Source organism: Streptomyces sp. NPDC017225, from assembly GCF_044331465.1.
Classification (GTDB): domain Bacteria; phylum Actinomycetota; class Actinomycetes; order Streptomycetales; family Streptomycetaceae; genus Streptomyces.
Map to the genome: position 1 here is coordinate 56,919 of NZ_JBIRNE010000018.1, position 57,424 is coordinate 114,342.

The following is a 57,424-nucleotide window of genomic DNA, read 5'->3' on the forward strand; positions in this document are numbered from 1 at the left end:
GGGGCGCACGGCGAGGCCCTGCAGTGGAAGGAGAGGCGAAGGGCGAGAGCGCGGCGAGATGGAAGTCTCCGTGGTGTCGAGGGAACTGGTCAGGCCCAGGCGAGGGCGTCGCGAGCCCCCACCGGGAGGTAGTCCTCTTGGCCGTCGTCGACGATGAACGCCTTGCCGTCACGGACGACGACCTTGGCCGCCACGTAGTGGGCGAAGGGGAAGTCGGGGTTGATGGCGAGGCGAACCGGCAGGTCGGGGTCGAGCTCTTGCAGCTGGTGGAGCAGATGGCCGACGGTCAGGTACTGGGGCAACGGAACCTCCGAGAGCGGTGTGTGGGGGGCCGGGGGCGGTCGGTCCGGAGACGTTGGAGTCAGGGGCCAGGCGACAAGAACGTGCGAGTCAGCGCGAGGAGTGGGCGACGAGGGCGGCGAGGAATCCGGCGACAGCTTCCGCGGGGGTGTAGAGACCGAACTCCTGGACCCACGCGTCACCGTCGGTGGGCTGCACCCGTACGTGCCAGACGACGTCCCGCTTCCAGGCGGTGGCGTCCTCCGGGAGCCAGCCGACGTAGACGCGACCGTCCGGGCTGGTCGCGTGGACGTTGGCCTCCGGGGTGTCGACGATCGCCCAGCCGAGGGCACTCAGAAGGTCGAGTACCGGACCCGCGCAGTGGTCGGAGGAGAGCCAATGGAGGTCGTCCGCTGCAGGGCGGACGACGGCGGGCAAGAGGGTGGCAGAGATGCTCAAGGTTGGACAATCCCTTCGTTGACCTGCGGCTTTCCCGACACCCGTACGTTGGCATGCGTCATGCCGAAGTGCGTAGTCGTTTCCCCGGCGGTGACGTCTGCCGTTGGCGAACTGGGGGCGCCAGCAGATGGCCGACGGCCGGGGAATCAAACGGCGCACGCGGGTTGTCGTACCTGGGTTGCGGCGACGGACCGCACGGGATCGAAGGGGGAGCAGGTATGGCCGAGGCGAGCAGACACTGGGACGGTGCCGGGCTGGAGCGCAAGATCCGCGCTGCCGGGCGGCCTTGGACCGTGGGCGACATCGCGATGGTCGCCGACGGCCAGTGGGGCGTCGGCGCGCAGCCCGCCCGGTGGCCGAACGAGGAGATGGTGGAGCGCCGGGTCGTGGAAGGCCGGCGCATCGAGATGACGATGGAGGAGCTGGCCCGCGCGGTGGGCCCCCGGGCCAAGGACGCCCACCGCGACGAGGGCCTCGCCTGACCGTTCAGCGACGTGGCCCCGTGGCGGGCACCGGCGGCCTGACGACGGCCGAAGGCGTGGGCAGTTCGGGCGCTTGGCCCGGGGCGTGCGGTGCGTGCCCGGAGCGGGCGACAGCGGCCTGGGTCAGGCGAACCGCCGGGGCTCGGGCCGCGGGCGCGGCGGCTTCACGAGCCTCGACCACGCGCCTGATCGCCTGGAGGTACGTACGGCTCTCAGAGTGGGCGACGCGGAGGTTGACTGCCGATTCGGTGATCCGGTCCAGTTCGTAGAAGTCCGGCACGTACCCGGGCCGGGTCAGGGCGTGTAGACGGTCCTGGTGGACGGCCACCGCGTTGTCGGTGATGGCCAGAGCTGTCCGGGTGTGCACGGCCGCGCGCAGTAGCGGGTCCTCACAAGGGCGGCGGACTGCGAGGACTTCCAGAGCTTCGATGGGCTGGCCCCAGGCTTTCTCGATCAGGGCGGTGGCCTGGTCGAGCATGGTGGTGGGCATGACGGAACTCCCGTTGTGCAAGGACGGTTTCGAGTAGGTGCGGTATCCCGGAAAGGGCCGGGGCGGGAGTCAGCGGCCGTGCCGTGGAGCCGGCGAGCGGCTCGGTAGCCCAGCGGATGCGGGCGCGAAGCTGCCCGACCGGTTCTGCACCGCAGCCGCGGAGCGGCTCTGGGCGGCGATCACCCGCAAGTCGGCTGCGGTGCCTGGGGCGCGCGCGGCGCGGTGGACTGCCTGGGTGACCGCCGTCCGACGCACGTCGAGCGGAGTCGGAGCGTGGGAGACCTGAGCATCGGCGACCGGGGTGACCGGAGCCACCGGAGTCAGCGTGACCAGGTGATCCATCCGCCGGTCGACCTGGTGCCGTTCACGGATCAAAGGGGCCGACTCCGCCATGACGCCCGCTGTCGCAGCGATCAGGTGGGACGGGGTGAGGGCCGTGAATTTTGCTTCTGCCCGAGTGCCCCAGCCCGGCGGGCCGGCCCAGAGTGTGACGGTCTCGTCGTCCCACCCATGGAGACGGTTGTCGATCAGGACGCCAGCCAGCCCGTCGGGGGCGACGATCTCGACGGTGCCGCGCTCGGCGCCGCCGTCGCGTGTCCAGCCGGCGTCGGCGAGCGGCCGGACAGCGTCGGCCCAGCGGTAGGACGGATTGGCCAGAAAACGTGCGTTGTCGTCGTAGGCGTCGGACTCTGCGTAGTCGCGGGCCAGCGCGGTAGTCAGGCCGGCGACGATCTCGGCCCGGGGTGACGTGGTTGAAGGTGACCGTCCAGCGGGGCGCGCAGACGGCTTCGGTAGCGGCGGTGATTTTCCACAACTCGAAGTCATCACCGAACCAGCCGATCCGAATCCGTTGGTCGGGCGAGGTGACCACGAGCTGACAGGGGCCCTCGTCGATGAAGTGGTGCGGCCAGTGAGCGACCGGGGCGAAGCCGGCGTCACCAGTTCCGCTGGAACCGGCCAGGTACATGGGGCTGACCAGCACCTCTTGGTACCGGCTTGGGTCATCAGGGGCGTGCATGGTCGAGGCTCCGAGGGTGAAGGAGGGGAACGCACCCGCGTGCGCAGCAGGACGAGCGGCTGAAGCACCCGCGGACGCTGTGGCAGTGATGAGATGGACCTGGCTCTCAGCGCCCGGGTCACCAACCCGGCCCGGTGCCGACTGGGAGGTCACGGCCGTCGGCACCCGCGGCTGCGGCGCGTGGTTGAACAGGGCGTTCGGCGCGGCAGCGCTCCGCCGCCAGGCTGCCGCGGTCCGGGCACCGTCCGCGCCCAGCGGGACACCGACGTGGGTACGCGTGGTCGCCGTTGCAGGACGCGGAGCCGACGAGGCCCTCCGCAGGGCGACCTTCGGCGAAGCCGAGCGTCTCGGCAACGAGGTGGGTACCGGGGTGCGTGTTCGCGTCGTACGGGTTCATTCTGCCGCCTCCATCCGAGTGAGCAGAGAACGGATCAGCGTGGGCAGGCCGTTGGGCCCGTCGCCGAGCCAGACGTGGTCGGTCGCCCCGTTCAGCACGTACGCGGCGTCTTCGAGCAGGCCGTTGGAGATCTCGTAGCAGGCGTCGGTGATCCGAAAGGCGGCGAGCAGCGACTGGGACAGCACCTCGACATAGTCGTCCGGCGCGAGGCCGGTGGCCTCGGCCGCGGTGCGGATCGCTGCCAGCTCCAGCGAGCTGAACGCGAAGTCGAACTCGACGCCCCGCTCGGCACCACCGGGCGCGGCGACGACCGGGTTGCTGGGCTCGGTGGGGACGCCCACGCGGGTGCAGATCTCGTCGACCGAGGCGGTCAGCTCGGCGAAGGACTCAGTGAGCCACCCCAGTGCGGAGGCATAGGAGGCCAGGGCGAACAGGCCCGTCGGCGTGGCCGGGCGCGGCTCGGCGGCCACGAACCCTTCGAGCCGGTCGCTAAGCTCGCCGACCACTCGGGGTCCGGCGGACAGCGCACCCAGCACGGGGTGCAGGTAGGAGAGGCCGACGGCGGTCGGGTAATCGGCGGTGAGGATGCCGGAGACGCTCTGCGCGGCATCGGTGAGGAGGTCCGCCAGTACGGTACGGGTCAGCGGGGTGCGGTCAGCGGTCATCGCTGGGGAACCTTTCGGGGAGCAGCAGCCGGGGGCGATGCCGCTGCTGGAGGAGTTGTCGGGCTTGCCGTCGGCCACTCGACGGTGAGCGGCGACCGGGACCGGGCGGCCTGCACACGGGCCTCGGTGGCGGAATCGGTCTCGACGTCCTGCAGGGGACCGATGCGCAGGTGCGCCGAGCGGTAGACCGCGTAGTCCTTCCGGCTTCCGGCGGCGACGAGGTAGATCTCGTGCTTGTGGGCCGATGTCGACGGGGCCTGGCGGAACTGGATGACCATCCGATAGGCGACCGAAGGGTCGACGTAGACCTTGTGGAAGCCGGCAAGACGGCCCTTCAACGGCATGCAGTCGTCACTTCCATGGACCAGGTTCTGCAGCTCCAGCAGCGCCAAATTGCGGATCTTCTCGGGAAGTTCCCGCAGGTCGGCGATGGCGTCGGGGTGCGCGGCGAAGGCGAAACGGGCGCGGCTCACAGCAGCCTCCCCTGCACCGGACGCTGGACCGGTGCCGTCGTGCGGGAGGCGTCGAGGACGGCCCTCGACGTCGCGGAGGCACCGGCCGACCGGGCGAGCGCGATGCGGGCGATGCGAGCCCGGACGACAGCGCCGTCGTGATCGCTGTACTCCGGTGGCTCGGGCAGCGGACCGCTGCGCTCGTCCAGCCAGGTCTGGGCGACACCGACGTCGGCGAAGGCGCCCTCGCGCATGGTGTACGTGTCGGCCTCGTGGTCCCACTCCTCATGGAACACACGGACCGGTGCCTGAGCGGCACGGGAGTCGCGGACAAGCGTCCACGTCTCGCTGGGGCCGTAGTCGGAGGTGTAGGTGTCGAGGACCTCGTAGCGAGTGCCCGACCCCCGGATCTGTTGTTCCACCTGGACAGTGAGGTCGTCGGCGGGTTTGACGTAGTCACCACCGCTCAGAGCAATCCGCTCGGGCGGGCAGCCGCGTTCTACGAGCCAGCTCTGGGCAAAGGACGCCGTGGCGTGGTAGCTCGTCTCGAACGTGAACGTGGACCGGCTGAGATCCCGTGCGACCGCGATCGCGAAGAGCTGCGGCTCGCCGGGTGCCCCCCATGTGACCGACCGGTCGTGGGCCAGGACGAAACTGTGGGAGCCGCTGGGAGAGGTGTGATGCTGGGACAGCACAGTCAGGTCGCCGGCCCGGAACGTCTCCATCGCCTCCTCGGAGGCGTCATCGGCAGGCAAGAGATCGGCGAGGTCGGCGAAGTCGAGGTCGAAGGCGTTCACGCCGCCACCTCCGCCTGCTCGGGCGCTGGGGTGGCGAGCACACGATGGTTGGGGCGGTTCGCGTTCGTCGTGCACGCCGCGAAGGGCCCGTCGGGGGCGCGCAGCTGCACCAATGTCTGGTCCAGGTGGTCGCGGTGCCAGGTCGACGGACCGGACAGGCCGGCCTCTGTGTCGGTGAACTGCTGCCAGGCGAGCCAGAGTGCGTGAAGCCGGGCGACGGCCTCCGGGTGTTCGTGCCACTGCCCACACCACGGACGACTTGTGCTGATCTCCCGGCCGTAGACCGGGAGGAAGAGGTAGTTCACCCAGTCGCTGAGGGCGGCGAGTTCGACGGCGTACGCCTCCCCGCCCAGGGCGAGGATGAACACCGAGGCGGGGCCGTCGGCCTGTTTGCCGTCGGCCGCCTCGGCTTCCGGAGCGTTGTCCGCCCGCTTGCCGACAGCTGGGACGGGCTCGGGCTCGGAGCCGAGGCGGTCGAGTATGACGCCGTGCTGCCTGACCTCGGCCATGGTCTTGGCGAGTGTGCTGGCAAGGTCGTCGAGGTCTCCGTCGGAGACGCGGAACGGCTCGGGACCGGGGGTGGTGGTCGGGCTGGTGTCGGACATGGGGGCGTGCTCCATCTGTGAGACGGCGACATGCCCGAGAGGATCCGGAGAAACATCGGTTTGGTTCGGCCGGAAAAACCCGGTAGTGGAGCGCTATCGGCCTGCGCAGTGAGGGCAACGCGGGAAGGGTGGTGCCAGCAACTGCATTGCACGAGCAGCTTGCTGGGGAACGACGCCGTTGCCGAGCGCGGTGAGCTGCGCCGGACGCCCCAGCCCCGGGGTGGCGGTGACCCAGCCTGCGTCGAGACCCTGCATCCACTCCACGAAGTCTGCGCGGAGCCGACCGGCCGCGTCCGTAGGGGCCGGGGCGGGACGAGTAAGCCTCTCCCATCGGGTGATGGCGGCTCCGTACGCTCCCCACCGCTGGTCCGCTCCTCGGCCTCCGGCGACTCCTCCGCCCAGAGCGGCAGGACGTCCGCCGACAAGGGGGGACGCCACCCCTTCCCGGGGCGGCGGCCCAGTGTGCCCGTGTCGCTGGCCCTCGGCGTGGGCAGCAGCGACGCCGCCGCACTGGGCAGAGTCATGTCGCCATTGCCGTGCCGCTGGTTCGGCGAACCCTTGATCCCGTCCGACGCTTTCGGGGTCGGCAGCAGAAGCCACTCGACCTCGTCGGCCAGGTTCGGCCCGTGGCCCCCGCTCTTCCTCTTCGACGGGTGCTGCGAACCGCCGTTCTTGGCGATGTTGCTGGTCGGCGTCTTGAGCAGGGTGTTCGGCGGGCCAAGCTGTGAGGAAGGTCCGCTCGCGGCGGTGCGGGGCCCCGACGTCGGAGGCACGAAGCACGAGCCACTTTGCGTCATACTCGATGTCGGCCAGGGATCCGAGTACGGCACCGAGTGCCCGCAGAGCAGGCTGACCTGTGGTGTCTCCCAGACACCACGGGCAGGATTCCACGTCGCCAGGGGAACCGGCGGGGGAGGTGAGGAGGCCGCGCACATTCTCGATCACAACCAGGCAGGGTCGGAGGGCTTCGACCGCACGGACGACGTGCAGCCAGAGCCCGGAGCGGGTTTGGGCGTTGAGTCCGGCCCGGCGGCCGGCGACCGAGACGTCTTTGACAGGGGAAGCCAGCCGTCAGGACGCACACCCGGGGGACGGTGAACCAGTTGGCGGTGGTGATGTCGCCCAGGTTGGGGACGCCGGGCCAGTGGCGGGCCAGGATGCGCGAGGCGTTCGGGTCGACCTCGGCGTGCCAGGACAGCGTGCCGCCGAAGGCGGACTGCACGCCCAGGTCCAGACCGCCGTACCCCGAGCAGAGCGACCCGATCAGCGGAGGACGCGCGGGGGCGTCGAAGCCCGACGTCGTGGCGCGATGTTCCAGGGAATCGGAGGAGAGGGCGTCAAGCAAGGCGAATTCCAGGGAGAAAGCGGACACATGGGCTGGGCGGTGAGGGCATCAGCGATGGCCGCGCGAGGGCGGCCGTGTGGCGGCCGGCGCGGGGACGGGACCGGTCGGGGCCGGGGGCGATGCGGCTGGGTGTGCTGTGCTGCGGGCGCGGGCGGCCTGCACACGGGCGGAAGGCGGTCCGCCCGCTGACGGAGCGGAAGCCGTCGGCTTCGGAGCCGGGCTGCCGTTCGCGGTCGCCCAGCGGGCACGCACCTCGTCGAGTGGGCCGAGTGCGTGCAGGGCGTGATTGATCAGCCGGCCGGGGACCAGGACCTCGTTCTCAGCCAAGGTCCGGATGGTGCGCGCGGAGGCGGCTGCGGTGCGGGTGAGGGAGGAGCGCATCACCCGGTGCCCGAACCAGTTGGCGCTGCCGGGGACCATGCCGTCGCAGACGGCGGTCAGTTGCTCGCTCGACAGAGCGCCGTCGGCCAGGAGGCCGCGCCGCTGGGCCTCCCAGAGCAGGGTGATCCGGTCGATGGGTTCGCCCCGGTGGTGCAGTGCTCCCAAGCACCGATAGAGCTGTCCATGGGCCGGGTCTGCGAAGTCCCCCGGCCGCAGCCAGGCCACCACCTCGTCCATGGCCCCCGGCTGCTCGGCGAGGACGGCCACAAGGAACCGCTCGTCCTCGGCGACCTGGTCGGACTGGATCGGCGGCGGGACGGCCGTGGCGGCGGCCGGCGCCGCGGTGGGCGCGACCGGACGTGGATCGGTTCCCCATCGTCGCGCGAGATCGGTGAGTACTCCGGTCAGGACGTCCGCTGTACGTAGCGCTCCCTCGACCTCGCCCTGGACGGCGTTGGCCCGAGCCTCCTGGTGAAGGCGGATCGCGTGCTGGGCGACGGTGCGGTGGATCGCCCCCTCCAGCACCATGCGGCCGTATACCGGAGCATGCTCGGTACGTGGACACGCCTGGATCAAGGTGTGGGTGTACGCCGCGGTCAGCCCTCGCACGTGCAGGCCGGCCTCGTCGACCGCGTCGGTCACCCACGACAGCGGCAACGGACCATCGGCCGAGAGTGCGGGGTGGCCGTCGCTGCGGAGTTTGCGGAGTGCGCCGAACAGCGCTTGATGGACGGGCCGGTGGAAGTGATCCGGGGCAAGCCAGTTCAGGTGCGAGAGCTGGTCGGGGTCGAAAAGCACGGCACCGAGAACCGCCTGCTCGGCGCTCAGCAGCGGGGTCATCGACTGTCACCCGAATCAGGTGCAGAGGGCTCGCTCTGTCGGAGGCGGAGGCCGGCGACTGCCTGGTCGGCAGCGGCCATCGCCTGGGCGAAGTCGTCTAGGACGGCGGTGAAGGCGGGGTCGGAGGCGGGAATCGAGCCGGCCCCGCCGACCAGCCACCACCGGCCGTCGCGCAGAACGACCGGAGAGTGGGGCAGCCGCCGGTGACGCGATGCGGGCGCGCTCATGCCGACAGCCCGAGGTTGTCGTCGCCGATGCTCTTCGCGAGGGCCCGCTCGGTGATCACCTTCGTGGCGCGGGCGGAGGCCGGGCCGACCACCTTGGCGCAGGGCTCCTTGTACCAGGGTTTGAGGTTGAGCATGGCGACCCGGATGCCGGTGGCCAGCAGCAGTACCTTGCCCTTGGGCAGGGCGCGGATCGCGTCCGGCGGCAGGATCCGCTCGGTGCGCATGCTCACCGAGGTGGACTTGCCGCTCTCGCTGGTGGACACCGAGGTGGTCTGGACGTCGTGGTCGCCGACCTGCCTGCTGAGGCGGTCGGCGAAGTCGGCGTCGTCGATGCCGCTTCCGATGATTTTTACGGTGGCGGCGGAGTACAGGGCGTCCATGCCGGCTTCGCCCCAGCACCGCTGGCCCTGCCGGTAGGACTGCAGGATCGTCATCGGGATGACGCCCCGACTGCCCAGGTGGGAGTACAAGTCCGGCAGGTCACTGATGCGGCACACGTTCGCGGCTTCGTCGAGCACGCACAAGGCTGGCGGGTCGAGTCGGCCGCCGGAGCGCTCGGCGACGATCACGGCCGCGCGCATCACGGCGTCGGCCGCCGCTGCGATGATCGCGCTCGCACTGCCGCCGCCGTCCTTGCTGAGCAGGTACAGGGTGTCGCGGGATGTGGCGAAGGCGAATGGCTGGAACTCGGGGAGGTCCTCGTTCGGGGTGACCCAGGCGGCGACGTCGGGGTCGAGCAGGCAGCTCGCGTACTGCCGCGCCGTTTCGTAGATGCCGTCGCGGGTTTCGGTTGCGCCGGAGACGGTGCCCTGGAGCTGGGCAGCGACTGAGTCGTGGCCGGCGTCGGTGAGCAGGTCCACCGGGGTGCGGTCGGCCGGCATGGCGAGCCAGGCCAGGACGTCGGTGATCGGCCGCCGGTGGCTGGCGGCGGCCAGGAACAGGGCGCCGAGGGTGTTGCTCGCGGCGGTGGACCAGAAGTCGGATCCGCTGGACTCGTCCACGCTCGCGGTGACGAAGTGCCCGGCCAAGCGCTTCGCCCCCGCCAGGTCGCGGGCGTCGGCCAGGATGTCCCACCACATCTCGCGGGGGTGGTGGGCGATCTGCTGGGGGTCGAGGGTCCAGATCGTGCCAACCTCGGCTCGGGCGTCCACCGTGGCGGTGAAGGCGTCGTTCGCGGCCTTGTTACTCGTGAGCAGGACCGGGCCGGGCGCCGAGAGGATCGCTGGGATCGCCAGCCCGGAGGTCTTGCCGGAACGCGGGGCCATGATCGCGACGATCACGTCCTCCCAGGACGCGCGGACCTCGGCACGACCGGGGCCAAGAGTGCCGAGCAGAATGCCGCGGTCAGCGGGAGCGACCTCATTACCCTCCCGGTCGCCCAGTGACGGCCGCAGGCTCTTCGCCTTGGCGGTGATCTCCTTGTCCAGCAGGGGCGCCAGGTCGGCCTTGCGGGCGAGACCGGACTTGGAGCCGGCCCGCCGGCGCATCCACAGCACCACTCCGGTGGTGACCAGGGCCAGGGTGATCAAGCCGGGGACGACGCGGGCACCGATCAGCAGCGCGGTGCTGCTCAGGGCTGGCCACAGCACGTCGGGGTGCAGCAGGGCGTCCGTGGCGCGGAACGGGGCCCACAGCCCGTTGCCGATGAGGGTGTTGGTGAGGTTGCCGGTCAGCCAGGCGAGAGAGCCGAAGGCCATAGCGGCGCCGAGGACGGCGAACAGGAGGTAGAGGAGCGCGTCCGACCCGGTGGTGGTCGAGGGCGCGCTGGTGCGCGGGGAGGGCACGGCGGTTCCTTGGGTGTGCGAGGGGGAGGGTGCGGGGCGCGCTCGGCTCTCGTGCAGCTCACGGGTTTACTCCTTGGGGCTCGAACGGCAACGTTTCAGCAGGGACGGGTAGCGGGGCGTGCCGAAAGCGGAGACGGCGCGGCGAGTAACGGGGTGGTGTCGGTGCCGGCCTTGGTCGCGAAGGGCGAGACCTGGCGAGCGGCGGCCAGACGCCGGGGCTCGGGATTGACGACCTCGCTGACCGCCAAGGCTGGATCGTCGGCGTCCGGATCCCGGACGGAGGGTGTTGCGGCGTCCGGGCCCGCGCCGAGGACGTCGTCGAGCAGTTCCCGGGTCCGCAGGATGTTGACCCTCAGGTGGTGCCAGAGGTCGGTCCGCTCGGCCGGGCACGCGGCGACCCCGTCCACGGCAGCCTCCACCTGCTCGCGAACGTCCTGGAGCATCACGTGGGCGGTGGCCAGCCGGGTCCAGGTCTCGAAGGTGGGGTTGTGGTGCGGGTCGTCGAACGCCAGACGGACACGGGTCCGGTCGGCGGCAGCGGCGACGAGTTCGGTCAACTGCGGCAGCGCGCCGACGAGCGCGCCGTTGACTTCCTCAAGAATTCCCGCGACCTCGTCGGGCGTCGCGTCCTCCGTGACACGGGTGATCATCCCGCGGACGGAGTACGGGTCAGCGGAAGCACTGGGCAGGTGCCGGACCTGCAATGGCTTGTCGGAGTTGGGTGCCCCGTTGCGGTGGGCGAGCCGGATGTTGTGCTGCATGGTGGCGCCCTCGGCCTCGCCGATGCTGGAGTAGTACTCGGGCGTGCTTCCTCCTCGGCCGCTGTTCTGGACGGCCGAGCCAGGTCGGAGCCCGTGGCAGGCAGGCCGGCGGTTGGCGCTGACGAAGATGACCTGGGTCACCGTCGAGGGCCCGAGGCGCGCGGCGGGTGTCCGATCGCGTTGGACTGCGCTGTTTCGGAGCCGGGGACCGAGGAGACCTTGGCTTTGGCCGCTGCGGGCGACGTGGCCATAGCGGCGCCCCGGTGGTCGGGCAGCGTCGAGGACCTCGTCCGTGCCGTGGTGTGGGCTTCTGACGCGGTGCCGACATGGCGCAGCTCGGCGTCGCAGTCGACGAGTTCGGACTGCGCCGAGCTGATGAACTCCGAGGCGAAGCCGAACCGGTCGGCGAGTGCGTACGCCTCGTCGTCGAGGTTGTTGATCTGCTCGCTTGCTGCCTCCAGTGCTTCCCGGACACGTTCCAGGGCGCCGTGCTCGGGGTGAAGGAGGTGGTCGATCGCCTGCTGGAGGTCGGCTCCGTTCTGGGCCGCCCGGATCCGGTCCGTGAGCCGGAGGAGTTCCGCTCCGGCGGTGTAGGGCCCGAGCGGGGGTACCGGAGGGCTCATCCGGGCCGTGTGGAGAGAGGGAGGGAGATTGCCGTCGTAGCGGGCGGCGCGGAGCATCTCGGCCGCGTGGGTGGCGATGGCGACCTTGTCGGCGAGTGGGGTGGTGGTGGGAAGGCGATGGCGCCGGCCGTGCCAGTCGTCGATCTGCTGGAAACCGGCGTGCTTGAGGAGCTGGGCGGAGAGGTCGTCGGTAGCGCCCTTGGCGACGACGCTGCCGCTGAACTCGGACGTGATGGTGATCGAACGGTCAGGCAAGTGGATCTCCTGGGATCGGGGGTCGGGTCGGGGACGGCGGGCAGGTGTCCCAGGTCGGCGGCGAGGCATCGGCACTCGGTCTGCGCGCGGAAGACGTCGCGACAGGTGTCGTGGAGACCGCCTCCCTCGCGGGCGAGGGTGTCCACGACGTGCACCTCCCGGGGCTGGTTGCGCACGGCGATCCACCATCAGGAGTCCGGATCACCTTCCGGGGTGATCCCGGTGGCGTCCACCAAGCGCCAGGCGATAGTGACCGACTGCAAGTCGGTGAGATCCGGCTGGCGAGGCTCGGAGCAGACCGAGCAGACTGAGCAGACCCGCGTCGGCCGCTCGGGTGCACGTGTCCTGAGCCGTTCGACGGCGCATCGAGGGTGTGGGCCAAGTAAGGCAGTGAGCCAGACTCGGCAAACAGTTCGATCGGGGTCCCAAGGCCTTCACCTACGATCAGTTGAGGGCTGATGTGGTCGCCGTGTCCGCCAGGACCGTATATGTACGAGAGCAGCCCTGCGGTGTCGCTGGCGCGCTGTAGGTGAGCGATCACGGTGTCTACCTCAGAGAAGTTGCGGACATGAGTCCGGTGTTCGGGCCGTCAAGGGAAGAGGATCCACAGGATCTGCGATTTGGCGCCGCCGGAGAACAGTGGTAATGCCCCGTTTTGCTAGACGGGAAGGAGTCCGCACAGGCATGCTGCCCGCTACGTGGCCGAGATCCGCGCCTGATGCATAAGGCGTTGCCCTTGACCGGGCCACCGCTTGTCGGATTCGTCCTGCATGACGTGTCGGACCGCTTCCATGCTTGAACTACTCAGCCGGGCAAGAAACATTGAACGATGACTGCAGCCATGTGTGGGCTGGTCACGCGCCGTCGGCTCCCGCTTCAGTCCAGCTCACGGCTCGGCCATGGTTCGAGCTACGCGGTCTCAACCAGATCAGGTGAAACCACTACGCGCCCGGTCCCGCTCTTCTAGGGTCATCCCTGGCAGTAGCTTTGCGTCGTCACTACGCCACCCCCTGGTGCGCACACCGTAGTTAGGCACTACTGCAAGGGGGCGTCATGGGACGCAGAGGTGTTCGCCGCAGGAAAGAGGACCCGGGCTGGAACCGAGCCACCTTCTTCGCAACGCTTGGTCGGCTTCTTCTCGAAGCGATCGACAAGGCGCGCGAATGGTGGCGCGACTGACAGCCCAGGTCCCTTTCTGACTGTTGTGACAGTCGTGCGCCTATAGGCGCACTACGTCACGGTGTTACTCGCACCGTGACGTGACGGGCCGCGGTGTTGACGCACCGCGGCCCGCGTTTTTGGGTTCAGCGTCGTTGGCGGGCCGACGCACAAGTGACAATCAAGGACGTAAAGGGTGGACCCCCAGGTCAACCTCTAGCACATACGAGGCAGTGGCGGCTGCCTCTTCTTCTCTCTGATGTCCATCCCCGCACGCGCGGGGAGCACTTTCACCTGATGGCAGTCTCAGCCATCAGACCGGCGAGCGCCCTGATCTGATCGTTGAGATCCCCATCAGGTAAGAGCGCTCCCCGCGCGTGCGGGGATGGACCCACAGGTGAGAGTAACGGGGCCACCCCCGCACGCGCGGGGAAACTGGAGTAATGGGATGACTGCCGTCTGTCGCCAAGCCAGGTGTCGGTAGTTCAGAAGTGGGGGTTCTCGGTCGGCCGGTCGGCCCCGGTGGCGGCTTGGAGCAGCTCGGTAAGGTCGTCTGGCTGGGAGGAGCGCTGGTCGATCCACCACCCGGCGCGGGTGACGGTACGAGTGCTTTCCTCAATACCCTCCCATTCCGCCTCGTTCGTTTCGCCCTCGGTGACCAGGGCGGTGTAGGCGGCGGTCAGGATCTGGTGACGACAGCGCACACCCCAGGCGACAGCCCGCTCGGTCCCGTCCAGAGGAGGCATGCGGTACTGCTCGGACCAGGCCTCGGACTCGGCCTGCTCCTCAGCGCGCTTGGCCTTGAGCCAGGCGGCCTTGTCCTGCTCGTCGCCTTGTTTGGAGGCGCGCCAGCACTCGGTGCACTCCTGCTTGGCGAGCCATTCGGCGAAGCCCGCCCGGCGGTCGGCCGGTCGGTCGGACAGGTCGCGGTCGGCCTGGTGACCGCAGGTGTGGTTGATCGGCCAGATGGTCTTCACGGCCATGGGAGGCTCTCCTTACGGGAGTTGGATCAGCGGTCGCGGGAGAACGCGATGCGGGGATCGACCGGCCGGACCGCCGCTGCCGGGATGACGGGGGCGGCGACCGGTGCCTTGCCCGGGAGGCCGGCACGGGCCGGGCTGGCGGCGAGCGCGGCGGCGCTGATCGGAGACGTACGAGGGGTGCCCTGGCCGCGTTCACGGGACGCGGCCGACACGGGAGCAGGGTGAGGACGTGCTGCTACGTCCTGAGCGAGGCGCGGCTGCACTGCGACCTGGACGCCGGAGCGGTGCAGGGCCAGCGTGGCTCCGGCGACCTTCCCCAGGGCTTCGTCCCGGCCGGTGGTGGCGGGCAACGTGTAGATGTCCAGGCTCGAGTCGTGTCGCCAGCCGTGCTCCACCAGCGCGAGCCCGGTGAGGCCGGAGGCACGGTCGTCGATGGCCGCGACGATGCCGAGCTGAGGATGCTCGGCGAAGGCGACATCAGGTTCACCGAGCGGGCCCCGGTCGCGGGCGGGCGCTGCATCGGGTGCCAGCGAGGGATCGAACGCGGCGTCCACGTCGACCCGGTAGCCGGCCTTGCGCAGCAGCTCGACTGCTCGGGTCGTTCGGCCCTGCCCGTCACGCTCCTGGTTGGCCATCACGTACAACGTCGGCACGTCTGGGACGGGGTGGAAACCGAACCCCTTCAGCATCCAGGTGCTAGCGGCGAGGTTCTTCGGGTTCGCGGCGACGATGCCGTAGACGGGGTGGTGGCCGAAGGACAAGTCGGGCAACACGTCGTAGTGGCTGGGCATGGCAGATCCATCCAGGGTGGGCTCGGTCGCAGATTTGAACGAGGGACGAATTGCTTCTGCTGGTGCGGTACACGAAGGACTCCAAGACGGTGGACGGTCAGCGACCGGGGGCGGACGAGGGACGTGCGGGTGGCGGCGCGGCGCGCGCGGACGACTCCGCCGGCGGACCGGCCGGGAGCGCGTGCTGTTGGGCTGACGGCGAAGGGGTGAGAGCGGCACTCACCCGTGACGGGGCAGACGTCGGCGAGAGGGGCTTGCCCGCCTGTGCCTGGGCCTTGTTGGGGTGGACGGTGTGGCTGCCGGCCAGGTCGTTGCGTATCGCCTGGAGCCTGAACGCGTAGGTCTCCAGGTCCTCGGCGATGAGGCGCAGGTGGTTCGCGGAGTGGTGGTCGGCCGTGTCTCCGAGCCCCTCCCACCAGTGGGCCGTCGCGTCGAGGATCTCGACGACCCGTTGAAGAACGCCGTCACCGGGCGCGGTCAGCTCGCTCAGCGGGGCGACCGCCTCACTCGTGTGCGTGGCGGCCCGGACGGACTGGGCAAGGTGCCCGAGACGGTCACTGAGACTCGTCTCGTGGCTCCGGGCAACAGCAATGCTGGGATTCAGGAGAGCAGGGTCGCCGGCGAGGTGGAAGCCTTCGGCCTGCAGCATGTTGAAGGCCCGGGTCACCGTCAGTCGCTGTTCGGCCGGGTCGGTCATGGCCGAGGGCAGCCGGTAGTAGTGCGTACCGCCGAACGTCACGGCCGGGATGAAGCCCGCGCGGTAGAGCACTGTGCCGGCGGCGCGTACCTCGACGGACCGTTCGTGCTCCTGGCGCGGCTGTACGCCAAGTCGGTCCAGGCGGGCGTCGACGGCGGTGAGCAGATCGGGGACGCTGCCGCCGTGCCGTGCGTCGGGGCCGTCGGGCTCCGAGTCGTAGACCACTTCGTACACCGCGGGCTCGGCGGACCGGTGACAGGTCACCATCCAGCTCTCGGGGGACTCGGGGTGCACCGAGGGAGGCTCCTGCGGGGGCGAGATGATCAGCGAACTGCCGTCGGGAAGCTCGGCGTGGACGATGTAGTCGCTGAGGCCGTACTCGACGGTGCACTCCAGGCCGCGCTGCCGCAGGGCAGCGGTGAGGACGGCGTACCGGTGGTCCTGTCCGGAAGCCGCAGGTGGGGAGGACGACGGGCTGATCCACGCGAGGACGCGCGAGCCCTCCTGCTGCTCGAAGGTGATGAGGGTGTTGCCGGGGTGCATGGGGTATCTCCGTTGCCGGACGCCCCCGGCGGACGGCATGAGCCGCCAGGTGCATGGGGCTGGAAGGGGTGCGGTGGTCCATGAGGATCCGGTGATCGGTCGGCTTGGTGCTGCCGCGATTTGGTGCTGAGTGGCGTCAGCGGGAACGACTCGAGGTCGGCGGATTTGATGCCGGGGGGAGAGGAGGCGAAGCGGGCGGGGCGCCGCGGGCGCCGGGAGCGGACCGGGTGAGGGCCACGCGCGCTCGTTCGGTGTGCGACGCCCGTTCAGCGTCCGCTCGGTTGGCCAGGTACTCGCCGGCCCGGACGAGCGCTGGGCCCTGGTAGGACAGCTCGTGTGCGTAGTGCCAGCCCTCGGTATTGCGGTGCTCCTCCGCGTGCTCCTGGTAGAGCTGGAGCGAGCCCGGTTGTGAGCCCTCCATGAGCGCCATGATCTGGTTCCACTCATGTCGGAGCGCGTCCGCTCGGACCAGGGTGGTGTCGATCCCGCGCAGTCGACGCAGGTCGTCGCTGATCGGTCCTTCGACGTAGTCGGGACCGTCGGCGGCGGCGCGGACCCCGGCCAGCACCTCCGGCCCGTGGTCGAGGAACACCTCGGCGTGCTTCCACGCCTCGGCGTCGCGCTTGACCTTGCTGTCCGCGTAGACGTCCTCGTCGAGGGGGCAGCCGTCCGCGTCGCAGAGTGAGTCCGAGACCGCATCCCAGGCGTCGGACGCCTCATTGATGCCGACGGCGGCCGAGGCCAGTGCCGGGAGGTGCCGTCGCCACGCCAGGGGGTCGTCGCCCGTCGGCAGCTGGTTCTCGCCGTAGGCGGGAGAAGTGGAGGAAGCAGACATGATCGATCCTCGTTCCTGTGCCGGTCGTTGGGCTATGCCATGCGGGCGTCGGTGTCGAACAGCTCGCGCTCGGCCGGGTGCAGGATGTGCTGCGTGATGAAGGAGCGGCCGGCGACCTTCCACAGGCCCCGGCCCTTGGTCAGGGCGGACACCGCCTGTGTCTCGACGCCTGTCAGGCCTAGCAGGGACGCGGCGGCGGCGAGCTGGTCGGACTCCTGGCGGTAGATGATGCGGGTGGAGCAGTCGGCCAGGAGTCCCTCGGCCAGGACTCGGCCGCGCGAGCCGGCGTCGCCCGCCGAGAGCAGGTCCGACAGCCGGTGGATGACCATCAGGTTCGCGATGCCCAGGCCCCGGGAGAGCTTCCACTGGCTCTGCATCCGCTCCAGCAGGCCGACGTGCCGCATCAACCGCCACGCTTCGTCGTAGATCACCCAGCGCCGGCCGCCGTCGGGATCGGAGAGGGCGGACTCCATCCATGCGCTGGCGCAGGTCATCGCGAGGACCAGCGCTGTGTCGTCGCCGGAGCCGCCGAGGCGGGAGAGGTCGATGGACAGCATCGGTGTGGTCGGGTCGAAGGACACAGTCGAGGGGGCGTCGAACATGCCGCTGAGGTCGCCGTGCACCAGGCGGCGCAGGGCGTGCGCGATGTCCTGGGCGGCCGATCCGAGGTGTCCGGCCCGGTGGCCGAGAGCGCGGTCGAGGCGTTCGGGGGAGCCGAGGACGTGTGCGATCTCGCCGAGCAGCGGCACCGTGCCACGGGCGGCGGCATCGGCGACGACCAGGTCCAGGGCGAGATCCAGGGCGGTGTGCTCCATCGGCAGCAGATCGCGCTTGAGCACGGTGCGTGCCAGGCCGGCCAGGAGGAGCAGACGGCGCTTGCGGACCTCCGCGAACCAGTCCTTCTCGCTGACGGAGGCGGGTCGGGCCGGGGCGTCCAGCGGGTTCAACCTGCCCGGGAGCCCGGGGCCCAGCGCGATGCTGTAGCCGCCGAGGGCCTGTGCGACGCCGGTCCACTCACCTTTCGGATCGCACGGGATGTAGATCCGGTAGCCGTGGGCGATCGACCGGGTGGCGATGGACTTCGCCAGCGCCGACTTGCCCATGCCGATGATGCCGGCGAGGACGGCGTTCGGGTTCGTGAAGCCCTCGATCCGGGCGCTGTTGTACAGCGAGAAGGGGTCGAAGCAGAAGGCGGCCTCCGCGTGGACATCGCGGCCGATGAACACCCCCTCCGCCCCCAGGCCGCCCTCGGCCACGAAGGGGTAGGCCCCCGAGGCCGTGGCGGTGGTCATCCGGTGGGCGGGCAGGTCGAGCTTGCCGCCTCGGGCGGAGGTCGGGCCGGGGCGACCGGTCGGCGGGTAGGTGGGCCGCAGTTCCGGGGCGAGGGTCTGCTCGGCGTGGTGCTTGGGCGGGGTTCCGGCGAGGCGGGCCTGGCGGCGGGCTTCGGCGAGGCCGGCTCGGGCGGCCCGCTGCTCGGTGCGCGACGTCTTGCGGGGCACGAACAGAGGTGAGGCGCTGGCGCGCGTGCGGGACATGAACGTTTCTCCAGGCAGGGTGGCGGGTCAGCGGCGGACGAGGCCGGTAAAGGGCGCGTGCAGGTCAGCCGGGGTAGTGCTGCGACGGACCAGGTGAGCGGTGCGCTGATGGCGCTGGCAGATGGTCAGCTCCGGCGCCCCTTCGGGCAGGCCGGCCAGGCACGCCTCGGGTTCGGGTATCTCGCCGGAGTCCGGCCGGGGCGCCGCGTGGTAGGCGGCGTGGAGGCGCTCGGCGGCCTGCCAGATGCGGGTGCGGGCGGTGCGGAGCTGGTCGCCCTCGGTCGGAACGAGCTGCCCGGTACGGGCGGTGTGGGCATCGAGCAGCCCGTACATCGCGACGAGGTGAGCGTGCAGGGCGTCCAGCTCGGCGCGGGTGGTGACCAGTGGGCCGCCCGGGACGTTGAGTGCACGGTGGAAATCGAGCGCCGCGGTGGCGAAGGGCACGAAGTCCTGCGCGGTAGGGCTGGCGGTGCGTGACATGAGGGTGCTCTTTCGAAAGGAAGGGAGTCAGGCGGCGAGCGCGAGCGGCATGGCGGCGGCGGTGAACGCCTCGGCCTGCTGCCAGGTCAGCGGTCGGAGGTCGAGCTGGGCGCCGACGGCCGCGGTCTCCACCACAGCGCAGGCGGTGCGCAGTTCGTCCTCGGAGTCGGCGGAGACGGTCAGTAGCCCGGTCAGGGCGACGTCGGCGTGCCCCGCGATGAGTTGACGCTCGCGCGTCTTGATGTCCTGGTACTCGATCGAGTCCGCCTCGGAGTCGACCTGGCCGCGCCGGGCCCGCTCGGCGGCGTCAGCGAGCACGCTGGACTTCCTGCGCTGGACATCGCGTAGGGCGGCGTCCAGTCCCTTCGGCTCGTAGCAGAGCGACAGCGTGCGCCGGACCCCGCCGGTGAACAGGAGCTGGTGCAGGAAGCCGGCCGACGTCTCGGTTCGGGGCCAGTTCTCCACCCAGTACGTGGCGTGGACGGCCGAGTCGGTCTCGATGTGGTCCGCCTTCTCGACGACCACGACGGGTCCTGCGGCGGCGGGGTCGGCCTCGGGTCGGCCGGCGGTGGACCACCGGTCCAGCGTCGCCAGTGCCTTGGGGTCGTAGGCGGTGCGTACCACGGCGGCGATCTCGCGGGCGGTGAGCCAGCCGGTCGGGGTGAGTCCGGCGGTCCGCGCGGCCTGGTCGAAAGTGGAGGCGAGTTGTGCCAGGACGCTGAAGGAACCGGTCAGGCCGCCGCCGGCCTGGTTGATCAGGCGTCGCGCCGCCTTGGTGTCCAGGGACACCGCGACGTACGACTCGTGCGGAGCGGCTGCCGGGCCCGCACTCTGGATCAGCTCGTTGTAGATCGCGCCGGCCATAGGGGCGTCGGGTTGGCCGTGCTCTTCCCAGTAGCGGCGAAGCGCGTCGCCGGAGTCCGGGACGGTGCGCTCGATTACCTGGATGCGGGCGATCTGCCCGGTGCGGGCCAGCGCGGCCAGCGCGCGTCCCCAGCCGCCGACGTTGGCCTGCTGGGTGCTCGGGTCGAGCAGAGCGTAGGCGCGGGAAGAGACCTTGACTACCGCGGTCAGCGTGCCGGTGTGGGGGTTGTGGACCGCGCCGTAGCGGCCGTCGGGAGCGGTGACCACGCGCAGGCTGGCGGCGGTGCCGGGCAGGTGGAGCAGTCCTTCGCGGGTGGGCCGACAGGAAGGCCGGGTGAGCCAGACGAGCTGGCCGCGCAACCGGCGCAGGGCGTAGCGAGCGACGATCGGAGCCCAGTCCGCCAGGGCACGGCCCCGGTGGCGGACGAAGACGAGAAGGGCGATGATGGCCCACAGCGGGATGAGATGGAGAGCGCCGACCACGCCGCGGGTGAGGACCACGGCGAGAAGGAGAAGGCCGGTGAGCCCGGCGACGATCAACTGCGGGACGGTCAGGCCGAGCAGAACGCCGCGCCTGCTGCGGTGGGGGAACTTCACGGTGGGCGTGGGGGACTGGTGCTTGCCGGACATGTGTTTCCAGACGGTGGGAGCGGGCGGAGGACGGGCGCGCGGCGCTCTTCTGGACGTCATGGCGAAACTTTCCTGCTGGTCGGGTGAGGTGGGGGCGGGCCATGGAGTACAGCCCGCCCCTCGAGGGGGGGGGAGTGTCAGGAACCCGACGGCGGCTGGGCGGGGAAGACCCAGTTGGTCGGCGTGGCAGAACCGGCGGCCGACGGCGCCGCGGCCGGGGTGTTGGAGGTCGAAGGCGCCGGACCGGCAGGTGGCATGGAGGTCATGTCGCCGCCCGGAGCGGATGCGCCAGCGAGATGACCGGATCCGCCCGCCGCGCCTTGGACGGTCACCTGGGACCCTTCCGGTTCGTCCTCGCCGGGACGCGTGATCAGAGGCGGGACCCCCGGGCGCTGGATCAGGGCCCGGCCCTTGTCGCCGGTGGAGTTCGCGTCTTCGCCGTACCGGAAGCGGGTCTGCGGCTTGGGTGGGCCGGCGTCGATGCCCTCCTTGCTGAGGTTGCCGCCGGAGGGGTTGATGCCGGAGGCGACACCGTCGGTCCCTGCACCGGGGACCTGGTTCGGCCCCTGCGGGGCCGGAGTGCCGGTGCTGGCGCGCAGCGCGAGGCCGCCCGCGGTCTTCGCTGCGCCTGCGGCGACTGCCATGCCGGCGACGCCGGTACGGTGCATGTCGTCGTGGCCGCCGCCGTCGCTGGCCCAGTGGACGAACTTGTATGTCGCGTACGGGCAGAGCAGCACCAGGACCATCACGACGATGCCCGCCATCGCGTCGGACAGGGCCGCCATTCCGTCGCTGGCGTCGCTCTTGCCCATGGCGGAGACGCCAATGAGGAAGACGACGGTCATCAGTAGCTTTGAGACGATCAGGGTGCCGGTGGCCTCGATCCAGGCGCGCCGCCACCGCTTGGCGACCTCCCAGCCCCCGCCGGCCCCGGCGAACACGGCGAGCGCGACCATGATCAGGACGCCGACCTTTCGGGCGACCATCACGCCCCAGTAGAGGAAGGCGCCGATCGCGCAACCGAGGGCGACCAGTGCGGAGACGCCCCAGCCGAGGCTGAACATCGAGCCGAACTGGTCGACCTTGACCACACGGCGGATCGCGTCGTTGATCGAGGTGTTGGCCGCTTGGAACAGCCCGTCGGACAACGCGTCGACCACGGTGATGGCGACGGTGGTGAAGGCGATGGCGGAGAAGCTGAACAGGACACCGGTCATGGTGCCGAAAGCGGCCTTGGCGAGGGCGCGCTCGTCACGACGCCAGGCCGCGGTCATGAGCTGGATGCAGAAGATCCCAACGGTCAGGGCGAGCCCGATGGGCAGCAGCAGTTCGTAGTTGTCCCGGAACCATCCGGCGTTGAGGTCGATGGCCGTCGTCTTGTTGACGGCCTCGGCGGCCAGGTCAGCCGCGCTGGCCGCCAGTTCACCCGCGGACTTCGCGATCCAGGCCCCAAGGCCGTCGGTGACGGTTCCACCGGGGTTCGTGGCGAAGTCGACGGCGGTGCACACCTTGCCCATCAAGGGCAGTTCGCAGACGTCCATGGCGGTACCTCCTTCCGTGAACGGGGGGTCAGGGCGCCACGGACGGCATGACGCCGACCAGGGCGCAGGGACGGTCGGGGCGGCACTGGACCGCGAGGGTGGTGGAACGGCTCTCCGCCCCGCCGGCGGGCGAGCCCTTCCAGGCGATCGACTGCTTGCCGGAGACCGTGACGGCGTAGACGTACGCGTGGGTGATCGCCCCGGGATCGTCCTGCAGGGCCTGGGTGAACGCCTGCGGGAAGTGCCCCTCGTTCACCGTGGCGGTGGCGAACTGGCCGTTCGCGGCCATCTCCTTCCACAGCACGGGGGAGGGGACGGCCTTGTCGACCGAGTCCGGGTCGGCGTACTTCGACTCCTTGATCAGCCAGCCACGCAGCGCCTCCCGCAGCTCGGGCTGCGAGTAGGCGCGAGTGTCGTACGACCACAGCGCTGTGGCGGCTGCCTTCCCGTACTTGATCGGGTCGTGGGTCTTGGGTGGGACGGGAAGGGCGCGGGGTCGAGGGTGCGGACCGGACGGTGCTGCGGGCAAGGAGGATTCCGTGGGCGAACTCGTTGGTGGAGGGGGAGTTTCGGAGGGGCTCCGGCCGTCGCGGGTGAGGTATGCGGCAAGGCCGGCGAGGGCGACGAGCACCGCCAGGACGACGGTGCCGAGCAGCGCCCGGCGGCGCACGCGGGATGCGCCGCCGGGGTGGGTGGAGCGCTGAGCCATCAGTGGACCTGTGTCCCGAGCGTCGAGAAGAAGGCCACCACACCGTTGGCCGCACCGAGCAGAAGGGCCGCGCCGGCGCTCACCAACACGCCCTTTTTCCCGTTCGCCTCGGCCTGGTGACCGCCGGAGTGGTGGCCCCAGGCCCACACGCCCGCGCTGACGGCGAGGGCGCCGACCACGGCGATGAGTCCGAAGAGGTTGATCGAGCCCATCACCTGCTTGAGGACGGACAGGCCCGGCAGACCGCCCTCGTTCGGCTTGATCCCGGGATCGTAGGCGAGCTGTATGACCTGGTCAGCGAGATACATGGGGAACTCCAGTACGATTTGGTGCACGTCAAAGCCCGGACGGGCGAAGCGGCGTGTGAGAAGAGGGTGGGGCAGGGGAAGCGCCGGTCAGACGACTCGGCGGGCCGCGAGAATTCGCGATTTCCAGGACGCGAGGGTCGTGATCCGCACCACGTCACCGGTGCGCGGGGCGTGGACGATCAAGCCCTGCCCGATCGCCATCCCGACGTGCTCGGGCACGGCGGCCGTACCTTCGGCGAAGAGGAGATCTCCCGGCTGGAGGGCGTCGACCGACACGGCCTTGCCGTCCTTGACCTGCGTGTACGTGGTCCGCGTCAGCGTCACCCCGGCAGCCTTGTACGCCTGTTGCATCAGGGACGAGCAGTCGCACCGGCCCATCGCGTCCTTGCCGTGGGAGTCCGTGCAGTTCCCGCCCCACTGGTACGGCGTACCGAGCTGTCCCAGCGCCCACCGGATCGCCGTCTGAACCTTCGGTGGAGCATTGGCGGGGATCTTGTACTCGGTCGGCAGGGCGCCAGCCGGGATGGTGCCGAAGTCGGTTCCGTCCCCGTCCGCTGAACAGCCGCCCGCGGTACTGGGTGGAGCATTGTCGCTGTCGGCCGAGCCGGAGGACGAAGGACTCGGCGATGGGTTGCCGGCCTGCTGCAGCAGGGGCTCGATGGCCTCCTGCAGGGCAGTGGCCAGCGGCTCCCACTTGGCGTACGCCTCGGGGAAGCCTGACTTCTGCACCGCCTGGGCGGCCTGGGCGAGGGACAGGGACTGCCAGCCGGAGACCCTCTTGAGCCCCTCGTAGAACTTGGTGCTGGCGTGCACCGGGTCGAGGGTCTCGCTCGCTGTTCCCCAACCCATCGACGGCCGCTGCTGGAACAAGCCCAGGCTGTCGCGGTCGCCATAGGTCAGGTTCCGCAGGCCGCTCTCCTGCAGGGCGGTCGCCAGGGCGACGACCTGCCCTCGGGCGGGGATATTCATCGCGACGCCCGTGGCCTGGATCGTCTTGGCGTTGGGCACCTGATCGGCAGGGGCGTCCAGGCCCGGCACGGAGATCGAGCCCTTGTCGCCACCGTCCAGGATGGCCTTCACCTGCTTGGCGACTGCGGGGGTATCCACACCCTGAGCACCGTCGGTCGAGCACGAGGCCGAGGCGGTCCCGGCGCCGATGGCAAGGATCGCAAGGGCCAGCAGCAGCGAGCCGGTCGCGCAGAGACCGACAAGGGCTCCGGTCGTCTTCTTCATCGCCGCCGCCGTTCACCGCGACGGCGGTGCCGGCCAGGTGACGGAGGTGGGTCGGGGCGCGGATGTGTCAAGGCATGCTGCATCGCAGCGGCTCCTCGGTGTTCGTAGGAGGCGCGGTGCCGACTTCTCGTGCAAAGCCGCCGGCACCGCGCCGATGTGCATCCGCCCTCTGGCGGGCCCGGTCAGAGGGGTTGGTAGCTCCCGGACGCCGGTTTCAGGTCACGCGCGGCAGCCAGCCGCGCTCGTAATCTCAGGCGGTACACCGGGACCTCCGGACGACGCGCGGAAATGCATGGACAACGTGGCCCCCGACGCTGCTCGATTGGACCGGGCAGCACGGATAAGCACAGGTCAACGGGGGTGGAGCGAGGCTCCTGCCCGGTGACACGGCGAGACAGTAGACCGGGATTCCGGCCGCACCAAACGACTCCCGCTCCGGGGCCCGCAACAGGGGTCACCTCGTTAGGTGCGGCCGGAGATCGTCGTTAACCTCCGGTGCAACCTCGCCCGGGACAAACGCCGTTGAGCGCTGTCCGGAGCAGGTCCCGATCCGCCGTGCCCGAAGAGAGGCCCTCCCATGAGCTACACGCTGCACCGAGGCGACGCCCTGACTGTCCTGAAGTCCCTTCCGGACGAGAGCGTCCACGCGGTGATCACCGACCCCCCGTACAACTCCGGCGGACGTACCAGCTCGGACCGCACCGGCCGCACCGCGCGAGCCAAGTACGTCACCAGCAACAGCGCCCACGACCTCGCCAACTTCCCGGGTGAGAACCGCGATCAGCGCTCCTACCGCTCCTGGCTGACCGAGCTGCTGACGGAGTCGTACCGGGCCTCGGCTGAGCACGCCGTGGTCATGGTCTTCTCTGACTGGCGTCAGGAGCCGACGACGACCGACGCCCTGCAGATGGCAGGGTGGACCTGGAGCGGCACGATCCCGTGGATCAAGCCCGCCAGCCGGCCACGCAAGGGCGGGCCGAAGCAGGACTCCGAGTTCATCGTGTGGGGCGTCAAGGGATCCCTCGACAACACCCGCGACCTCTACATGCCCGGCCACTACATCGCTTCCCAGCCCCGCAAGGGCCGGGTCCACATCACCCAGAAGCCCGTCGAGATCATGCAGCAGCTCGTCCAGGTCTGCCCTGAGGACGGCGTCGTCCTCGACCCGTTTACCGGCAGCGGCTCCACAGGGGTCGCGGCCCTGCGCGAGGGACGCCGCTTTGTGGGCGTCGAGCTGTCCTCGCACTACGCCGACGTCGCCGATCAGCGGCTCCGCGCCGAGCTGACGAAGGACGACTTCGAGCTGGCCGGGCCGGAGGCATGAGTGTGAGAGCGGAGAGCCCGGGGACGGCGGCCCGCAGACGCCGAAGGGCGGCTGGCGCATCGAGTAGTCGATGCACCAGCCGCCCTTCCCGTTGCGTCAGGCCGCTTCGAACGCCCGCCGGATGAGCGGGACTGCCTTCTCCAGGCCGGCCGCCGAGACGAGCCGCACTTCCAGGTCCCCGGTCCCCAGGTGCCCTATGCCGCGCATGTCCCGGGTGAAGCCCTCTTCCAGCTCGACCGAGTCCGGGTCGAGTCTGAGGTACACCAGGATCACCTCGTGCTTCGGACGGAAGATCACCGACGCTACGTTCACCAGGCGCCGGTAGGCGATGTAGTGCCGCAGGGCCGCGACCTCGACCTCGCCCCACGCGGTGAGCGCCTCGTCCAGCTCCCCGTACAGGTCCCGTAGGCACTCGGGAACGAGGCCGGCACCCGTTGGCGAAGGAGCCGCCGGTACGGCCGGCGCGCTGTCGACCGCCGAGTCCCGCCCCCGATTCCGCCGGGACGAAGCGGCGCTCGGCGAGCCGGGCGAGGAGTCGACGAGGGTCAGGCTCAGCAGGCCGCCCTCGAACACCCGGTATCGCACCAGATCGATCCGCTCGGGCAGCCACTGCACGGCCACGCGGTCGTGGTGGGAGAAGCCGGCCGCGATGCAGACCATCCGCGGTCGCCGCCAGTCGATCGACTCGGCGGCCTCCGTGCCCAGCACCTTCCGGACCAGCGCCTCGAACTCGTGCTGCGCCGAGCGCAGCCAGCCCAGATACGAGACGGCCTGCGACATCACCCCGCTGTCGGTGCCCTTCTTGAACTCGATCACCACCGGGCTGCCGTTCTCGTCCAACCCGAGGGTGTCGATGCGCCCTCGGTGCCACGGCCCGGTCGGGTACTCGGACGCGAGGAAGCGGATGCCAAGCATGTCCTCCATGCCGGCCTCGATCCGGCGTTGCAACTCGACCTCCAACGCCACCGTCGAACCGCGCAGCTCGACGTCCCGGCCGGCAGCGTCAAGCCGGAACAGCTTCAGGTCGCTCACCATCGTCCCCCTCCGTGATCACTACAGGAGAGGCAATCGAAACCGGCCTGCGGGTATTCCAGTGGAAACGTGCGCGTCATGCCCCACCCGTCCTCTCGCTGTTCTCGGCCAACGTGGACGCCGCGGGGTCGTTCGGGAAAGATGATCAGCTGCGTTGGGCTTGTCCGATTCGGACAGGTGTTGGACGCGTGCCGCGCCCGCGAAGTGGGATTGGGGATCGCCCCCAGGGCGGCGTGGGTTCAGCGTCGGATTGCGACGACCTCGACCTCTGCGTTCATCGCGCGCAAGCGACGTGCCGACTGAAGGAGGGATACCTGGGCGAAGGCGAAGAGGGAGTCGACGGTGATCTCCTTCCCATCCTTGAGGAGGATGGCGAGCACGACCTTCAGCGTGCCGAAGTCGCTCAGGAGGCGGTGGTCGGGAGTGCGCTCCGCAACCTGACTCAGGAAGGCGCTGCGGATGGCTTCGTCGCTGCGCAGGGTTTCGACGGCGGTGACCGCCTGGGCGAAGAGGTGGTTCAGCGGCGCGGTGCCGTCGCTGCTGGTGGCCTTCTTGACGCAGATCAGCTGGTTGTCCGGGCCGAGGACATCGCAGACCTCCAGTCCGCCACCGTTGAACTTGTCCGTGACGATGTTCTTCTTGTCGAAGAGGAGGTAGCCGTCCTGGCCTGCTGCCTGCTTGTTGTACCAGTCCTCATCGTGAGAGTCCCGCCCCTTGGCGTTCGGTACTCCCTTCGGCCAGGCCGGCAGTTGGACACTGGACGACTTGCCCAGTAGCTCCCGGAGCTCTTCCTCCAACGTTTCGAGGAATCCGGCTCCCACCTCGTACCACTTTCCGTGGCCGTAGAAGTACCGCGCCGTTCCCACGGGGACGTCCGCGATGAGCCACTCCTTACCGGTGCTCGCGGCGCTGGCCGGCGTCTTCAGGTCGTCGTCGCTGAACATGACGACCCGTACCTGGGCGAGCGCCTTGAGGCGCTCGCCCTCGGCCTTGTCCGAGACGAATTCGAGGAGGACAGGAAGGTCCAGGTCGGTGACGTCGATGCTGCGGCTACCCGAGCTGATCCGGAACGCCTGGGCAGAGCCGAAGCCCTCCTGGCAGCTCTCCGGAACTCCCAGCGTGATCCGCGGGTGACTCGGGTCGGCGAGCATGCGCTCAAGGACTGCCTGGGCGTCTACCGCCTTGCGGCTGCGGTTGTCCAGCGTGCGGAGCCGATCGACGAAGCCCAGTTCGGGCAGCGGATCCGGGCGCGAGCAGACCTCCTCTATCGCGCGCAGGTCGTTGAGGAATTCCTCCGGGGTGGTGGCCAGCGGCAGCTTGATGGTCGATTCGGAACACTCGACCCGAACGTGCTTGGTGGTACCGGAGGGCAGTGAAGTCAACGGGATGCCGCTGACCGTTCCACAGATGCGGCGGACGACTGCGCCGAACCGGTCGAGCCCGAAGCCGTCGATACGCTCCCCCCGGGCGACGGAGTACTCGTCGACACGCCCTCGTCCGTCCATGATCTGGTTGCGCACCTTGATGATGCCGTCCTCGTCGAGGCAGCGGGTGGCGAACTCCAGGCCGAACTCATCATCACGGTAGTACGGGTCCAGCATGTGCTGGCCAACCCCGTAACTCAGGGCGTACAGGCCGCGCTCGGTGCGCATGAGCACCAGGCCAGCAGCGGAGTGATTCCGCTCGTTGACCTCCAAGCCGGTGATCCGCTCGACGGCCGGGCACCAGTCGGCGCGGTCCCGGGGGATCCCCCCGTTCACCAGCAGCCCGGTGACGCCCTCCCAGGCGAACTCGCGGACCTGGTAACCGGGTCTGTCGAGATAGTGAGGGCGAACAAGGGTGCGGAGTTCTACCTCGCCACCGTTGGGAACAGTGAGTCGGTGCAGCGTGGACTTGCGGGTGCCGGTGCTGCTCTTCTCCTTGGCAGTCACATCATGCTCCTTCGAGTCGAGGGGCCGGAGGTCGGTGCCCGCGGAGGTGTTCTCCTCGATCCGCGCGACTTCGTGCTCATGCCCGGCTCTCCTCCCGCGCGCAGGGCGCTGTGCTGTGCGTCGGAGTTCCTGGCGCGTGATGACCAGTAAACAGGGGTGCGTTAGCACCGTCAACTGAATGTAACTTGTTGCTCGGAATGTTCCCGGTGTACGGTCGCGTCATGGCCGGAGGAAACGAGGTATCCGAAGCCGCGGTGACCGCTGCGGAGATCGCGCGGTTGGCGGGGGTGACGCGCGCCGCGGTATCCAACTGGCGCAGGCGCCGCTCGGACTTTCCCGCACCCGTCGGCGGCACCTCGGCTAGTCCCCTGTTCTCACTCGCCGAGGTACGGCAGTGGTTGGAAGGGCAGCGCGAGGGGCGAGAGGTCAGTGGGGAGGTCCGGCTCTGGCAGGCGCTGCGTGGCACCTACGGCGAAGAAATGGTCCGGGCGCTGGCTGCTGTCGGAGAACATCTCCAGGGCGATGCGCAAGAGCTGACCGACCAGACCGCCCGCGAGGCGCTGGGCGGGCTGGTCGCCGACCGGATGCCCACTGAGGTGATGGACGCGCTGGTCGCTCGGCTGCTGGAGTCCACCGCGCGCGCCGCGCTGGACGGTGCCTCGACATTGCGGTTGGCTCGCGCTGTCCGAGAGTTTGCTGGCAAGACCTCCGGTACCGTCTTCGACCCTGCGTGCGGCATCGGCTCGCTCCTCGTCGCGGTGGGCGGCGATGCGGTCGGGAGCAGGCTGGGGCAGGACACGGACGTGGACGCGACGCGCGTGGCCCGGGTGCGCGCGGCCCTGGCCACCACCGGGCCGGCAGCGCCGGTTCAGGTCGCGGCGGGCGACTCATTGCGGGCTGATGCGTTCCCCGACCTCCGCGCGGACCTGGTCGTGTGCGAGCCGCCGACCGCTGTGGCCGACTGGGGCCGTGAGCAGTTGCTCGTCGATCCGCGCTGGGAGGCGGGTGTGCCCTCGCGAGGGGAGAGCGAGCTCGCCTGGCTCCAGCACTGCTACCACCACACGGCACCCGGCGGGCGAGCCGTGGTGGTGCTGCCGGCGTCGGTCGCCCATCGCCGCTCCGGTCGCAGGATCCGCGCGGAGTTGGTGCGTCGCGGCTGTGTCACCGGTGTGGTGGCTCTCCCGCCGGGCCTGGCTGCCAGTCACGCACTTCCGCTACACCTGTGGCTGCTGAGCCGGCCCGCCGACCCTGGGCGGTCGGCGGGGACCGTACGCATGGTGGATCTCAGCGCCAACAGCCCGGACGGACCGTGGGAGCCTCTGCCGCACCAGGAGACGGAGGTGCAGCTGATTGATCTGCTGGACAATGAGGTGGACCTTACGCCCGGCCGCTACGTACGTGAGCCGGAACCCGACTACGCGGTGGAGTACGCCAAGCTGCGCGAGGATCTCGACACGCGCCTGAGCCGCCTGCGGGCGCTACTTCCCGAGCTTCCCCCTCGTGGCCAGTCCGACGGCCTGGACGATGGCGTACCGGTCGCGGTAAGCGACCTGCTGGCCGCCGGCCTGGTCAGCCTGGAAGGCGGCGATCTCATCTCCGCCAGCGACCAGTTGGACCCCGACTACGTACGCGGATTCGCAAGTAGCGCGGCGAACGCCCGTCGTAGCACGTCCTCATCGGGTACGTTCCGAGCGGACCTGCAGGTGGCGCGCCTACCCCGCATGGACGTTGAGCGACAGCACCGCTACGGCGACGCCTTTCGCTCGTTGGGCGCGTTCGAGCGTGAACTTGCCGAACTCGCCAGGATCGGCGACCGAGCTGCGAGGCTCGCTCGCGATGGCCTCACCGGCGGCGCGCTCGATCCGCCGCCGACCCGTGACGGCGGCAGCGCTGAACACCAGAGCACGACGACCGACGGAGACGCCGCAGTGGGGCGAGAGGACAGGACACTTTGAGTAAGAACCAGGAACTGGCCGACTTCATCTGGTCGGTGGCCGATCTGCTGCGCGGTGACTACAAGCGCTCAGAGTACGGAAAGGTCATTCTGCCGCTGACGGTGCTCCGCAGGTTGGACTGCGTCATGGCCCCGACCCGCCAGGCGGTGTGGGACCGGGCGGCCTCCTACACCGGAGAGAACAAGGACGGACTCCTGCTGGCGGCGTCCAAGCTGAAGTTCTACAACCTCTCCGAGCAGACCTTCGACACCATCAGCAGCGACGCGGCCAACGTGGCGAAGAACCTCAAGGACTACATCCGGGGGTTCTCGTCGGAGGCCACGGAGATCATCAACCGCTACGAGTTCCACCTCCAGATCGACCGCCTGGACAATGCCGACCTGCTCTACCAGGTGGTGCGGAAGTTCGCCGGCCTGGATCTGAGCTTCGAAGCCGTGGACAACCACGACATGGGCTACATCTTCGAGGAGTTGATCCGCAAGTTCGCTGATGCCTCCAACGAGACCGCCGGTGAGCACTTCACCCCGCGCGAGGTCATCGAGCTGATGGTCGAGCTGCTGCTTGCCCCGGACACCGACCGGCTCAACGGAGAAGGACAGGTCGTCAAGATCCTCGACCCGGCCTGCGGCACTGGCGGCATGCTCTCGGCGGCTGAGGAGCATATCCGCAAGCTGAACCCGCGCGTGCGCGTGAACCTGTTCGGACAGGAGCTGAACGCCGAGTCGTACGCGATCTGCCGCTCCGACATGCTGCTGAAGGGCCATACCGCCAAGAACATCCGCTTCGGGAACTCCTTCAGCCAGGACGGCCACGACGGCGAGACCTTCGACTACATGCTCGCTAACCCACCCTTCGGCGTGGAGTGGAAGAAGGTCGAGAAGGCCGTCCGCCAGGAGCACGAGGACCGGGGATACGACGGCCGCTTCGGTGCTGGCCTACCCCGGATCAACGACGGCTCGCTGCTTTTCCTGCAGCACATGATGAGCAAGATGCAGCCGCTCAAGAAGGACGCGGCGGGCGACGAGGTCGGCGGCACCCGCCTGGCCATCGTCTTCAACGGTTCCCCGCTGTTCACCGGCGGGGCAGGGTCGGGCGAGTCGGAGATTCGCCGGTGGATCATCGAGCACGACTACCTGGAGGCGATCGTCGCCCTCCCGGACCAGCTCTTCTACAACACCGGCATCTCCACGTACTTCTGGATCGTCACCAACCGCAAGCCCGCCGACCGCAAGGGCCGCGTGATCCTGCTCGACGCTCGCGACCAGTGGACCAAGATGCGCAAGTCTCTCGGTGAGAAGCGCAAGAGGATGACTCGGGCCCAGATCGGGCACATCTGCGCGACCTACCGCGACGCGCTCAGCATTGCCGGTGACGAAGGCCATCCGGATCACGCGCGGGTGAAGGTTTTCGCCAACCGAGACTTCGGCTACCAGCGCATCACCGTGGACCGGCCACTCAAGCTCCGCTTCGAACTGACCGATGACAGCCTGACTCAGCTTGGGGCGTCGGCCGCCGTGAAGAAGGCGGTCGGAGGCGAGGCGGCGGTCGAGCTGTTGCTGGCCGCGCTCAGGCCGCTGCTCGGATCGCAGTGGTCCACCAAGGCTGAGGCGTGGGACGCTTTGCGGACGGCGATGGTGGCCGGAGGCGTGCTGTGGCCCTCCGTCGCACCGTTCCAGAAGGCATTGCGTGATGCGGTGGGCGTGGCTGACCCGGCGGGCGAGGTCCAGTTCATCAAGGGCAACCCTGAGCCCGACCCCGACCTGCGTGACAACGAAAACGTCCCGCTGGGCGAGGACATCGACGAGTACTTCGCCCGCGCGGTCCTGCCGCATGTCCCGGACGCTTGGGTTGCGGAAACCCGCAACCCGAAGACGAAGGAGATGGAGCGGTTCAAGCTGGGGTATGAGATTCCCTTTACCCGCCACTTCTACGTCTACGCGCTGCCGAGGCCGCTCGCGGAGATCGATGCAGAGTTGAACTCGTTGGAGGACGAGATTCAGGCGCTGCTGGGGAAGGTGGCGAGGTGACCTCTGTTCTTGGCTTGCCTCTTCCCGACGGGTGGTCTTCCTCACCCCTAAAGCACGTCACCACAGTCCTGAATCGGGGATCCGCGCCCACCTACGTAGAAGATGGGCCTGTGCATGCTGTAAGCCAGGCGGCGAACCAGCCGGGCGGGCTGGATTGGTCCCGGACAAGGTTCCACACATATTCGGGAGACCCCCGCAAATTGAAGGGCTATCTGCAGCCTGGGGATGTGATCATCAACTCCACCGGAACGGGCACGCTGGGCCGCGTCGGGCAGTTCCTCAGCTCCCCGGATGGATCTCCTTGCATGGCGGACGGCCATGTGACGATTGCACGGGCAGATCTGCGCGAATTGCATCCGCGCTTCGCCTACTACTGGCTCGCGTCTCAACCGTTCCAGGAGTATGTGTATGCGGCCCTCGTCGTGGGAGCGACAAATCAGATCGAACTCAACCGTGAGCGTCTCGGTGAGGCTCCAGTGCCGCTTCCTCCGCTGGACGAGCAGCGCCGCATCGCCGACTTCCTCGATGTCGAGACATCGCACATTGACCGCATTGCAGCTGCAAGGGAGTCTCAGAAATCCACTCTGAAGGAGCGGGAACTCTCGCTCATTGCTGAGACCTTGTCAGGTGGGGTGAGTCCGCAGGGTGGTCGTTCAACCGGAATGCCCTGGCTTCCTGCAATTCCTGCGGACTGGAAGATTGGGCCAGTGTACGCCTATTTCTCCACCGAGCTTGGAAAGATGCTCAACGCGGAGCGAGCTACAGGGGATCGTCAGCGTCCGTACCTTCGCAACGCTAATGTCCATTGGTATGAAATTGACATTTCAGACATGGCGACGATGTCGTTCGATGCCTCAGAAACGCGTCGCTACTCCGTGGCACCTGGCGATCTACTCGTCTGCGAAGGTGGCGCGGGAGTCGCCGAGGCGGCGGTATGGAACGGTGGAATCTCGGACTGCTACTACCAGAAGTCGTTGCATCGGGTCCGACGGGCAGGGCCCGTTCCTGTTGAGTGGCTCATGTACTGGCTCCGCTTGGCCAAGCACGTAGGCGTATTTGAGGCCGATGGGAACATCGCGACCATCCCGCATCTTACGGGTGAGCAGTTGCGTGAGTATCGAATTCCCATTCCTCCAGATGGTGACCTTCGCGTAGCCGCGCTGAACCGTGAGGTAAGCGACTTGCTGTCTTTGGTTGGGCGGCTCGACCAAGCGCAGGCACTACTAGCCGCTCGCCGCCAGGCACTCATCACTGCTGCCGTTACTGGCCGGCTCGACGTCACCACCGCCCGCCCCGCGCACGACCGCGATCTCTGAGGGGGATTCAGATGAACGACGCCCGCGTATACACCGAGAAGGCATTCGAGAACGCTGTGGAAGCAGCGCTGCTGCGCAGCGGCTGGCAGCGCGGGCTGTCGAACACCTACAACCCCACGCTCGGCATCGACACCTCCGAGCTGTCCGCGTTCCTCGGTGCGTCGCAGAACGACGCGTGGCTGGCGCTTCAGGCCGCCTACGGCGAGGACGAAGAGCAGGCCATCGGCCGGTTTGCGAAGCGGGTGGCGCGGGAGATCGACTCGCGCGGCCTGCTGGACGTACTACGTCGGGGCGTAAATGACCGCAACGTGAAGATCCAGCTTGCGTACTTCCGGCCCGCGCACACCCTCGCCGTCGATGCCTTGGACGAGTACAACGCCAACCGACTCGTCTTCGTGCGTCAGTTCCACTACTCCGTCGCGGACCCGGCCGACAGCCTCGACATGGCCTTCTTCCTCAACGGGCTCCCCGTCGCCTCGGTGGAATTGAAGAACGGGCTGACCGGCCAGACCGTCGAGGACGCCAAGCGGCAGTACCGGCGCGACCGCGACCCGAAGGAACTGTTCTTCGCCAAGCGCAGCCTGGTCCACTTCGCGGTCGATCCGACGCTGGCTTTTCTGACGACCCGCCTGGCCGGCGACGCCACCCGCTTCCTCCCCTTCAACACTGGCTCCGGTGGCCCTGGCCAGATCGGCGGCGCGGGCAACGTCCCGGCGTCGACCGATGGGAAGTACCCCACCTCCTACCTCTTCGACGAGGTGTGGGCCCGGGACAACTGGCTGGAGCTGCTGCAGCGGTTCCTGCACGTTGAGGACGCTGCCGCGAAGGCCGGCCGGGCGCCGTCGCACAAGCCGGGTAGTGCTCACACGCAGCCGTTGATCTTCCCGCGGTTCCACCAGTGGGATGCTGTGCGCAAGCTCATCGCGCACGCGGCCCGCCACGGCGCGGGGGAAAACTACCTGATCCAGCACTCCGCCGGCTCGGGCAAGTCCAACACCATCGCCTGGCTCGCGCACCACCTGTCCAGCCTGCACACCTCCCATGACCCTGGGCAGATCGCGCCCGCCGCGCTTGCCTCCGGCCTGGGGGCGAACAAGCTGGTCTTCGACAAGGTCATCGTCATTACCGACCGGCGGGTACTGGACAAGCAGCTCCAGGACACCATCTACCAGTTCGACCACAAGGCCGGCGTGGTCGTGCGGATCGACGAGAACTCCCAGCAGCTCGCGGACGCGCTTACCGGACCGACGGCCCGGATCGTGATCACCACGGTGCAGAAGTTTCCCTTCGTCCTGGACAAGGTCGCGGGGCTGGGCGGCCAGCGCTACGCGGTGATCATCGACGAGGCGCACTCCTCGCAGGGTGGGGAGAGCGCGGCGGCTTTGAAGAAGGCGCTGGGACGTCTCGGCTCGGACGCGGTGGACGAGGACGGCGACCCGCTGACGGCTGCGGCTCTGGCGCGTGGCAAGCAGCCGAACCTGTCCTTCTTCGCGTTCACGGCCACCCCCAAGGCGAAGACGATCGACCTCTTCGGCACGCCCTACGCCAATCCCGGCTCGGGGGAGCAGGAGAAGGGACCGTTCCACGTCTACTCGATGCGGCAGGCCATCGAGGAGGGCTTCATCCTCGACGTGCTCGGCAACTACATCACCTACGCTACGTACTTCAAGCTCCAGGAGGCCGCCGCCGAGGAGGCGGAGCAGCAGGTGGACCCGCGCAAGGCCCGCTCGAAGCTGGTGCGGGCCGCGCTGATGTCGGAGGCGTCAATGGCCTCCCGCGCGAAGATCATCGTCGACCACTTCCGGTCGCACTCCAGCCCGCGCCTCGGCGGCCGGGCCAAGGCGATGGTGGTCACTTCCGGTCGCGACCACGCCGTTCGGCTCTACCAGGCCATGCGGGCCTACATCGACCAGCGCGGCTTCACTGATTGCGGCACCCTGGTCGCGTTCTCCGGGGCACTGAGCCTCGACGGGATCGAGTACACCGAGGCCAAGCTCAACGGCTTCCCCGAACGCGAACTGCCGGCACGTTTCGGCTATACCCGCGCGGGCGACCCGAACCCGCCTTCCGTTCCCAAGCCCGAGCACCGCATCCTCGTCGTCGCTGAGAAGTACCAGACTGGATTCGACCAGCCGCTGCTGACCACCATGTATGTGGACAAGGTCCTGGTGAAGTTGGCCGCGGTGCAGACCCTTTCCCGGCTCAACCGCACCCACCGGCTCAAGTCCACCGAGGACCTGTTCATCCTCGACTTCGCCAACCGACCCGAGGACATCGAGCAGGCTTTCCAGCAGTACTACGAGGCGTCGGTCAGCGAGCCCACCGACCCCAACCTCCTGTTCGACCGCGAACGCGAGGTGATGGCCTACCAGCTCCTGGTGGAAGCCGAGATGGACGCCTTCGTCACCGCGTACTTCGCCGCTTTCCAGGGCGGCTCAGCCACCGACACCGCCATCATGAAGGCTCACGCCCGCCTCTACGGCTACCTGCAGCCCGCCCTGGACCGCTTCAACGCCCTCAACGCCACCGAACCGGACACCGCCGCCGAATTCCGCCGCGCCCTGGACTCCTATACCAAGGCGTACGGCTGGCTCTCCCATGTCATCGGATTCGAGAACCTCGAACTGGAACGGCTCTATCAGTACGGACGCTTCCTGCTGCGCCGCCTGCCCGCGCCCGTGCGCAGCGCCGGCGCAGACATAGGTGCCGCAGTCCCGAGCCACATGCGTATCACCCAGACCGGCACCCCTGAACTGCACCTGGAGGCAGCTGGCGCGCAGGTCCTGCCGGGCTTGGTGCCCGAAGCGGGCGGGGCAGTGGCCGAAGCGGAGGAGATGTCACTGGCCGAGGTGATCCAGTCCGTCAACGACGAATACGGAACTGGGCTGTCAACCACCGACCAGATTCTGCTCGGTCAGCTGGTGGTCGCCGTCAGCGAAGACCCCGAACTGCGGGCCATCGCGCTGCACCAGGACCAGGACGTCTTCGGCGGAGAACTGGAGAAGGACCTCGACCGGATCGTCATCGACCAGGCGGCCTCTAACGACGCCCTCATGGTTCGCTACTTCGACGACACCAACGTCAACCGCCTGTTCAAGCAGGTCGCGACCCAACAGGCGTATCAGCTCATCCGTCGCCCGGTCCGGCGCGAGGCTGAGCGCCGGGCGACCGAGCAGCGGGCCGCCGAACTCAAGTCCACCGGAAGCCGCCGGGCGGAGCCACCGACCGCATAACCTTTGCCCGACAGTACGTCATATCACCAGCCCAGCGGGGTGGTTGCGCTCCGCCCTTGAAGAGAGGCACCGCGCATGGTGCACGGCACGCCGACCTCCGACGCCGGGGATCCGGCCCGCGTGATCGCGGGCCGGTACCGGCTGCACACGCCCATCGGCGCGGGCGGCATGGGCGAGGTCTGGCAGGCGTACGACGAACGCCTGGACCGCCGGGTGGCCGTGAAGATGATGTTGGCGGAAAGCCCAGTTCCGCCTGGGTTCCAAGGAGCGGCCTTCGAGGAGACTCTGCAGACTCGCCGAGCCCGATTCCTGCGCGAGGTCCAGATCACCGCCGGCATCGAACACCTCGGCGTTCCGGCTGTCTACGACACAGGCACTGACGAGGCAAGCGGACGGCTGTTCGTTGTCATGCAGCTTCTGCAGGGCCGCGAGCTGCAGACCTTCATCGACGAAACTGACTACGAAAGCGAAAAGGTCCCTGTCTCCTGGGCCGCGGCTGTCGGCGCCCAGATCGCCTCTGTCCTAGACACCGTGCATGGCCGCGATGTCGTCCACCGCGACATCAAGCCTTCCAACCTGATGATCACCCCCGGCGGGGTAGTCAAGGTTCTCGACTTCGGCGTCGCAGCCCTGCGCGGTGTCGGCACACTGCCCCGGCTCACCCAGGTCGGCATGACCGTTGGCACCCCGCCCTACATGTCACCCGAGCAGAGCCTGGCCAACGCCGTAGGCCCCTCCGCAGACGTCTACGCTCTCGCCTGCGTACTCCACGAACTTCTGACTGGGAAACCGCCGTTCATTCCCGACGACAGCCGCTCCCACATGTGGCACCACGTCCACACCCCGCCTCCTCCCATCCGCTCCCTGAGACCGGATGTGCCGACCGACATCGAGAAGCTGCTGTTGGCGATGCTCACCAAGGAATCCGAGCAGCGCATGGGCGCGATGGAGGTCTACGACGTTCTTCTGCCCTTCATTCAAGCCACCGCCGGCACACTTGCCGCGACAGACGACGGTGTCCTCGACCCCCGCCTGCCGTTCCTGCGCCCTTTCGGCGGTCGGGCGCGCAGCACCGGCGTCGCCGCCTCCTACACACCCACCGTGGTGGTCCCAGTCCCGCCAGCAGCAGCACAGTCAGGCACCGCCGCACTGACCGAGCAGGAGGCGGACGCGATTTCGGACCGGGCAGCTCGGCTGGCTCAGGAGGGCCAGTTCACCCAGGCCGCTGACGCCCTGGACGAGGCAATCACGAGGGCCACCGATCCAGAGCTCAGAGAAGGCATGCAGTTCAGCCTCGCCCAAGTGAAGTTCCTGGCAGGAAGCCACCGTCAGGCTCTCGCCCTGTTCGAGCCACTCGCCCACGAATACACCAACCGCTACGGCGACGAGGACGAGCAAGCACAGCTGTGCTGGTACTACGCCGCACAGTGCCGGATGGAACTTGGTGAAGCGAGCGCCGCCATCCAGGCCTTCGATCACGTCGCGGAGATCACGCCTGCTCCCGACGACGAGGACGGCGTCAATCGCCATCTGGATACCCTCGCACGACTCATGAGCCTGCATGCAGCGGCGGAAAACCTGCCCCAGGCACTGGAGGTCGGTGACCGCCTTCGGTCGGAGACCTCCCATCTACGGGGAAGCGACTGGCCGGGGCTGGCGCAGATCGACGCCTATCTCCGCCGCCTTCGCCAGGACCTGGGCTAATCGGTCTCGTCTTGGGAGCCAAGCTCGTTGACCGGATCGTCGCCTGCACAGGTGCAGTTAGAGAATGGCTCCCGAAGAAACCACCGCGCCCGCAGTATGGAGGTAATAACAGAAATGGTGAGAAAAAGAGTCGAGATTGAGTATGAAGAGGGCACTCAGCTTGGGCGATCAAGAGACGGCGATGGTGCATCGAGTCCAAACCTGTTTGTTCCTGGATCGAAAGGTGTTAAGGGGCAGGTAAAGATTTATGATATCGACGAGGGTGAAGGGGATTCACTGACGGACCCGCCGCCGGTCGTCTACGTCACCGACGAGTACGGGGCGGATTCCCGAGCGCGGGAGCGCTTGGAACCCGAGGAAATAATCGAGGCCCTGGTTATTCTCATCAAGGCTGCGGAGAGGGCTGCGCCACACCTCAAGAGATGGTGGAATGATCAGGCCCGCCCATTCATGCAGTCGACGCGCAACAGACTGGCCCGGACTCGCAAGACTGACAGTCAAGCCATCGCCCCTGAGTCGCCCACCTTGGTCGAATCTGTATCTTCAGAGGCTTCGCAAGAATTGGTTGCTTCGCCTGAAGGGTGTAGAGCCAGTATGAGCAGTGTGGAAGCGCGGGAGCGCTTTGTTGCGGCTCTCGTGGCCAGGGTATTCAGTGAAGAGCAGTTGAGAACTCTGCGCCATGCTCGGATCGAGGATGAAGATGGCCCTTTGGGGTTGAATGGCGTAATGGAGACGCTTACGCCTAAGCGAATTGAGGACAGCGTCACACTGATGCTTGAGGCGAATCCCTCGTTGCTCAACGAAGAGACGTTGGCTGAAATCGGGAAGATCCTCGGAGGGGGACGAGGTGGGCGGGCACCTTCGATTGAGAAGCGAAACGACAGAATAAGCACTACATCTGACTGACGGTGAAATGCGGCCCTACCGCCGAAGTGCCGAGACCCCGCCACGCTTTTGCGGTACGGCCGTTGACCCGTAGTAACGATCCGTTGGAAGTGTGGGGTTATCGCAGGAGTTCTGGGGGGAGGCCGAAAACCCTGGTGAACCCGCTACTTGTCGCCGACGATGCTCTTCCCGGTGGCCAACCGGTGGCTGGACGCCTTTATCACTCGGCAGCACGACCAGGCGCGGTGCAGCACGAACGCTCATGGTCTCGTAATACGTAGATGGGCAGGTGGGTCGCCGCGAATGTGGCGGTGCTGATGGGCCTGATCAGGTCATCCTCAGACCGGATGGCGCGCGGCCGGCGTCTCTCTACATGCGAATTCCGGTTCGGCCAAGCGCTGAGTGCTCCAGATCATCGGAGGCCCGGAACATCGCGTCGTCAGAGGAAGACCATGGCTCACCACTTGCACCACAACCCCAGTCGGGATCAGACGCCTGATGACGATGGGGCGGATCTCACGGGCATATCCGGAGGTCGTTCCGTGGGCCGCTTCCACGTGGCGCGACAGCGGGGTGGAAGGCCCATCGCGATGTCGGCATGGCGCGTCACGACGGAGGACCCGGCGGTGGCCGATGCTCTGGGCGGGCTCTATGGAGGTGTGCCGCAGCTGTTGGACACCGGGGACGAGCGTGTGGTGGAGGTCCTGACCCGCTGTGATCGGGTACCAGTCCTACTTGGGGGCAGCGGGGCTGTCTCGTTTCGCATGGTGATGCGCGGAGGCGGTAGGGCTTTCCACGTCTGCGACGGAGCTCGGTTGCTGGAGCCGGCAAGTGCACGCGGATCGCTGTGCGGTTGTCCGGTGAGGCTGGCCGACCGTAAGGCGGCGGCCCAGGCGGGTCGTGGGCCGATGCCGGAGGTTCGTATCGGCTTCCGGCTGGCGGCTCGTCCCGAGCTAGGGGTCTTCTCCCTCGTATCTACTTCGTGGGAACTCGCCGCCGAGCTGCCCGCGTTGACTGCCGCCCTGGACGTGGCGGCTGGTCCCGCCTCGGGTGTGCTGCGGTACGAACTGGTGGAGATCACCACGCGCTCCGGGGTCGCCGTGAGCTACCGGCGGCCGGTCATCGAGGTCGGTAACACCCGGACCCTCGTCCAGGACGCTGTACGGCTCGCGGCATGACGTCGGCCCGGCGGCAGCCGATGTCGTGCGAGACCGGCGTTTAATCGGTGGTGCCGCGCCCTGGGGCGGAGCTAGGGTGCTGCTCGGCCGTTCCCGAGGGGACGGTGTCGGATCGTTGAGAAGAAGCAGGAGGTGAGGACGTTGATGACTGTCACGGTGACGGGCACGGCCCGCATTCAGGAGTTCATCGTTCCCACCCCTGTGGTCTCCGGCTGACACCACTCGACTTCCGCGCAGAGCGCGCCGCCGGGGCCACCCTTCGAAGGGTCCCCCCTTGTCCAACGCTTCACCCAACACGTCTTCCGTTTCCGACGCTCAGCAGGTCCTCGCCACCTATGGCTGGGACGAAGGCTGGGAGGCCGAGTTCGCCCCCTACGCTGCCCAAGGGCTCGTCCCCGGCCGGGTCGTGCGGGTCGACCGCGGTCAGTGCGACGTCGCCACCCCCGCCGGCGTTGTCCGGGCCGACACCGAGTTCGTCGTTCCCCGTGATCCGATGAAGGTCGTCTGCACGGGGGACTGGGTCGCCGTCGATCCCGAGGGCGGTAGTCCGCGGTACGCGCGTACGATCCTCCCTCGCCGTACGGCCTTCGTACGGTCGACGTCGTCCAAGCGTTCCGAAGGCCAGGTGCTGGCCACTAACATCGATCACATCATCATCTGTGTGTCGCTCGCGGTCGAACTCGACCTCGGGCGGATCGAGCGGTTCCTCGCGCTTGCGATGTCCAGTTCGAGCGGTGAGGCACTGCTGCACAAGTCGGCACTCTCCTGGGAGTCCGGGGCACAGCCCCTGGTCGTGCTCACCAAGGCCGACCTCGTTCCCGATCCGGTGACCCTGGCGCACCTCGTCCAGGACGTGGAGACCGCCGCGCCCGGCGTACCGGTGCTGTCCGTCAGCGCCGAGCAGGGGGAGGGGCTCGACGTCCTCGCCGCCGTCGTCGCCGTCGGTACGGCGGTGCTGCTCGGGCAGTCCGGCGCGGGCAAGTCCACCCTCGCCAACGCACTGCTCGGCGCGGACACCATGGACGTACAGGCCGTACGGGACGTCGACGGCAAGGGCCGGCACACCACCACCACCCGCAACCTCCTCGTGATGCCCGGCGGGGGCGTGCTGATCGACACCCCCGGACTGCGGGGCGTCGGGCTCTGGGACGCGAGCACCGGGGTCGGGCAGGTGTTCGCCGAGATCGAGGAGCTGGCCCGAGGCTGCCGGTTCCACGACTGCGCCCACGAGAGCGAGCCGGGCTGCGCCGTCGTCGTCGCCATCGACACCGGTGAGCTGTCCGTACGGCGGCTGGAGAGCTACCGCAAGCTCATGCGGGAGAACCAGCGCATCATCGCCAAGACCGACGCCCGGATGCGGGCCGAGCTGCGGAAGGAGGGGAAGCGCCGGGGCGCCATCGGCAAGGCGGCGATGGAGGCCAAGCGGGGCCGCGCGCGGTAGCGGCAGCTCCCTCGCGCCCTCCCTCCCGGCCGGTCTCCGACGCGTGTCCGGCATGGCCTCCGGCACGGCTTCCGGCGCGGCCTCGTCACGGCTTCGGACGCGGCCTCGTCACGGCTTCCGGCGTGATGTCCGATTTCCGCCAGCCCGGTGTCCCGGCCTGGCGGAGACTGGACAGCGTGATGGAGCACGTGAGGGAGAAAGCGCGGCACGAGGCAGCTGAGCAGCCGTACGAGCCGCACGAGCCGCACGAGGACAGCAGGTACGAGGCCGTGCGCAGCCGGGACGCCCGGTTCGACGGCGCGTTCTTCTTCGCCGTCGAGACGACCGGCATCTACTGCCGGCCCAGCTGCCCGGCGGTCACGCCGAAGCGGCGCAACGTGCGGTTCTTCGCGACGGCCGCCGCCGCGCAGGGCTCGGGTTTCCGGGCCTGCCGGCGGTGCCGTCCGGACGCCGTGCCGGGCTCGGCGGACTGGAACGTCCGTGCCGACGTCGTCGGCAGGGCGATGCGGCTGATCGGCGACGGCGTCGTCGACCGCGAGGGCGTCGCCGGACTCGCCGGCCGGCTCGGCTACAGCGCCCGCCAGGTGCAGCGGCAGCTCACCGCCGAACTCGGCGCCGGACCCGTGGCCCTGGCCCGCGCCCAGCGGGCGCACACCGCGCGTGTCCTGCTGCAGACCACCGGCCTGCCGGTCACCGAGATCGCGTTCGCGTCGGGGTTCGCCAGCGTGCGGCAGTTCAACGACACGATCCGGGCCGTCTACGCGGCCACCCCGAGCGCGCTGCGCGCCGCCGCTCCCGCCCGCGACCGGGCGGCCTCCCGGCGGGCCGCCACCCCGGCCGCCGGAATCCCGCTGCGGCTCGCCCACCGAGGCCCCTACCAGCCCGGGCCCGTCTTCGACCTGCTCCAGCGCGAGGCCGTGGCGGGCGTCGAGGAGGTCAGCGGACCGCCGGGCCACCGCGTCTACCGGCGCACCCTGCGCCTGCCGTACGGCACCGGAATCGTCGCCGTCGACGAGCGGCCGGGCGACCCGCGCACCGGCGGCGGCTGGCTCGATGCCCGCCTCCACCTCACCGACCTCCGCGACCTGACCACCTCCGTCCATCGGCTGCGGCGGCTGTTCGACCTGGACGCCGACCCGTACGCCGTCGACGAGCGGCTCGGCGCCGACCCCCGGCTCGCCCCGCTGGTCGCCGCCCGCCCGGGGCTCCGCTCACCGGGCACCGCCGACCCCGACGAACTCGCCGTCCGGGCCCTGGCCGGGCGGGCGGAGGCCGAGCGGCTGGTCCAGCGGTACGGCAAGAGGCTGGACACGCCGTGCGGCACCCTCACCCACCTCTTCCCCGAACCGGCCGTCCTCGCCGGAGCCGAACCGGACGGCACCCTGGGCGCGCTCACCGCCGCCCTCGCCGACGGCGCGGTACGCCTGGACCCGGGCGCCGACCGGGAGGACGCCGAGCGCGCGCTGCTCGCCGTGCCCGGCCTGGACGCCCGTACGGCCGCCGTCGTCCGCACCCGCGCCCTCGGCGACCCGGACGTCGCCCCGCCCGGACCGACCGTGCCCGACACCTGGCGCCCCTGGCGCTCGTACGCCCTGAACCACCTGCGCGCAGCGGGAGAACGGGAGCAGCACCGATGACGACCACCTCCACGACCACGACGTACTGGACCGAGACCGACAGCCCCGTCGGCCGGCTGCTCCTCACCGCGGGCCCGGACGGCGCGCTCACCTCGCTCTCCGTTCCCGGGCAGAAGGGCGGCCGGAGCGTGCAGGACGGCTGGCGGCACGACGCCGGCCCCTTCCGGGCGGCCGGGGAACAGCTCGCCGCCTACTTCGCCGGGGAGCTGACGGAGTTCCGGCTGCCGCTGCGCGCCGAGGGCACCGCCTTCCGGGAACGCGTGTGGGACGCCCTGGACGCCGTGCCCTACGGGGCGACCACCACGTACGGCGAGATCGCCGCGCGCATCGGGGCCTCCCGCCCCGCGGTACGCGCCGTCGGCGGCGCGATCGGGGCCAACCCGCTGCTGATCCTGCGCCCCTGCCACCGGGTGATCGGCGCGGACGGCTCCCTGACCGGATACGCCGGCGGCCTGGAACGCAAGACGCGGCTGCTCACCCTGGAGGGCGCCGCGCTAGCCCGCTAGCACCGCTCCCAGCCACGCCCCGGTGATCAGCAGGCAGGCGAACAACTCCGTCAGCAGGCTGGAGCCGCCCGAGCGCATCACCGTGCGCAGCGCCGCCATCGCCTCGCCGTGCCGCCCGAGCCGCAGCCGCTCGGCGAGGTAGACGCCGCCGAGGAAGCCGGGGATCGCGCCGATGACGGGGAGCAGGACGAAGCCGAGGAAGGCGCCCGCGCCCGCGTACGCCGTGACGCGGCTGGTGGCGTCGTCCCCGCGCAGGCGCCGGGGTGGCAGCGACCAGCGCACCGCCCGGGACAGCAGCAGGAGGATCGTGGCGCCGACGAGCACGGCCCACGCGAGTGGCCGGGGATCCTTCAGGGCCCACCACAGCACCCCGGCCCACACCAGCCAGGATCCGGGCACGCCGGGCAGCAGGACGCCGCACAGCCCGAGCAGAATGACCAGGCCGGCCAGCAGGAGGTCCCACGCTCCCATCTGTCCAGGGTGCCGGAGTCGGGCGCGGTCCGCAGATGTCCGGGCGGAGCGGGAGGACACGCGGGGAGGAGTCGGGACGGGGAGGGGGATGGGGACGGGGAGGGGAATGGGGGAGGGGAGACGGGGAGGGGAATTGGGGGAGGGGAGACGGGGGCGGGACGGAGAGGGAGACGGGTCAGGGGAGAGCAGGGGCGCGACGGTCGGGGGCCGGGTCAGGGTGTGCGGGCCACCCAGTCCCGTTCGTACGCGTGCCAGCCCAGCTGGAGCCGGGTCGTGACCCCGGTCAGCTCCATCAGGCGCTTCACCCGGCGCTGCACGGTCCGCAGACCCAGGTCGAGCTGCTTGGCGACGCTCGCGTCGGTGAGGCCGGCCAGCAGCAGGGAGAGGATCTCCAGGTCGGTGCTGTCCGGTCCGTCCGGGTCGTGTTCGCTCACGCCGGACGCGCCGAGCCGTAGCGGCAGCGCGCCCCGCCACACCGACTCGAACAGGCCCGACAGCAGCTCCAGCAGGCCGCTGGCGTGGACGACCAGCGCGGCCGGTTCGGAGGAGCGCGCGGTGAGCGGCACCAGGGCGAGTGACCGGTCGGCGACCACCAGCTTGGTGGGCACCTGGTCCACCACCCGCACCTGCTCGTCGCGGCCCAGCGCGGCGGTCAGCTCCGTGATGCCGTTCGGCTGGTCCAGTACCGACCGCTCGACCACCACCCGGTAGCGGACCCCGCGTCCGGTGGCCTGTTCCTCCGCGTCGTTCTCCATGCCGGTGACGGCGACCGGGTTGTCGGTGACCAGCGCGCACACCTCCTCGCTCGCCCCCAGCTGGAGCTGGAGGAAGCGCTGGGCGACCGCCGCGGCGCCGGTCACCACCTCCACCAGGTCGTGCACGGCGGGCTCGGCAGCCGCCGCCCGGTACTCCTCGGCCAACAGCGCCGCCGCCAGCTCCGCCTTCTCCAGCTCGTGCCGGTGCTGGGTCAGCAGCGCGCCCAGCGCCACCCCCGGCGGCGCGGCGACCCAGCGGCCGGGCCGGGCCGAGGACTGGGCCGCGAGCCCGTTCTGCTCCAGCCGGCGCAGCGCCCGCTCGGTGTCCTGCTCGCCGAGCGTCAGCCGCCGGGCGAGATCGGGCACGTCGGCCGCGCCCACGGACACCAGCGCCCGATACGCCGACTCGTGCGTGTCCTCCAGCCCCAGCACTCCCAGCACTCCCAGCATCAGACGTCGCCCCTCCCCGAGACCAAGCTCCTCATCCCCCGCGCGTGACCCTCCGTGGCGGAAAACGGCCACGGCGGGAACCCGCCTCCGGACATCATCGCCGTACCGCCGGTCACTCTGCCAATGTGGCGTCGCCGGGCGGTTCTCCCGTGGGGGGTGGGACCGCTCGGCCACCCCACCTCGCAACACCGTTCGACGCGTCCCCCGACACGCCGTCCCGGCGCGCGCCGGTGCGCCGGATTTTCCGGATGCCCCGTTTTCCTACGGCTCCCTCGGTGGACAATCAGGAGCATGAGTCAGCAGGGGGCAAGGCCCACCGGTCATGACGACGACTGGTGGGGGCAGCTGTACGACGACTCCACCGACGACACCGGTCCCACGGCCGCGCCGGATTCCCTGGACGACCGCTTCGCCTCGGCGGCGGGGACGGTGGCCGGCCGGGTGGGCCGGGACACCGAGGCGGAGGAGCCGGAGCCGCCGCAACCACCTCCGGCCGAAGACCGCCCCCCTTGGTGGGCGGCGGCGGATCCCCCCGGCATCCCCGCTCCCCGTACCGCGCGACCGGCGCGGCCGGCACCGTCCACACGTCCACCGGACGCCGAAGAAGGCCTCCCAGGCAGCGATTCGCCGTGTTCCCCGCCTTTCCCGCTGCCGCCGCTTCCGCCTTCACCGCCGAGCGGGCTTCGGCAGGGCCCGCACGACCGCACCACCTCGGGGACCGGCCCCGCCGATCTCACCGAGCCCCCCGCCACGCCCCTCCCGGCCCCCCGGTCGGCCCCCGGAGCACCACCGCCTCCGCCCAGGATCGCCCCCCACCTGCCCCCGCTGCCGCCACCGTTCCTCCCCTCGGAGCCGCCGCGGCCCCTGCCCCCGCACGCCGGGGACGGCACCGGCGAGGCCTCGCCCTTCGCGCGCGACTACGTCGGCTCCGGGCCGCCCACCTACGACGCCGAGCCCACCGCGCTGCCGCCCGCCGACCCGGACGGGCTCGACGGGCTGGTGGCGGACACCGTGCTGGACGGCGCCCAGTACGGAACCTGCACGCTGCGGGCCGTGTCGGTGCGGGGAGACTCCGCGCGCTACCGGGGCGACCCGCGCCGCGACGCGCTGCTCGTCGCCCGGTTCGGCGCGGCGGAGCAGGCACTCGTCCTGGTGGCGATGGCCACCGGGGCCCGCGCGACCGCCGGGGCGCACCGCGCCGCCGCCGAGGTGTGCCAGTGGATCGGCAGTGCCGTGGGCCGCAGCCAGGCCCGGCTGGCCGAGGATCTGCGGGCCGCCCGGCGCGGCGACCTCAAGTCCGGCCTGCACCGACTCACCGACCGCAGCCTCGGCAGGCTGCGCGCCGGCGCCGCCGAGCAGGGCCTCGCCCCTCACGAGTACGCGGCCACCGTGCGCTGCCTGCTGCTGCCGGCCGATCCCGAGTGCCGTACACGGGTGTTCTTCGGCGTCGGCCCGGGCGGACTGCTGCGGCTGCGGAACGGCGCCTGGCAGGACATGGAACCGACTGCCGGCGCCGTCACGGGCGAGCCCGTCGTCGGCTTCGGCTCACCACCGAGCGGAAGGCCGGACGCGAAGCCGAACGGAACGCCGAAGGGAACGCCGAACGGAACGGCGAACGGAAAGCCTGGCGCCCCGTCCAGCGCGGCGCCAGGGGGCGACCGGCTCACCATGGACCTCGGCATCACCACACCCCCCGGCGCGTACGACGAACCGCTCGCCGAGCCGCCCCGCGAGCCGTTCCGCTTCCGCGCCTCCGTAGCCCGCCCGGGTGATGTGCTCCTGATGTGCACGGCCGGTCTCGCCGAACCGCTGCTGAGCGAGCCCGACCTGGGTGAACTCCTCGCCCGGCGATGGGCCGGCCGCACCCCGCCCGGCCTCGCCGATTTCCTCGCCGACAGCCGCGTCCGGGTCAAGGGCTACGCCGACGACCGTACGGCCGCCGCCGTCTGGGAGGCGTGACGGCGCCCGCTGTGCCATAGCTGGAGCCATGGCCAAACAGAACGTCGCGGAACAGTTCGTCGACATCCTCACCCGCGCCGGAGTCAAACGCCTCTACGGAGTCGTCGGCGACAGCCTCAACCCGGTCGTGGACGCCGTGCGCCGCCACTCCGGCATCGACTGGGTGCACGTGAGGCACGAGGAGACCGCCGCCTTCGCCGCCGGGGCGGAGGCCCAGATCACCGGGAAGCTGACCGCGTGCGCCGGCTCCTGCGGCCCCGGCAACCTCCATCTCATCAACGGCCTCTACGACGCCCACCGCTCCATGGCACCCGTCCTCGCCCTCGCCTCGCAGATCCCGTCCAGCGAGATCGGCCTCGGGTTCTTCCAGGAGACCCACCCCGACCGGCTGTTCCGCGAGTGCAGCCACTACAGCGAGCTGATCTCCAGCCCGAAACAGATGCCCAGGCTGCTCCAGACGGCCATCCAGCACGCCGTCGGACTGGGCGGTGTCAGCGTCGTCTCCCTGCCCGGCGACATCGCCGACGATCCGGCGCCGGAGAAGGCCGCCGAGACCGCCCTGGTCACCTCCCGGCCCACCGTCCGCCCGGGCGACGAGGAGATCGACCGGCTGGTGCGGCTGATCGACGACGCCGACACGGTCACCCTGTTCTGCGGCGCCGGCACGGCGGGCGCGCACGCCGAGGTCATGGAGTTCGCCGGGAAGATCAAGTCCCCGGTGGGGCACGCCTTGCGCGGCAAGGAATGGATCCAGTACGACAATCCGTACGACGTGGGAATGAGCGGGCTGCTCGGCTACGGCGCGGCCTACGAGGCCACCAACGAGTGCGACCTGCTGATCCTGCTCGGCACGGACTTCCCGTACAACGCCTTCCTGCCCGACGACGTGAAGATCGCCCAGATCGACGTCCGGCCCGAGCACCTCGGCCGGCGTTCCAAGCTGGACCTCGCGGTGTGGGGCGACGCCAAGGAGACCCTGCGCTGCCTGATCCCGCGGGTACGGGAGAAGAAGAGCCGCCGCTTCCTCGACCGGATGCTGAAGAAGCACGCGGACGCGTTGGAGGGAGTCGTCAAGGCCTACACGCGCAAGGTCGACAAGCACGTCCCGATCCACCCCGAGTACGTGGCGGCCGTGCTGGACGAGGTCGCCGACGACGACGCGGTCTTCACCGTGGACACCGGCATGTGCAACGTCTGGGCGGCCCGCTACATCTCGCCCAACGGGCGGCGGCGCGTCATCGGCTCCTTCTCGCACGGCTCGATGGCGAACGCGCTGCCGATGGCGATCGGCGCCCAGTTCACCGACCGGCACCGGCAGGTCGTCTCCATGTCGGGCGACGGCGGTTTCACCATGCTGATGGGCGACTTCCTCACCCTCGTCCAGCACGACCTGCCGGTGAAGGTCGTCCTCTTCAACAACTCCTCGCTCGGCATGGTCGAGCTGGAGATGCTGGTCGCGGGCCTGCCCTCGCACGGCGTGGCCAACGCCAACCCCGACTTCGCCGCCGTCGCCGAGGCCTGCGGCGCCTTCGGGACGCGGGTGGAGAAGCCCAAGGAGCTGGCCGGGGCGCTGAAGGCGGCGTTCAAGCACAAGGGGCCGGCCCTCGTCGACGTCGTCACCGACCCCAACGCCCTGTCCATCCCGCCGAAGATCAGCGCCGACATGGTCACCGGATTCGCCCTGTCCGCCTCGAAGATCGTCCTGGACGGCGGCGTGGGACGCATGGTCCAGATGGCCCGCTCGAATCTCCGCAACGTACCGAGGCCGTAGCCGGCTCCCGCCCGGCGAGGGTGTCCGCACGGCGGGAACCGGCCAGTTCGGCCGTTCCGGTGGCCGAACGACCGGTCATGGGGCATCGACATGACTGCCCGGTGCCCGGCCGGGCAAGGATTCCCCCGTGAACCGTGAACGCGTTCGAGGGGATTCGAGGAGAAGGGAACGGTCATCGGCACCAGGACGGGGGACAGGAAGAGGCGGGCGGTGCCACAGCTCAGGTGCAGACTCGCCCAGGCGGACCTGCGGGCCGTGCCCGAGGCACGCCGGGCGCTGCGTGACCTGCTGCGGCACTGGGGCAGGCCCGGACGGTCGGAGATCGCGGAGCTGCTCACCAGTGAACTGGTCACCAACGCGCTCGTTCACACGGACGATGACGCGGTCCTGACCGCGACGGTCGGTCCGGAGGGACTGCGGGTCGAGGTACGGGACTTCGTCGGCGGGCTGCCCGGGCCGAGGGCTCCCGAGCCGGAGGAGAGCACGAACGGCAGGGGACTGGTCCTGGTGCACTCCCTCGCGGACGCGTGGGGTGTACGGCCGCACGGGGTGGGCAAGTCGGTCTGGTTCCGACTGGACGCCGCCGAGGCCGTGTGAAGGACGAGGGGGCGTGACAGGCGGTCGCGCCCCCTCGCCCGGGTGGTGGTGTCCCGCGGGCCACCTGCCCGGGTGACGGCCCCCGATGGCCGCCACCGCGGGCCGTCCTAGCCGAACTGCTGCTCCAGGTCCTTGAGTTTGCGCTCCAGGGAGTCCAGGCGCGGCAGGGCCTGGGTGTCGTCCTCCGCGGTCAGGTCGACGGTGACCTGGTCAGCTTCGCGTCGTACGGGCTGCAGAGAGGGACGCCGTCCCGAGGGCAGTGGCTCCGGGGTGGATATGGCAGGCTCCGCGGCGACGCGTTCGGTGCCCCGTTCCACCTGCTGCACCTCGATCCCGACCGGCCGGCCGCCGCCGCGTCCGGGGAAGCCCCGGGGGCCGTGGCCCCGGCTGATCGCCTTCAGCTGCGCCCGCTCCAGGCGTTCGTGCTCGCGCCGCCGCAGCTTCTTCTCCTCCTTCTGCCGCCTCTCGTCGCGCACCTCGTCGACCGCCTCGTCGAGGCTGCGCACGCCCTCCAGGAGCATCAGCGACCAGGCGCGGTAGGTCTCCCGGGGCGCCCGCAGCCAGCGGACCATGCGGATCTGCGGCAGCGGACGCGGCACCAGGCCCTGCTCGCGCAGGGCGGCCCGGCGGGTCTGCTTCAGCGCCCGGTCGAACAGCACCGCCGCCGACAGGGACATGCCCGCGAAGAAGTGCGGGGCACCCGCGTGACCGATGCCGCGGGGCGCGTGCACCCAGTTGAACCAGGCGGCCGCGAACGCGAAGGTCCACACGAGTATGCGGGAGCCGAGCGCCGCGTCCCCGTGGCTGGCCTCGCGCACCGCGAGGACGGAGCAGAACATCGCCGCCCCGTCGAGTCCGAACGGGACCAGGTACTGCCAGCCGTCGCTCAGACCGAGGTTCTGCTCGCCGAAGCCGACCAGACCGTGGAAGGAGAGCGCCGCGGCGACCGCGGCGCAGCAGAAGAGCAGGACGTAGGAGACGCTGCCGTAGAGGGCCTCCTTGCGCCTGCGGCGCTCCTCCATGCGCTCCCACGAGTCGTCCGCGCCCGCGTCCTTCCCCGAGGAGCGCTTGCCGCGCGCGAGCACCGCCACCGCCGCCAGCATCCCCAGGAGCAGCACGGCGCCCGGAAGCAGCCAGTTCAGCGATATGTCGGTCAATCTCATCTAGGGGTCCCTCGCATTGGGATGGGGCGTAACGCCCGCCATGGTGGCCCAAACCCGGTGTCCCTCAAGGGCTTTCGGGGCAAGAGGCAGCCAAGAGGGTGCGAGGGGAACTCCCGGACGGTGTTCTACTCGAACTGCCGTGTGAGGGACGGTAGTTGGGTTCGAATAGAACTGTCCGTGCGAGTGTGCGCTCGTGCGGAAAGCGTCAACCCGCCGTGGCGAGCATCTTGTCGACGCGGTCCGCGTCGCAGGTGCGCGGGCAGGTGGCGCAGGTGTCCTCGGGGCGCAGCGTGTAGAACATGCAGCAGCTCGCCCGGTCCCGGGTGTGCAGCGGCCGGCCGTCCGGCCCCTTCAGCTCCCGGAACGCGGCGTCGCCGACGTACGGCTTGGTCGCGCCCGGCAGCAGCAGCTCCAGCTCGTGCCGGGCCCGCTCCTGCTCACCGAGCAGGTGGGCGACGTACCACAGGCCCTCGACGACCTCGTCGGTCGCCATGCCCCACAGGGCGCGTCCGCGGCGCCGCATACGTGGTCCGAATCCCGCCAGTACGGGCTCCAGGTGTTCGGCGACGGCGGCCCGCACCTCGGTCCGCAGCGCCTCCTCGTCGGCGACCACGCGGGCGCCGGGCAGCGCGGCGGCCGGATCTCCGGGCAGGCAGGCGAAGCCGGCGGGCCGTACGGCCATCCGGCCGAGGGGGAGACCGGCGGCGGAGCGGTCGTAGGCGACGTGGGTGACGGGGTAGCGGGGCACCCTGCGGTGCAGGAACCAGGGCACGGTGATCAGCAGGCAGGCCGGCCACGCGTACCGGTGCAGTCCGAAGCTCGCGACCACGTCCGGCCGGGCCCGCTGCCCGTAGTCCCGCAGGACCTGGGCGTCGTCCCACGCCAGGAACGCCTCGAGCTCGGCCCCGCCCGCCGCGAGCGAGGCGGCGCCGACCCATCCGCCGCCGCGCGGGACCTCGCCGGCCGTGGCCGGCTCGGTGACAGCCAGCCCCGGGAGGACCTCGGACAGACGCGTGTAGGCGTCCGTGAAGGCCGAGCGGGTGACAGGCATGCGGGACCACCGATCCACGTCAGGACAACGGGCAGTTTCAGGTAAGCCTTACCTTACCGAAAATCCTTGGGATTTGAACTGACGGCCCGTGCCCTTATGGTGCTTGACGGACAGGTGACAAGCCGCCGTAATGACCCCAAGTACCGACACGTCCCACAGGAGGACCCGTGAAGCCGAGCGCGCAGGGTCCCACCGGGAGGGGGGCCGGACGGTTCCGTACCGGTGACGCGGCCGGTCCGGCCGCGTCCGTGCGGGTCCCGGCCCAGCCCCGGGGCGCGGACCGGGACCGGGACCGGGCACACAGTGCCGGGGAACCGGCCGGGGCCGCGCGTGGCGAACACACGCACAGCGAGCCTCCCCCGTCCCGGCCGCGCGCCCTGGTCCAGCGCTCCTCCGTGCGCGGGCAGGTCCTCGACGCCCTGCGCACCGCTCTGGTCGCCGGCGAGCTGCGGCCCGGCCAGGTCTACTCGGCGCCCGCGCTCGGCGAGCGGTTCGGTGTCTCGGCCACGCCCGTACGGGAGGCCATGCAGCAGCTCGCCCTGGAGGGAGCCGTCGAGGTCGTCCTCAACCGCGGCTTCCGCGTCGTCGAGCGCGGCGACCGGGAACTGGCCGAGCTGGCCGAGGTCCGGGCCCTGATCGAGGTCCCGGTGATGCTGCGCCTGGCCCGTACGGTGCCCGCCGAGCGCTGGGCGGAGCTGCGCCCCTTCGCCGAGGCCACCGTCCGGGCCGCGTCGTCCGGCTGCCCGGCGACGTACGCCGAGGCCGACCGCGCCTTCCACCGCGCGGTGCTCGGCCTGGCCGGCAACGACCAGCTCGTCCGGATCGCCGGTGACCTGCACCGCCGCGCCCAGTGGCCGCCGGCCGGCGCCCCCTCGGTGCGGGGGCGGGCCGACCTGATCGCCGACGCGCACGAACACACGGCACTGCTGGACGCGCTGATCGCCGGCGATCCGGACGTGGTGCGGAGCCTGGTGGGGGAGCACTTCACCGGGGCGCCCTGAGTACGGGCGCCCCGGGTGGGGCCCTCTGGGTGGGGCGCCCCGGGTCGGGCGCCCGGGTGAGTGGCGCGGGCGCGGGTGTCGCGAGCGCGGCTTCCCTACGGGACCTCCTGCCGTTCCGTGCGGCCGGCCGGCACCTTCTTCTCCGACCTCTCCTTCTTCTCCGTGCTCCGGCCCTCGCGACGCGCGGGACGGGACCCGCTGCCGCGGTCGTACATCTCGATGGCCAGCGGAGAGGCCGTGAACACCGAGGAGTACGTGCCGACCCCCACGCCGATCAGCAGGGCGAGGGCGAAGTCGGTGAGCGAGTCGTCGGCGAGGACGGCCAGTGAGGCGAGGATGAGCACCGCGCCCATACCGGTGTTGACCGTGCGCGGCAGGGTCTGCAGGATCGCCTGGTTCGTGAGCCGGGCGAACGACTGCTTCCGTTCCTTGCCGCCGAGCAGTTCCCGGATGCGGTCGAAGAGGACCACCGAGTCGTTGACCGAGTAGCCGATCACGGTCAGCAGCGCGGCCAGGAACACCCCGTCGATCGGCTTGCCCAGCCAGGCGAACACCCCGACCAGGATGACCACGTCGTGGGCGAGCGCGCCGACCGCGGCGGTTCCGAACAGCAACCGGAAGCGGACGGCGAGGTACAGCAACTGGGCGGCCAGGGCCAGGCCCAGGGCGATCAGGGCGTCCTTTCGCAGCTCCTCGCCCAGACTGGGGCCGATCAGCTCGTCGCGGACCTTCTCCGTCTCGCCGCCCAGCTCGCCGATGGCCTTGGTGACGGTGTCGGCCTCGGCGTTGGTCAGCTTCTCGGTGCGCACCGTGAGGTCGCTGTCACCGGAGGACTGGACGACGGCGCGGGGGAAGCCCGCGTCGGCGAGGGCGTCCCGTGCCCGGTCGGCGTCGACCGGGGTGGCCGTCGAGTACTCGATGAGCCGTCCGCCGGTGAACTCGATACCGAAGTCCAGGCCGCGGACCAGGATGCCGGAGCCGGCCACCACGAGGACGAGCGCGGAGGCGGCCAGCCAGCGGCGCGGCCGCCGCATCAGGAACGGGTCGCGGCGCAGCAGGGCGTCGCGGACCGGGCCGGTGGTGGAGATGCCGGTGATGTGCGGGCGGCGGAAGACCGCCGGGCGGCTCGCGGCGAACTCGGCCAGCACCCGGGTGATCACCAGGGCACTGACCATGGAGGCCAGGACACCGATGCCCAGGGTGACGCCGAAGCCCTTCACCGGACCGGAGGCCAGGAAGAACAGCAGCGCGGCGGCGATCAACGTGGTGATGTTGGAGTCGGCGATCGCGCTGAAGGCACTGCGGAAACCGGCGGTCAGCGACGAGCGCGTACTCGGGCGGGTACGGGCGGCCTGTTCCTCGCGAGCGCGTTCGAAGACAAGGACGTTGGCATCCACCGCCATGCCGATGGACAGGACGAAGCCGGCCAGGCCGGGCAGGGTCAGGGTGGCGCCGATCGCGGCCAGGGCGGCGTAGGAGATCAGGCCGTAGCAGAGCAGGGCCACGGTCGCGAGGGCGCCCATGAGCCGGTAGACGAAGATGATGAACAGCCCGGTCAGGGCGGTGCCGATGACGGCGGCCCAGGCGCCGGCCGAGATGGCCTCGTCGCCCAGGGTGGCGCCGATGGTGCGCTGCTCGATGGTCTCGACCGGTACGGGCAGGGCGCCGCCCTTGACGAGCAGGGCCAGATCGCGGGCCTCGGTGTCGTCGAAGGAGCCGGTGATCTGGGTGGACCCGCCGGTGATGCCCGCCCCGCAGGCCACGGAGGGGTCGACCTGCGGCGAAGAGATGATCTTGTTGTCGAGCACGATGGCGACCCGGCGCTGCGGATCGCCGGCCGGGTGACAGGCGGCTTGGCCGGTCACCTCGGCCCAGCGGTCACTGCCCGCGTCCTTGAAGTCGACGGTGACGTGCCACCCGGCTCCGCCCTGCTGGTCGAAGCGGGCGTCGGCACCCTTGACGTCCTGCCCGGTCAGCGTGGCGTCCTTGAGCCGGAGCGACATCCCGGACTCGTCCGGCAGCACGCGCTCGCCTTCCGTGCCGGACGAGGTCTCGGCGTCCTTCGCGGCGGCCTCTCCCTCGGCCTCTCCCGCTCCCTCCGCCTCGGCCGGGCCGAGCACCGAGTGGACGGTGAGCTGCGCGGTGCGGCCCAGTACGTCGGCCGCCTTCTTCGGGTCCTGCACGCCGGGCAGTTCGACGACGACGCGGTTGTCACCGGAGCGGACGATGGTCGGCTCGGCGACTCCGAGCGCGTCGATACGTCCGCGCAGCACCTCCACGGTGCGGTCGGTGGCCTCCCGGTCGGCCTTGGTGGTCTCGGTGGACTTGGTCTCCAGCACGATCTGGGTGCCGCCCCGCAGATCGAGCCCGAGGCGGATCGGCATGGTCAGGGCGATGGCCACGGCCCCGGCCATCACGAGGAGGGCGACGAGCGCTCGCCCCTTCAGTGAGTGCGGACGGGAGCGGGGACGGGAACGTTTCAACACGGGCCTCCGGCGGGCACGCCGCGGCAGCGGCCCAGCGCGGCCGCGGCAAGGAAGGTGAAAGGTCGTTGACGGGTGTCTCAGGTGCCGGAGGAGACGGGGGGAGCCCGCACGCGGTCGTGACTCGTGCGGCCGGGGGACACGGGAACGGAGCCGGACGGCGCCGTGGTCCGCCCGTGGGCGGCCGGGGCGGCGCCCGTGAAGCGCGCGGTGGTGGCGAGGCGGTCCGGGGGAGCCGGACGCTCACCGAGGTGGTCGTGCCGGGACCTGGCCTGGGCGGCGCAGGCGGTGGCACAGCCGTCGTCGGCGTGGTACCCGGTGTCCGGGTCCGGGAGGGTCGTCGCCGCGGGCACCGGGACCTGCCCCACGACGGCGACGGACGCGCCCGTCGCCGCGGGTCCGGCCGGGACCAGCGTCAGCAGGACGGCCAGCAGCACGGTGAGTGTCGCCGCCGGCCCGTGCCGCGTGGCGCAGACGGGCGTGGGGGCGGTGCGGCGTGCGGGGCGCATGCACCGTCCCCTTTCGTGGTGGGCGATCGGTCGGTCGGACTGCGGTGCGGGCGGTGCGGGCGGTGCGCGAGCCCGGGGCTCCGGCCGGGGAGTGGGCGGCCAGAACCTCGGGCGGTTCGGGGGGTTCGGGGGGCCTCGGGGCTCGCCCGGGCTCGTCAGGGTTCGATGAGCCCGGCCCGGATGGCGTAGCGGGTCAGTTCCAGGCGGTCGCGCAGACCGAGTTTCTGGAGGAGGTTCGCCCGGTGCCGCTGGACGGTCTTGATGCTGATGAAGAGGATCTCGGCGATCTCCTTCGAGGAGTGGCCCTCGGCGACGAGCTTGAGCACCTCCTCCTCGCGGGGCGTGAGGATGTGGTCGGCGCTCTCCTCCCCGTGCCGCACCCGGTCGAGGTAGTTGCGGATCAGCGCCGTCACCGCGCCCGGGTAGAGGAAGGGCTCGTCGCGCATCGCGGCCCGGCAGGCGGCGACCAGGTCGCGGTCGGCGACGGACTTCAGGACGTATCCGCAGGCCCCCGACTTCAGTGCCTGGAACAGGTACTGCTCGTTGTCGTGCATCGTCAGCATCAGGATGCGCAGCCCCGGCTTCAGCGCGGCCAGCTCGCGGGCGGCCTGGAGGCCGGTCAGGCGGGGCATCGCGATGTCCAGGACCGCCAGGTCGACGGTGTGGGTCCGCGCCATGTCGATGGCCTCCGCACCGTCGCCGGCCTCGGCGACCACCTCGAGGTCCGGCTCCCGGTCGAGGATGAGCCGTACGCCGCGGCGTACCAGCGCGTGGTCGTCGGCGAGCAGGATGCGGATCCTGGCCGGACCGGGCGCGGGGGCCGCGGACGTGCCGGAGGCGGTCGGGCCGGAGGCGGACGTGCCGGACGCGGTCGGCTC

General features: G+C 70.0%; 48 protein-coding genes and 2 pseudogenes (1 of these 50 running past the window's edge). 16 read left to right on the plus strand and 34 right to left on the minus strand.

The features are described 5' to 3' along the window. Positions 1-89 precede the first annotated feature (89 nt). A complete protein-coding gene (locus ACH4NX_RS30305; protein ID WP_398129459.1) occupies positions 90-302 on the minus strand; it encodes a hypothetical protein in 213 nt (70 codons plus the stop codon). An 88-nt stretch (positions 303-390) separates the two neighbouring features. Further along, positions 391-738 carry a DUF317 domain-containing protein gene (locus ACH4NX_RS30310; RefSeq protein WP_398129460.1) on the minus strand — a complete coding sequence of 116 codons (348 nt, stop codon included), beginning with the start codon at positions 736-738 and terminating at the stop codon, positions 391-393. 218 nt (positions 739-956) lie between these two features. Between ACH4NX_RS30310 and ACH4NX_RS30315 the strand changes: the two genes are divergently transcribed. Continuing rightward, the gene (locus ACH4NX_RS30315; RefSeq protein ID WP_398129461.1) at positions 957-1,220 is read left to right on the plus strand and encodes a hypothetical protein; all 264 of its coding nucleotides are present in this window, start codon (positions 957-959) and stop codon (positions 1,218-1,220) included. Between the two features lie 4 nt (positions 1,221-1,224). Here ACH4NX_RS30315 and ACH4NX_RS30320 read toward each other — a convergent pair whose 3' ends face one another. The 23 genes and pseudogenes from ACH4NX_RS30320 to ACH4NX_RS30430 form a co-directional block, all read right to left on the minus strand. Continuing rightward, complete coding sequence (locus tag ACH4NX_RS30320) at positions 1,225-1,710, minus strand: hypothetical protein (protein WP_398129462.1); 486 nt, start codon at positions 1,708-1,710, stop codon at positions 1,225-1,227. A 69-nt stretch (positions 1,711-1,779) separates the two neighbouring features. Continuing rightward, positions 1,780-2,728 (minus strand): annotated as a pseudogene (locus ACH4NX_RS30325) (DUF317 domain-containing protein). A 393-nt stretch (positions 2,729-3,121) separates the two neighbouring features. After that, the gene (locus ACH4NX_RS30330; protein WP_398129463.1) at positions 3,122-3,790 is read right to left on the minus strand and encodes a hypothetical protein; all 669 of its coding nucleotides are present in this window, start codon (positions 3,788-3,790) and stop codon (positions 3,122-3,124) included. After that, positions 3,787-4,263 carry a hypothetical protein gene (locus ACH4NX_RS30335; RefSeq protein ID WP_398129464.1) on the minus strand — a complete coding sequence of 159 codons (477 nt, stop codon included), beginning with the start codon at positions 4,261-4,263 and terminating at the stop codon, positions 3,787-3,789. The genes ACH4NX_RS30330 and ACH4NX_RS30335 overlap by 4 nt, the downstream gene beginning before the upstream one ends. Beyond that, positions 4,260-5,039, minus strand: coding sequence for a glycosyl hydrolase (locus tag ACH4NX_RS30340; RefSeq protein WP_398129465.1), 780 nt, complete (start codon positions 5,037-5,039; stop codon positions 4,260-4,262). Before ACH4NX_RS30340 ends, ACH4NX_RS30335 begins: the two co-directional genes overlap by 4 nt. After that, positions 5,036-5,644, minus strand: coding sequence for a DUF4913 domain-containing protein (locus ACH4NX_RS30345; protein WP_398129466.1), 609 nt, complete (start codon positions 5,642-5,644; stop codon positions 5,036-5,038). The genes ACH4NX_RS30340 and ACH4NX_RS30345 overlap by 4 nt, the downstream gene beginning before the upstream one ends. 93 nt (positions 5,645-5,737) lie before the next feature. Continuing rightward, positions 5,738-6,712: a DNA cytosine methyltransferase gene (locus ACH4NX_RS30350; RefSeq protein ID WP_398129518.1), complete on the minus strand. Its 975-nt coding sequence runs from the start codon at positions 6,710-6,712 to the stop codon at positions 5,738-5,740. A gap of 43 nt (positions 6,713-6,755) precedes the next feature. Beyond that, positions 6,756-7,016: pseudogene (locus ACH4NX_RS30355) on the minus strand (hypothetical protein); the annotation flags it as partial. A 21-nt stretch (positions 7,017-7,037) separates the two neighbouring features. Next, entirely contained in the window at positions 7,038-8,210 is a 1,173-nt protein-coding gene (locus tag ACH4NX_RS30360) for a DnaB-like helicase N-terminal domain-containing protein (RefSeq protein ID WP_398129467.1), read from the minus strand. Positions 8,211-8,433: 223 nt separating this feature from the next. Continuing rightward, entirely contained in the window at positions 8,434-10,221 is a 1,788-nt protein-coding gene (locus ACH4NX_RS30365; protein WP_398129468.1) for a type IV secretory system conjugative DNA transfer family protein, read from the minus strand. A gap of 95 nt (positions 10,222-10,316) precedes the next feature. Beyond that, positions 10,317-11,123: a hypothetical protein gene (locus tag ACH4NX_RS30370; RefSeq protein ID WP_398129469.1), complete on the minus strand. Its 807-nt coding sequence runs from the start codon at positions 11,121-11,123 to the stop codon at positions 10,317-10,319. Further along, positions 11,120-11,860 (minus strand): hypothetical protein, encoded by a 741-nt coding sequence (locus ACH4NX_RS30375; RefSeq protein WP_398129470.1) that lies wholly within the window; start codon positions 11,858-11,860, stop codon positions 11,120-11,122. Before ACH4NX_RS30375 ends, ACH4NX_RS30370 begins: the two co-directional genes overlap by 4 nt. 1,643 nt (positions 11,861-13,503) lie before the next feature. After that, entirely contained in the window at positions 13,504-14,001 is a 498-nt protein-coding gene (locus tag ACH4NX_RS30380) for a hypothetical protein (protein WP_398129471.1), read from the minus strand. 26 nt (positions 14,002-14,027) lie between these two features. Beyond that, positions 14,028-14,792 (minus strand): hypothetical protein, encoded by a 765-nt coding sequence (locus tag ACH4NX_RS30385; RefSeq protein ID WP_398129472.1) that lies wholly within the window; start codon positions 14,790-14,792, stop codon positions 14,028-14,030. Positions 14,793-14,889: 97 nt separating this feature from the next. Beyond that, the gene (locus ACH4NX_RS30390) at positions 14,890-16,032 is read right to left on the minus strand and encodes a hypothetical protein (protein WP_398129473.1); all 1,143 of its coding nucleotides are present in this window, start codon (positions 16,030-16,032) and stop codon (positions 14,890-14,892) included. Positions 16,033-16,168: 136 nt separating this feature from the next. Beyond that, positions 16,169-16,867 (minus strand): hypothetical protein, encoded by a 699-nt coding sequence (locus ACH4NX_RS30395; protein ID WP_398129474.1) that lies wholly within the window; start codon positions 16,865-16,867, stop codon positions 16,169-16,171. A 32-nt stretch (positions 16,868-16,899) separates the two neighbouring features. Continuing rightward, positions 16,900-18,402, minus strand: coding sequence for an ATP-binding protein (locus ACH4NX_RS30400; protein WP_398129475.1), 1,503 nt, complete (start codon positions 18,400-18,402; stop codon positions 16,900-16,902). Positions 18,403-18,429: 27 nt separating this feature from the next. Continuing rightward, positions 18,430-18,882 (minus strand): DUF6238 family protein, encoded by a 453-nt coding sequence (locus tag ACH4NX_RS30405; protein ID WP_398129476.1) that lies wholly within the window; start codon positions 18,880-18,882, stop codon positions 18,430-18,432. Positions 18,883-18,909: 27 nt separating this feature from the next. Beyond that, positions 18,910-20,376, minus strand: coding sequence for an SCO6880 family protein (locus ACH4NX_RS30410; RefSeq protein ID WP_398129477.1), 1,467 nt, complete (start codon positions 20,374-20,376; stop codon positions 18,910-18,912). 137 nt (positions 20,377-20,513) lie between these two features. Beyond that, entirely contained in the window at positions 20,514-21,917 is a 1,404-nt protein-coding gene (locus tag ACH4NX_RS30415; RefSeq protein ID WP_398129478.1) for an ATP-binding protein, read from the minus strand. A 28-nt stretch (positions 21,918-21,945) separates the two neighbouring features. Next, entirely contained in the window at positions 21,946-22,626 is a 681-nt protein-coding gene (locus ACH4NX_RS30420) for a hypothetical protein (protein ID WP_398129479.1), read from the minus strand. Further along, positions 22,626-22,934 (minus strand): DUF6112 family protein, encoded by a 309-nt coding sequence (locus ACH4NX_RS30425; protein ID WP_030195549.1) that lies wholly within the window; start codon positions 22,932-22,934, stop codon positions 22,626-22,628. Before ACH4NX_RS30425 ends, ACH4NX_RS30420 begins: the two co-directional genes overlap by 1 nt. Before the next feature lie 87 nt (positions 22,935-23,021). Continuing rightward, positions 23,022-24,167 carry a C40 family peptidase gene (locus ACH4NX_RS30430; protein WP_398129480.1) on the minus strand — a complete coding sequence of 382 codons (1,146 nt, stop codon included), beginning with the start codon at positions 24,165-24,167 and terminating at the stop codon, positions 23,022-23,024. Positions 24,168-24,744: 577 nt separating this feature from the next. Here ACH4NX_RS30430 and ACH4NX_RS30435 point away from each other — a divergent pair. Further along, positions 24,745-25,491, plus strand: coding sequence for a DNA-methyltransferase (locus ACH4NX_RS30435; RefSeq protein WP_398129481.1), 747 nt, complete (start codon positions 24,745-24,747; stop codon positions 25,489-25,491). Between the two features lie 96 nt (positions 25,492-25,587). On the opposite strand, the gene ACH4NX_RS30440 is transcribed toward ACH4NX_RS30435, so the two are convergent. Together ACH4NX_RS30440 and ACH4NX_RS30445 are read right to left on the minus strand one after the other, a co-directional pair. Beyond that, the gene (locus ACH4NX_RS30440; RefSeq protein ID WP_398129482.1) at positions 25,588-26,526 is read right to left on the minus strand and encodes a DUF5655 domain-containing protein; all 939 of its coding nucleotides are present in this window, start codon (positions 26,524-26,526) and stop codon (positions 25,588-25,590) included. 236 nt (positions 26,527-26,762) lie between these two features. Next, positions 26,763-28,454 (minus strand): DUF6119 family protein, encoded by a 1,692-nt coding sequence (locus ACH4NX_RS30445; RefSeq protein WP_398153372.1) that lies wholly within the window; start codon positions 28,452-28,454, stop codon positions 26,763-26,765. Positions 28,455-28,675: 221 nt separating this feature from the next. On the opposite strand from ACH4NX_RS30445, the gene ACH4NX_RS30450 reads away from it, so the two are divergent. From ACH4NX_RS30450 to ACH4NX_RS30495, 10 genes are all read left to right on the plus strand, one after another. After that, positions 28,676-30,409: an N-6 DNA methylase gene (locus tag ACH4NX_RS30450; protein WP_398129484.1), complete on the plus strand. Its 1,734-nt coding sequence runs from the start codon at positions 28,676-28,678 to the stop codon at positions 30,407-30,409. After that, on the plus strand, positions 30,406-32,436 hold the full coding sequence (locus ACH4NX_RS30455; protein ID WP_398129485.1) for an N-6 DNA methylase: 2,031 nt from the start codon (positions 30,406-30,408) through the stop codon (positions 32,434-32,436). The genes ACH4NX_RS30450 and ACH4NX_RS30455 overlap by 4 nt, the downstream gene beginning before the upstream one ends. A gap of 110 nt (positions 32,437-32,546) precedes the next feature. Further along, complete coding sequence (locus ACH4NX_RS30460; RefSeq protein WP_398129486.1) at positions 32,547-33,752, plus strand: restriction endonuclease subunit S; 1,206 nt, start codon at positions 32,547-32,549, stop codon at positions 33,750-33,752. Between the two features lie 11 nt (positions 33,753-33,763). Then, positions 33,764-36,985: a type I restriction endonuclease subunit R gene (locus ACH4NX_RS30465; RefSeq protein ID WP_398129487.1), complete on the plus strand. Its 3,222-nt coding sequence runs from the start codon at positions 33,764-33,766 to the stop codon at positions 36,983-36,985. Positions 36,986-37,060: 75 nt separating this feature from the next. After that, the gene (locus ACH4NX_RS30470) at positions 37,061-38,689 is read left to right on the plus strand and encodes a protein kinase (RefSeq protein ID WP_398129488.1); all 1,629 of its coding nucleotides are present in this window, start codon (positions 37,061-37,063) and stop codon (positions 38,687-38,689) included. A 96-nt stretch (positions 38,690-38,785) separates the two neighbouring features. Beyond that, entirely contained in the window at positions 38,786-39,595 is an 810-nt protein-coding gene (locus tag ACH4NX_RS30475) for a hypothetical protein (protein WP_398129489.1), read from the plus strand. Between the two features lie 431 nt (positions 39,596-40,026). Beyond that, a complete protein-coding gene (locus tag ACH4NX_RS30480) occupies positions 40,027-40,752 on the plus strand; it encodes a hypothetical protein (RefSeq protein WP_398129490.1) in 726 nt (241 codons plus the stop codon). Between the two features lie 274 nt (positions 40,753-41,026). Continuing rightward, on the plus strand, positions 41,027-42,193 hold the full coding sequence (rsgA, locus tag ACH4NX_RS30485) for a ribosome small subunit-dependent GTPase A (RefSeq protein ID WP_398129491.1): 1,167 nt from the start codon (positions 41,027-41,029) through the stop codon (positions 42,191-42,193). Positions 42,194-42,372: 179 nt separating this feature from the next. Beyond that, positions 42,373-43,830 (plus strand): AlkA N-terminal domain-containing protein, encoded by a 1,458-nt coding sequence (locus ACH4NX_RS30490; protein WP_351391963.1) that lies wholly within the window; start codon positions 42,373-42,375, stop codon positions 43,828-43,830. Then, a complete protein-coding gene (locus tag ACH4NX_RS30495; RefSeq protein ID WP_398129492.1) occupies positions 43,827-44,336 on the plus strand; it encodes a methylated-DNA--[protein]-cysteine S-methyltransferase in 510 nt (169 codons plus the stop codon). The genes ACH4NX_RS30490 and ACH4NX_RS30495 overlap by 4 nt, the downstream gene beginning before the upstream one ends. Here ACH4NX_RS30495 and ACH4NX_RS30500 read toward each other — a convergent pair. Both ACH4NX_RS30500 and ACH4NX_RS30505 read right to left on the minus strand, forming a co-directional pair. Then, positions 44,325-44,807: a DUF456 domain-containing protein gene (locus ACH4NX_RS30500; RefSeq protein WP_351391880.1), complete on the minus strand. Its 483-nt coding sequence runs from the start codon at positions 44,805-44,807 to the stop codon at positions 44,325-44,327. The two genes, ACH4NX_RS30495 and ACH4NX_RS30500, sit on opposite strands and share 12 nt — an antisense overlap. 212 nt (positions 44,808-45,019) lie before the next feature. Further along, positions 45,020-46,003, minus strand: coding sequence for a helix-turn-helix domain-containing protein (locus ACH4NX_RS30505; RefSeq protein WP_351391966.1), 984 nt, complete (start codon positions 46,001-46,003; stop codon positions 45,020-45,022). Positions 46,004-46,303: 300 nt separating this feature from the next. Between ACH4NX_RS30505 and ACH4NX_RS30510 the strand changes: the two genes are divergently transcribed. The 3 genes from ACH4NX_RS30510 (at position 46,304) to ACH4NX_RS30520 (ending at position 50,339) form a co-directional block, all read left to right on the plus strand. Continuing rightward, the gene (locus ACH4NX_RS30510) at positions 46,304-47,971 is read left to right on the plus strand and encodes a protein phosphatase 2C domain-containing protein (RefSeq protein ID WP_398129493.1); all 1,668 of its coding nucleotides are present in this window, start codon (positions 46,304-46,306) and stop codon (positions 47,969-47,971) included. Positions 47,972-47,999: 28 nt separating this feature from the next. Next, positions 48,000-49,742 (plus strand): pyruvate dehydrogenase, encoded by a 1,743-nt coding sequence (locus ACH4NX_RS30515; RefSeq protein WP_398129494.1) that lies wholly within the window; start codon positions 48,000-48,002, stop codon positions 49,740-49,742. Positions 49,743-49,952: 210 nt separating this feature from the next. Then, complete coding sequence (locus ACH4NX_RS30520; protein ID WP_351391889.1) at positions 49,953-50,339, plus strand: ATP-binding protein; 387 nt, start codon at positions 49,953-49,955, stop codon at positions 50,337-50,339. A 107-nt stretch (positions 50,340-50,446) separates the two neighbouring features. On the opposite strand, the gene ACH4NX_RS30525 is transcribed toward ACH4NX_RS30520, so the two are convergent. Together ACH4NX_RS30525 and ACH4NX_RS30530 are read right to left on the minus strand one after the other, a co-directional pair. Next, positions 50,447-51,502, minus strand: a complete 1,056-nt coding sequence (locus tag ACH4NX_RS30525) for a DUF2637 domain-containing protein (RefSeq protein WP_398129495.1) — start codon at positions 51,500-51,502, stop codon at positions 50,447-50,449. Between the two features lie 205 nt (positions 51,503-51,707). Further along, positions 51,708-52,553 (minus strand): (2Fe-2S)-binding protein, encoded by an 846-nt coding sequence (locus ACH4NX_RS30530; RefSeq protein ID WP_351391895.1) that lies wholly within the window; start codon positions 52,551-52,553, stop codon positions 51,708-51,710. 167 nt (positions 52,554-52,720) lie between these two features. Here ACH4NX_RS30530 and ACH4NX_RS30535 point away from each other — a divergent pair, with 167 nt between their 5' ends. Further along, positions 52,721-53,554: a GntR family transcriptional regulator gene (locus tag ACH4NX_RS30535; RefSeq protein WP_398129496.1), complete on the plus strand. Its 834-nt coding sequence runs from the start codon at positions 52,721-52,723 to the stop codon at positions 53,552-53,554. A gap of 95 nt (positions 53,555-53,649) precedes the next feature. Here ACH4NX_RS30535 and secD read toward each other — a convergent pair whose 3' ends face one another. The 3 genes from secD to ACH4NX_RS30550 form a co-directional block, all read right to left on the minus strand. Next, the gene (gene secD / locus ACH4NX_RS30540) at positions 53,650-55,968 is read right to left on the minus strand and encodes a protein translocase subunit SecD (protein ID WP_398129497.1); all 2,319 of its coding nucleotides are present in this window, start codon (positions 55,966-55,968) and stop codon (positions 53,650-53,652) included. A gap of 149 nt (positions 55,969-56,117) precedes the next feature. Continuing rightward, a complete protein-coding gene (locus ACH4NX_RS30545; protein ID WP_398129498.1) occupies positions 56,118-56,546 on the minus strand; it encodes a hypothetical protein in 429 nt (142 codons plus the stop codon). 155 nt (positions 56,547-56,701) lie between these two features. Next, positions 56,702-57,424: the 3' portion of a response regulator gene (locus tag ACH4NX_RS30550; protein WP_398129499.1), read on the minus strand. The gene runs 21 nt beyond the window's last position; only the last 723 of its 744 coding nucleotides appear in the window; the start codon falls outside the window, past its right edge; the stop codon is at positions 56,702-56,704.

What these genes read in the sequence shown, in the direction of transcription:
- ACH4NX_RS30400 (WP_398129475.1), bottom strand. Translation starts at nt 18,402, where the DNA reads ATGTCCCGCACGCGCGCCAGCGCCTCACCTCTGTTCGTGCCCCGCAAG.
- ACH4NX_RS30470 (WP_398129488.1), top strand. Translation starts at nt 37,061, where the DNA reads ATGGTGCACGGCACGCCGACCTCCGACGCCGGGGATCCGGCCCGCGTG.
- ACH4NX_RS30415 (WP_398129478.1), bottom strand. Translation starts at nt 21,917, where the DNA reads ATGGACGTCTGCGAACTGCCCTTGATGGGCAAGGTGTGCACCGCCGTC.
- ACH4NX_RS30490 (WP_351391963.1), top strand. Translation starts at nt 42,373, where the DNA reads ATGGAGCACGTGAGGGAGAAAGCGCGGCACGAGGCAGCTGAGCAGCCG.
- ACH4NX_RS30390 (WP_398129473.1), bottom strand. Translation starts at nt 16,032, where the DNA reads ATGCACCCCGGCAACACCCTCATCACCTTCGAGCAGCAGGAGGGCTCG.
- ACH4NX_RS30420 (WP_398129479.1), bottom strand. Translation starts at nt 22,626, where the DNA reads ATGGCTCAGCGCTCCACCCACCCCGGCGGCGCATCCCGCGTGCGCCGC.
- ACH4NX_RS30330 (WP_398129463.1), bottom strand. Translation starts at nt 3,790, where the DNA reads ATGACCGCTGACCGCACCCCGCTGACCCGTACCGTACTGGCGGACCTC.
- ACH4NX_RS30545 (WP_398129498.1), bottom strand. Translation starts at nt 56,546, where the DNA reads ATGCGCCCCGCACGCCGCACCGCCCCCACGCCCGTCTGCGCCACGCGG.
- ACH4NX_RS30465 (WP_398129487.1), top strand. Translation starts at nt 33,764, where the DNA reads ATGAACGACGCCCGCGTATACACCGAGAAGGCATTCGAGAACGCTGTG.
- ACH4NX_RS30495 (WP_398129492.1), top strand. Translation starts at nt 43,827, where the DNA reads ATGACGACCACCTCCACGACCACGACGTACTGGACCGAGACCGACAGC.
- ACH4NX_RS30380 (WP_398129471.1), bottom strand. Translation starts at nt 14,001, where the DNA reads ATGGCCGTGAAGACCATCTGGCCGATCAACCACACCTGCGGTCACCAG.
- ACH4NX_RS30395 (WP_398129474.1), bottom strand. Translation starts at nt 16,867, where the DNA reads ATGTCTGCTTCCTCCACTTCTCCCGCCTACGGCGAGAACCAGCTGCCG.
- ACH4NX_RS30315 (WP_398129461.1), top strand. Translation starts at nt 957, where the DNA reads ATGGCCGAGGCGAGCAGACACTGGGACGGTGCCGGGCTGGAGCGCAAG.
- ACH4NX_RS30480 (WP_398129490.1), top strand. Translation starts at nt 40,027, where the DNA reads ATGGCTCACCACTTGCACCACAACCCCAGTCGGGATCAGACGCCTGAT.
- ACH4NX_RS30435 (WP_398129481.1), top strand. Translation starts at nt 24,745, where the DNA reads ATGAGCTACACGCTGCACCGAGGCGACGCCCTGACTGTCCTGAAGTCC.
- ACH4NX_RS30425 (WP_030195549.1), bottom strand. Translation starts at nt 22,934, where the DNA reads ATGTATCTCGCTGACCAGGTCATACAGCTCGCCTACGATCCCGGGATC.
- ACH4NX_RS30385 (WP_398129472.1), bottom strand. Translation starts at nt 14,792, where the DNA reads ATGCCCAGCCACTACGACGTGTTGCCCGACTTGTCCTTCGGCCACCAC.
- ACH4NX_RS30345 (WP_398129466.1), bottom strand. Translation starts at nt 5,644, where the DNA reads ATGTCCGACACCAGCCCGACCACCACCCCCGGTCCCGAGCCGTTCCGC.
- ACH4NX_RS30510 (WP_398129493.1), top strand. Translation starts at nt 46,304, where the DNA reads ATGAGTCAGCAGGGGGCAAGGCCCACCGGTCATGACGACGACTGGTGG.
- ACH4NX_RS30475 (WP_398129489.1), top strand. Translation starts at nt 38,786, where the DNA reads ATGGAGGTAATAACAGAAATGGTGAGAAAAAGAGTCGAGATTGAGTAT.
- ACH4NX_RS30450 (WP_398129484.1), top strand. Translation starts at nt 28,676, where the DNA reads ATGGCCGGAGGAAACGAGGTATCCGAAGCCGCGGTGACCGCTGCGGAG.
- ACH4NX_RS30430 (WP_398129480.1), bottom strand. Translation starts at nt 24,167, where the DNA reads ATGAAGAAGACGACCGGAGCCCTTGTCGGTCTCTGCGCGACCGGCTCG.
- ACH4NX_RS30405 (WP_398129476.1), bottom strand. Translation starts at nt 18,882, where the DNA reads ATGTCACGCACCGCCAGCCCTACCGCGCAGGACTTCGTGCCCTTCGCC.
- ACH4NX_RS30525 (WP_398129495.1), bottom strand. Translation starts at nt 51,502, where the DNA reads ATGAGATTGACCGACATATCGCTGAACTGGCTGCTTCCGGGCGCCGTG.
- ACH4NX_RS30515 (WP_398129494.1), top strand. Translation starts at nt 48,000, where the DNA reads ATGGCCAAACAGAACGTCGCGGAACAGTTCGTCGACATCCTCACCCGC.
- ACH4NX_RS30410 (WP_398129477.1), bottom strand. Translation starts at nt 20,376, where the DNA reads ATGTCCGGCAAGCACCAGTCCCCCACGCCCACCGTGAAGTTCCCCCAC.
- ACH4NX_RS30440 (WP_398129482.1), bottom strand. Translation starts at nt 26,526, where the DNA reads ATGGTGAGCGACCTGAAGCTGTTCCGGCTTGACGCTGCCGGCCGGGAC.
- ACH4NX_RS30320 (WP_398129462.1), bottom strand. Translation starts at nt 1,710, where the DNA reads ATGCCCACCACCATGCTCGACCAGGCCACCGCCCTGATCGAGAAAGCC.
- ACH4NX_RS30530 (WP_351391895.1), bottom strand. Translation starts at nt 52,553, where the DNA reads ATGCCTGTCACCCGCTCGGCCTTCACGGACGCCTACACGCGTCTGTCC.
- secD (WP_398129497.1), bottom strand. Translation starts at nt 55,968, where the DNA reads ATGGCCGGGGCCGTGGCCATCGCCCTGACCATGCCGATCCGCCTCGGG.
- ACH4NX_RS30500 (WP_351391880.1), bottom strand. Translation starts at nt 44,807, where the DNA reads ATGGGAGCGTGGGACCTCCTGCTGGCCGGCCTGGTCATTCTGCTCGGG.
- ACH4NX_RS30360 (WP_398129467.1), bottom strand. Translation starts at nt 8,210, where the DNA reads ATGACCCCGCTGCTGAGCGCCGAGCAGGCGGTTCTCGGTGCCGTGCTT.